General features: G+C 73.2%; 57 protein-coding genes and 1 pseudogene (1 of these 58 only partly in view). 36 read left to right on the plus strand and 22 right to left on the minus strand.

Annotation, left to right across the window (positions count from 1 at the left end):
- From ABEB12_RS10920 to ABEB12_RS10940, 5 genes are all read left to right on the plus strand, one after another.
- The coding region (locus tag ABEB12_RS10920; protein ID WP_459115361.1) for a hotdog family protein at window positions 1-812 on the plus strand (812 nt) is incomplete at its 5' end.
- Complete coding sequence (locus ABEB12_RS10925) at window positions 813-2,027, plus strand: acyl-CoA dehydrogenase family protein (RefSeq protein ID WP_185062026.1); 1,215 nt, start codon at window positions 813-815, stop codon at window positions 2,025-2,027.
- Window positions 2,028-2,037: 10 nt separating this feature from the next.
- Window positions 2,038-3,153 (plus strand): acyl-CoA dehydrogenase family protein, encoded by a 1,116-nt coding sequence (locus ABEB12_RS10930; RefSeq protein ID WP_185062025.1) that lies wholly within the window; start codon window positions 2,038-2,040, stop codon window positions 3,151-3,153.
- 118 nt (window positions 3,154-3,271) lie between these two features.
- The gene (locus ABEB12_RS10935) at window positions 3,272-4,195 is read left to right on the plus strand and encodes an ATP-binding cassette domain-containing protein (protein ID WP_185062024.1); all 924 of its coding nucleotides are present in this window, start codon (window positions 3,272-3,274) and stop codon (window positions 4,193-4,195) included.
- A 43-nt stretch (window positions 4,196-4,238) separates the two neighbouring features.
- Window positions 4,239-4,541 (plus strand): hypothetical protein, encoded by a 303-nt coding sequence (locus tag ABEB12_RS10940; RefSeq protein ID WP_185062023.1) that lies wholly within the window; start codon window positions 4,239-4,241, stop codon window positions 4,539-4,541.
- Between the two features lie 99 nt (window positions 4,542-4,640).
- Here the strand turns inward: ABEB12_RS10940 and ABEB12_RS10945 are convergent, their stop codons facing one another.
- Together ABEB12_RS10945 and ABEB12_RS10950 are read right to left on the minus strand one after the other, a co-directional pair.
- On the minus strand, window positions 4,641-6,242 hold the full coding sequence (locus ABEB12_RS10945) for an alkaline phosphatase family protein (RefSeq protein ID WP_345702738.1): 1,602 nt from the start codon (window positions 6,240-6,242) through the stop codon (window positions 4,641-4,643).
- Window positions 6,239-6,967, minus strand: coding sequence for a CDP-alcohol phosphatidyltransferase family protein (locus ABEB12_RS10950; RefSeq protein ID WP_345702779.1), 729 nt, complete (start codon window positions 6,965-6,967; stop codon window positions 6,239-6,241). The genes ABEB12_RS10945 and ABEB12_RS10950 overlap by 4 nt, the downstream gene beginning before the upstream one ends.
- A 79-nt stretch (window positions 6,968-7,046) precedes the next feature.
- Here ABEB12_RS10950 and ABEB12_RS10955 point away from each other — a divergent pair, with 79 nt between their 5' ends.
- The 6 genes from ABEB12_RS10955 to ABEB12_RS10980 are packed head-to-tail and all read left to right on the plus strand — an operon-like array spanning window position 7,047 to window position 11,885.
- On the plus strand, window positions 7,047-8,027 hold the full coding sequence (locus ABEB12_RS10955; RefSeq protein ID WP_185062022.1) for an MDR/zinc-dependent alcohol dehydrogenase-like family protein: 981 nt from the start codon (window positions 7,047-7,049) through the stop codon (window positions 8,025-8,027).
- 3 nt (window positions 8,028-8,030) lie between these two features.
- Window positions 8,031-8,429 carry a 6-carboxytetrahydropterin synthase gene (locus ABEB12_RS10960; RefSeq protein ID WP_185062021.1) on the plus strand — a complete coding sequence of 133 codons (399 nt, stop codon included), beginning with the start codon at window positions 8,031-8,033 and terminating at the stop codon, window positions 8,427-8,429.
- Window positions 8,426-9,505, plus strand: coding sequence for a glycosyltransferase family 4 protein (locus tag ABEB12_RS10965; RefSeq protein WP_345702739.1), 1,080 nt, complete (start codon window positions 8,426-8,428; stop codon window positions 9,503-9,505). Before ABEB12_RS10960 ends, ABEB12_RS10965 begins: the two co-directional genes overlap by 4 nt.
- A gap of 2 nt (window positions 9,506-9,507) precedes the next feature.
- Window positions 9,508-10,323 carry a class I SAM-dependent methyltransferase gene (locus ABEB12_RS10970; protein ID WP_345702740.1) on the plus strand — a complete coding sequence of 272 codons (816 nt, stop codon included), beginning with the start codon at window positions 9,508-9,510 and terminating at the stop codon, window positions 10,321-10,323.
- Window positions 10,320-11,249, plus strand: a complete 930-nt coding sequence (locus tag ABEB12_RS10975; protein WP_185062019.1) for a lysylphosphatidylglycerol synthase domain-containing protein — start codon at window positions 10,320-10,322, stop codon at window positions 11,247-11,249. The genes ABEB12_RS10970 and ABEB12_RS10975 overlap by 4 nt, the downstream gene beginning before the upstream one ends.
- Before the next feature lie 9 nt (window positions 11,250-11,258).
- Window positions 11,259-11,885 carry a histidine phosphatase family protein gene (locus tag ABEB12_RS10980; RefSeq protein WP_185062018.1) on the plus strand — a complete coding sequence of 209 codons (627 nt, stop codon included), beginning with the start codon at window positions 11,259-11,261 and terminating at the stop codon, window positions 11,883-11,885.
- On the opposite strand, the gene ABEB12_RS10985 is transcribed toward ABEB12_RS10980, so the two are convergent.
- Window positions 11,861-12,604, minus strand: a complete 744-nt coding sequence (locus tag ABEB12_RS10985) for an FkbM family methyltransferase (protein WP_185062017.1) — start codon at window positions 12,602-12,604, stop codon at window positions 11,861-11,863. The genes ABEB12_RS10980 and ABEB12_RS10985 overlap by 25 nt on opposite strands.
- Before the next feature lie 216 nt (window positions 12,605-12,820).
- Between ABEB12_RS10985 and ABEB12_RS10990 the strand changes: the two genes are divergently transcribed.
- Together ABEB12_RS10990 and ABEB12_RS10995 are read left to right on the plus strand one after the other, a co-directional pair.
- On the plus strand, window positions 12,821-13,642 hold the full coding sequence (locus tag ABEB12_RS10990; protein WP_185062016.1) for a Scr1 family TA system antitoxin-like transcriptional regulator: 822 nt from the start codon (window positions 12,821-12,823) through the stop codon (window positions 13,640-13,642).
- Between the two features lie 51 nt (window positions 13,643-13,693).
- Entirely contained in the window at window positions 13,694-14,167 is a 474-nt protein-coding gene (locus ABEB12_RS10995) for a DUF6328 family protein (RefSeq protein ID WP_185062015.1), read from the plus strand.
- A gap of 5 nt (window positions 14,168-14,172) precedes the next feature.
- Here the strand turns inward: ABEB12_RS10995 and ABEB12_RS11000 are convergent, their stop codons facing one another.
- Together ABEB12_RS11000 and ABEB12_RS11005 are read right to left on the minus strand one after the other, a co-directional pair.
- Window positions 14,173-14,610, minus strand: coding sequence for a TIGR03618 family F420-dependent PPOX class oxidoreductase (locus ABEB12_RS11000; protein ID WP_185062014.1), 438 nt, complete (start codon window positions 14,608-14,610; stop codon window positions 14,173-14,175).
- Between the two features lie 111 nt (window positions 14,611-14,721).
- Window positions 14,722-14,997, minus strand: a complete 276-nt coding sequence (locus tag ABEB12_RS11005; RefSeq protein ID WP_185062013.1) for a hypothetical protein — start codon at window positions 14,995-14,997, stop codon at window positions 14,722-14,724.
- 206 nt (window positions 14,998-15,203) lie between these two features.
- Between ABEB12_RS11005 and ABEB12_RS11010 the strand changes: the two genes are divergently transcribed.
- On the plus strand, window positions 15,204-15,905 hold the full coding sequence (locus ABEB12_RS11010) for an ANTAR domain-containing protein (RefSeq protein WP_185062012.1): 702 nt from the start codon (window positions 15,204-15,206) through the stop codon (window positions 15,903-15,905).
- A gap of 9 nt (window positions 15,906-15,914) precedes the next feature.
- Here ABEB12_RS11010 and ABEB12_RS11015 read toward each other — a convergent pair whose 3' ends face one another.
- The 5 genes from ABEB12_RS11015 to ABEB12_RS11035 all read right to left on the minus strand — a co-directional run bounded on the left by ABEB12_RS11015 (window position 15,915) and on the right by ABEB12_RS11035 (window position 20,102).
- Window positions 15,915-16,733, minus strand: coding sequence for a SigB/SigF/SigG family RNA polymerase sigma factor (locus tag ABEB12_RS11015; protein ID WP_185062011.1), 819 nt, complete (start codon window positions 16,731-16,733; stop codon window positions 15,915-15,917).
- Window positions 16,734-16,855: 122 nt separating this feature from the next.
- A complete protein-coding gene (locus ABEB12_RS11020) occupies window positions 16,856-17,875 on the minus strand; it encodes an SDR family oxidoreductase (RefSeq protein WP_221498172.1) in 1,020 nt (339 codons plus the stop codon).
- Window positions 17,872-18,435 (minus strand): LmrA/YxaF family transcription factor, encoded by a 564-nt coding sequence (locus ABEB12_RS11025; RefSeq protein WP_185062010.1) that lies wholly within the window; start codon window positions 18,433-18,435, stop codon window positions 17,872-17,874. The genes ABEB12_RS11020 and ABEB12_RS11025 overlap by 4 nt, the downstream gene beginning before the upstream one ends.
- A 342-nt stretch (window positions 18,436-18,777) precedes the next feature.
- Window positions 18,778-19,140 carry a hypothetical protein gene (locus tag ABEB12_RS11030; RefSeq protein WP_185062009.1) on the minus strand — a complete coding sequence of 121 codons (363 nt, stop codon included), beginning with the start codon at window positions 19,138-19,140 and terminating at the stop codon, window positions 18,778-18,780.
- Window positions 19,137-20,102, minus strand: coding sequence for a ferritin-like domain-containing protein (locus ABEB12_RS11035; protein WP_185062008.1), 966 nt, complete (start codon window positions 20,100-20,102; stop codon window positions 19,137-19,139). Before ABEB12_RS11035 ends, ABEB12_RS11030 begins: the two co-directional genes overlap by 4 nt.
- Window positions 20,103-20,283: 181 nt before the next feature.
- Between ABEB12_RS11035 and ABEB12_RS11040 the strand changes: the two genes are divergently transcribed.
- Window positions 20,284-21,138: an alpha/beta fold hydrolase gene (locus tag ABEB12_RS11040; protein WP_345702741.1), complete on the plus strand. Its 855-nt coding sequence runs from the start codon at window positions 20,284-20,286 to the stop codon at window positions 21,136-21,138.
- Window positions 21,135-22,295, plus strand: a complete 1,161-nt coding sequence (locus ABEB12_RS11045) for a zinc-binding dehydrogenase (RefSeq protein WP_185062006.1) — start codon at window positions 21,135-21,137, stop codon at window positions 22,293-22,295. Before ABEB12_RS11040 ends, ABEB12_RS11045 begins: the two co-directional genes overlap by 4 nt.
- A 6-nt stretch (window positions 22,296-22,301) precedes the next feature.
- Here the strand turns inward: ABEB12_RS11045 and ABEB12_RS11050 are convergent, their stop codons facing one another.
- A complete protein-coding gene (locus ABEB12_RS11050) occupies window positions 22,302-23,201 on the minus strand; it encodes a LysR substrate-binding domain-containing protein (RefSeq protein WP_185062005.1) in 900 nt (299 codons plus the stop codon).
- 146 nt (window positions 23,202-23,347) lie between these two features.
- Between ABEB12_RS11050 and ABEB12_RS11055 the strand changes: the two genes are divergently transcribed.
- The gene (locus ABEB12_RS11055; protein WP_185062004.1) at window positions 23,348-24,253 is read left to right on the plus strand and encodes an NAD(P)H-binding protein; all 906 of its coding nucleotides are present in this window, start codon (window positions 23,348-23,350) and stop codon (window positions 24,251-24,253) included.
- Between the two features lie 12 nt (window positions 24,254-24,265).
- Here ABEB12_RS11055 and ABEB12_RS11060 read toward each other — a convergent pair whose 3' ends face one another.
- Complete coding sequence (locus ABEB12_RS11060) at window positions 24,266-24,859, minus strand: TetR family transcriptional regulator C-terminal domain-containing protein (protein ID WP_185062003.1); 594 nt, start codon at window positions 24,857-24,859, stop codon at window positions 24,266-24,268.
- 101 nt (window positions 24,860-24,960) lie between these two features.
- On the opposite strand from ABEB12_RS11060, the gene ABEB12_RS11065 reads away from it, so the two are divergent.
- Together ABEB12_RS11065 and ABEB12_RS11070 are read left to right on the plus strand one after the other, a co-directional pair.
- On the plus strand, window positions 24,961-25,791 hold the full coding sequence (locus tag ABEB12_RS11065; RefSeq protein WP_185062002.1) for a phytanoyl-CoA dioxygenase family protein: 831 nt from the start codon (window positions 24,961-24,963) through the stop codon (window positions 25,789-25,791).
- A gap of 14 nt (window positions 25,792-25,805) precedes the next feature.
- On the plus strand, window positions 25,806-26,192 hold the full coding sequence (locus ABEB12_RS11070; protein WP_185062001.1) for a Rid family hydrolase: 387 nt from the start codon (window positions 25,806-25,808) through the stop codon (window positions 26,190-26,192).
- 6 nt (window positions 26,193-26,198) lie between these two features.
- Here the strand turns inward: ABEB12_RS11070 and ABEB12_RS11075 are convergent, their stop codons facing one another.
- Entirely contained in the window at window positions 26,199-27,104 is a 906-nt protein-coding gene (locus ABEB12_RS11075; RefSeq protein ID WP_185062000.1) for a MerR family transcriptional regulator, read from the minus strand.
- A 45-nt stretch (window positions 27,105-27,149) separates the two neighbouring features.
- Here ABEB12_RS11075 and ABEB12_RS11080 point away from each other — a divergent pair, with 45 nt between their 5' ends.
- The gene (locus ABEB12_RS11080) at window positions 27,150-27,887 is read left to right on the plus strand and encodes a maleylpyruvate isomerase family mycothiol-dependent enzyme (RefSeq protein WP_185061999.1); all 738 of its coding nucleotides are present in this window, start codon (window positions 27,150-27,152) and stop codon (window positions 27,885-27,887) included.
- 31 nt (window positions 27,888-27,918) lie between these two features.
- Here ABEB12_RS11080 and ABEB12_RS11085 read toward each other — a convergent pair whose 3' ends face one another.
- Window positions 27,919-28,599: a response regulator gene (locus ABEB12_RS11085; RefSeq protein WP_345702742.1), complete on the minus strand. Its 681-nt coding sequence runs from the start codon at window positions 28,597-28,599 to the stop codon at window positions 27,919-27,921.
- Entirely contained in the window at window positions 28,596-30,206 is a 1,611-nt protein-coding gene (locus ABEB12_RS11090) for an ATP-binding protein (protein WP_185061998.1), read from the minus strand. The genes ABEB12_RS11085 and ABEB12_RS11090 overlap by 4 nt, the downstream gene beginning before the upstream one ends.
- Before the next feature lie 142 nt (window positions 30,207-30,348).
- Between ABEB12_RS11090 and ABEB12_RS11095 the strand changes: the two genes are divergently transcribed.
- From ABEB12_RS11095 to ABEB12_RS11105, 3 genes are read left to right on the plus strand one after another with little or no spacing between them, the layout of a single operon-like run.
- On the plus strand, window positions 30,349-31,338 hold the full coding sequence (locus ABEB12_RS11095) for a tripartite tricarboxylate transporter substrate-binding protein (protein ID WP_185061997.1): 990 nt from the start codon (window positions 30,349-30,351) through the stop codon (window positions 31,336-31,338).
- Window positions 31,335-31,868, plus strand: coding sequence for a tripartite tricarboxylate transporter TctB family protein (locus tag ABEB12_RS11100; protein WP_185061996.1), 534 nt, complete (start codon window positions 31,335-31,337; stop codon window positions 31,866-31,868). The genes ABEB12_RS11095 and ABEB12_RS11100 overlap by 4 nt, the downstream gene beginning before the upstream one ends.
- On the plus strand, window positions 31,865-33,379 hold the full coding sequence (locus ABEB12_RS11105; RefSeq protein ID WP_185061995.1) for a tripartite tricarboxylate transporter permease: 1,515 nt from the start codon (window positions 31,865-31,867) through the stop codon (window positions 33,377-33,379). Before ABEB12_RS11100 ends, ABEB12_RS11105 begins: the two co-directional genes overlap by 4 nt.
- Here ABEB12_RS11105 and ABEB12_RS11110 read toward each other — a convergent pair.
- Window positions 33,374-34,159, minus strand: a complete 786-nt coding sequence (locus ABEB12_RS11110; RefSeq protein ID WP_185061994.1) for an IclR family transcriptional regulator domain-containing protein — start codon at window positions 34,157-34,159, stop codon at window positions 33,374-33,376. The two genes, ABEB12_RS11105 and ABEB12_RS11110, sit on opposite strands and share 6 nt — an antisense overlap.
- 118 nt (window positions 34,160-34,277) lie before the next feature.
- On the opposite strand from ABEB12_RS11110, the gene ABEB12_RS11115 reads away from it, so the two are divergent.
- The 3 genes and pseudogenes from ABEB12_RS11115 to arr all read left to right on the plus strand — a co-directional run bounded on the left by ABEB12_RS11115 (window position 34,278) and on the right by arr (window position 37,528).
- On the plus strand, window positions 34,278-35,492 hold the full coding sequence (locus ABEB12_RS11115) for an MFS transporter (protein ID WP_185061993.1): 1,215 nt from the start codon (window positions 34,278-34,280) through the stop codon (window positions 35,490-35,492).
- Window positions 35,489-37,093: pseudogene (locus tag ABEB12_RS11120) on the plus strand (FAD-dependent monooxygenase); the annotation flags it as partial. The gene ABEB12_RS11115 and the pseudogene ABEB12_RS11120, both read left to right, overlap by 4 nt.
- 6 nt (window positions 37,094-37,099) lie before the next feature.
- Window positions 37,100-37,528: an NAD(+)--rifampin ADP-ribosyltransferase gene (gene arr, locus ABEB12_RS11125; RefSeq protein ID WP_221498302.1), complete on the plus strand. Its 429-nt coding sequence runs from the start codon at window positions 37,100-37,102 to the stop codon at window positions 37,526-37,528.
- Between the two features lie 14 nt (window positions 37,529-37,542).
- Here the strand turns inward: arr and ABEB12_RS11130 are convergent, their stop codons facing one another.
- Entirely contained in the window at window positions 37,543-37,821 is a 279-nt protein-coding gene (locus ABEB12_RS11130) for a DUF2277 family protein (protein ID WP_185061991.1), read from the minus strand.
- 55 nt (window positions 37,822-37,876) lie between these two features.
- On the opposite strand from ABEB12_RS11130, the gene ABEB12_RS11135 reads away from it, so the two are divergent.
- Together ABEB12_RS11135 and ABEB12_RS11140 are read left to right on the plus strand one after the other, a co-directional pair.
- Window positions 37,877-39,109, plus strand: coding sequence for a nucleotide disphospho-sugar-binding domain-containing protein (locus ABEB12_RS11135; RefSeq protein ID WP_185061990.1), 1,233 nt, complete (start codon window positions 37,877-37,879; stop codon window positions 39,107-39,109).
- Window positions 39,099-39,779: a VTT domain-containing protein gene (locus ABEB12_RS11140; protein WP_185061989.1), complete on the plus strand. Its 681-nt coding sequence runs from the start codon at window positions 39,099-39,101 to the stop codon at window positions 39,777-39,779. Before ABEB12_RS11135 ends, ABEB12_RS11140 begins: the two co-directional genes overlap by 11 nt.
- Here ABEB12_RS11140 and ABEB12_RS11145 read toward each other — a convergent pair.
- Genes ABEB12_RS11145 through ABEB12_RS11160 form a run of 4 tightly spaced genes read right to left on the minus strand, consistent with a single transcriptional unit; the run spans window position 39,699 to window position 45,788 of the window.
- Window positions 39,699-40,514, minus strand: coding sequence for an ABC transporter permease subunit (locus ABEB12_RS11145; RefSeq protein ID WP_185061988.1), 816 nt, complete (start codon window positions 40,512-40,514; stop codon window positions 39,699-39,701). The genes ABEB12_RS11140 and ABEB12_RS11145 overlap by 81 nt on opposite strands.
- On the minus strand, window positions 40,511-41,428 hold the full coding sequence (locus ABEB12_RS11150) for a carbohydrate ABC transporter permease (RefSeq protein ID WP_345702743.1): 918 nt from the start codon (window positions 41,426-41,428) through the stop codon (window positions 40,511-40,513). The genes ABEB12_RS11145 and ABEB12_RS11150 overlap by 4 nt, the downstream gene beginning before the upstream one ends.
- The gene (locus tag ABEB12_RS11155) at window positions 41,425-42,780 is read right to left on the minus strand and encodes an extracellular solute-binding protein (RefSeq protein WP_185061987.1); all 1,356 of its coding nucleotides are present in this window, start codon (window positions 42,778-42,780) and stop codon (window positions 41,425-41,427) included. The genes ABEB12_RS11150 and ABEB12_RS11155 overlap by 4 nt, the downstream gene beginning before the upstream one ends.
- Window positions 42,777-45,788: a glycoside hydrolase family 38 N-terminal domain-containing protein gene (locus tag ABEB12_RS11160; RefSeq protein WP_185061986.1), complete on the minus strand. Its 3,012-nt coding sequence runs from the start codon at window positions 45,786-45,788 to the stop codon at window positions 42,777-42,779. Before ABEB12_RS11160 ends, ABEB12_RS11155 begins: the two co-directional genes overlap by 4 nt.
- A gap of 96 nt (window positions 45,789-45,884) precedes the next feature.
- Between ABEB12_RS11160 and ABEB12_RS11165 the strand changes: the two genes are divergently transcribed.
- The gene (locus ABEB12_RS11165; protein WP_185061985.1) at window positions 45,885-47,009 is read left to right on the plus strand and encodes a GntR family transcriptional regulator; all 1,125 of its coding nucleotides are present in this window, start codon (window positions 45,885-45,887) and stop codon (window positions 47,007-47,009) included.
- Between the two features lie 26 nt (window positions 47,010-47,035).
- Here ABEB12_RS11165 and ABEB12_RS11170 read toward each other — a convergent pair whose 3' ends face one another.
- Entirely contained in the window at window positions 47,036-47,662 is a 627-nt protein-coding gene (locus tag ABEB12_RS11170; RefSeq protein ID WP_185061984.1) for a TetR family transcriptional regulator C-terminal domain-containing protein, read from the minus strand.
- An 88-nt stretch (window positions 47,663-47,750) separates the two neighbouring features.
- Between ABEB12_RS11170 and ABEB12_RS11175 the strand changes: the two genes are divergently transcribed.
- The 7 genes from ABEB12_RS11175 to ABEB12_RS11205 all read left to right on the plus strand — a co-directional run.
- On the plus strand, window positions 47,751-48,785 hold the full coding sequence (locus tag ABEB12_RS11175; protein ID WP_185061983.1) for a tyrosine protein kinase: 1,035 nt from the start codon (window positions 47,751-47,753) through the stop codon (window positions 48,783-48,785).
- Entirely contained in the window at window positions 48,775-50,382 is a 1,608-nt protein-coding gene (locus ABEB12_RS11180) for a PEP-utilizing enzyme (protein ID WP_185061982.1), read from the plus strand. Before ABEB12_RS11175 ends, ABEB12_RS11180 begins: the two co-directional genes overlap by 11 nt.
- Window positions 50,379-51,599 (plus strand): cytochrome P450, encoded by a 1,221-nt coding sequence (locus tag ABEB12_RS11185; protein ID WP_185061981.1) that lies wholly within the window; start codon window positions 50,379-50,381, stop codon window positions 51,597-51,599. Before ABEB12_RS11180 ends, ABEB12_RS11185 begins: the two co-directional genes overlap by 4 nt.
- Before the next feature lie 172 nt (window positions 51,600-51,771).
- Window positions 51,772-52,449: an ETEC_3214 domain-containing protein gene (locus tag ABEB12_RS11190; RefSeq protein WP_345702780.1), complete on the plus strand. Its 678-nt coding sequence runs from the start codon at window positions 51,772-51,774 to the stop codon at window positions 52,447-52,449.
- On the plus strand, window positions 52,446-53,786 hold the full coding sequence (locus ABEB12_RS11195; RefSeq protein ID WP_185061979.1) for a hypothetical protein: 1,341 nt from the start codon (window positions 52,446-52,448) through the stop codon (window positions 53,784-53,786). Before ABEB12_RS11190 ends, ABEB12_RS11195 begins: the two co-directional genes overlap by 4 nt.
- 33 nt (window positions 53,787-53,819) lie before the next feature.
- The gene (locus tag ABEB12_RS11200) at window positions 53,820-54,530 is read left to right on the plus strand and encodes an SDR family NAD(P)-dependent oxidoreductase (protein ID WP_185061977.1); all 711 of its coding nucleotides are present in this window, start codon (window positions 53,820-53,822) and stop codon (window positions 54,528-54,530) included.
- Between the two features lie 114 nt (window positions 54,531-54,644).
- Window positions 54,645-54,768, plus strand: partial view of a hypothetical protein gene (locus ABEB12_RS11205; protein WP_185061975.1) — the 5' portion only. 86 nt of this gene lie beyond the right edge of the window; only the first 124 of its 210 coding nucleotides appear in the window; it begins with the start codon at window positions 54,645-54,647; its stop codon lies beyond the right edge, outside the window.

A 54,768-nucleotide genomic window follows, 5' to 3' on the forward strand; every position in this document is an offset into this window, starting at 1 on the left:
CGCCGAGCAAGTTCGCCGGTCGTTCGGTCACCGACAGGTTCCTCAACAGCTACCACAACCAGCGCGGTGAGCGGATCGCCACCATCCGGTGGAACGTGATCAACTACGAGCGCGGCCGGCGGCTGGCCCGGCGCGGCGCCGACAACGGGGCGCAGCCGGGCCCGGAGCTGCCGCACCGCTGGGATCCCGCCGAGGTGGCCGAGATCGAGGCCCGGATCCTGGCCGAGCGCCCCCGGGGCGCGGAACCCCGGTACTGGGAGGACGTGCGGGAGGGCGAGGAGCTGGACGTGGTCACCAAGGGCCCGATCGGGCTGACCGACGAGATCGCCTTCGTCGCCGGCGGCGGCACGCCGATTCCCCGGCTGAAGGCGCACGCGGCCTCGCTGCACGACTACCGGGCCCACCCGGCGTGGGCGTTCCGGGACCCGATCACCGGTGCCCAGGAGCCGATCTACTCGGTGCACTACAACTACCAGGCCGCCCAGGCGATGGGCGTGGCGTTCCAGTACGACGTCGGTTTCCAGCGGCAGTGCTGGCAGATCCACCAGCTCACCCACTGGGCCGGTGACCACGCCTGGATCAAGGAGTGCCGGGCGGAGTACCGCAAGTTCGTCTACCTGTCCGACGTGGTCGAACTGCGCGGCGAGGTCATCGGCAAGCGCGTCGACGAGGACGGCGACCACGTCGTGGACGTGGAGACCAGGGCGGTGAACCAGCGGGGCGAGACGACTATGCCGGGCAGCGCGGTGATCGCCCTGCCCACCAGGGGCGAGGCCGGGTCGCCGGCCGGGCGGCGAGCGAGGGAGCGGTAGATGACGGTCGAGGAGCTCGCCGCCGAGGCGGAGCGGTACCTGGCCGCGCACTATCCGAAGGCGGCCGGGGACGAGCGGAGCAAGCGGTTCGTCTGGGGCGAGGGCGACGACGAGGTCCGGGTGTTCCAGGAGCCGGACCCGGAGACCGAGGCCGACGCGATGCCGGCCATCCGGGCCTGGCGGCGGGGCCTCTGGGAGGCCGGCCTCGGCTGGATCACCGGGCCGCCCGAGTACGGCGGGCGCGGCCTCTCCGGCGCCCACCAGTGGGCCTTCGAGCGGGTGGTGCGCCGCTACCAGGTGCCCGGCGACTCCTCCCTCACGATCAGCCTCGGCATGATCGCGCCGACCATCCTGCGGCACGGCTCCGAGGAGCAGAAGCGGCACTACCTGCCCAAGCTGTACTCCGGCGAGCTGATCTCCTGCCAGCTGTTCTCGGAGCCGGGAGCCGGCTCCGACCTGGCCTCGCTGAGCACCAGGGCGGTGCGCGGGGAGGACGGGGACTGGCGGGTCTCCGGGCAGAAGGTGTGGACCTCCGGCGCTCACCTCTCGGACATCGGCGAGATCATCTGCAGGACGGCCGACGGGCCACGCCACCGCAACCTCACCGCGTTCCTGGTCGACATGCGCGCGCCGGGTGTCACCGTGCGGCCGCTGCGCCAGATGACCGGCGGAGCCGCGTTCAACGAGGTGTTCCTGGACGACGTGGTGGTGCCGGACTCGGCCCGGCTGGGCGCCGAGGGGGAGGGCTGGCCGGTTGCCCTGACCACCCTGTCCAACGAGCGCAACGCGATGGGGCACAGCTCGTTCGGCGGCGCCGGGATCCTGTCCACCGAACGGCTGGCCGAGCTGGTCCGGCACACGCCGGGCGCGGCGGAGGACCCGGTGGTGCGGCGGGCGTTCGGCGAGTTGCAGGTGCAGCTGCGGGTGGCCCGCTATGCGCAGCAGGTGGCCGGGGCGCGGGCCCGGGCCGGTGACAGCCCCGGCCCGGAGGCCGCGCTGCACAAGATCGCGCTGTCCGACAACATCGCCCGGCTGGGCCGGTTCGTGGCCGAGGTGCTCGGCCCGAAGGCGGCCGCCGACACCGGGGAGTGGGGTACCTACGCCTGGACCTCGGTGATCCTCGGCGCCCCCGGCTACCGGCTGGGTGGCGGCACCGACGAGGTGCTCAAGAACGTGATCGCGCAGCGGGTGCTCGGCCTGCCCCGCCCAAACTGAGGAAATCGTCATGGTGAGCCAAACCGCACTGGTCGACACGACCGAGCAGCGTCAGCTGCGGGACACCGTGCGCCGCCTGCTGGCCGACAAGGCCCCCCTGGACGCCCTGCGCACCGAGGGCCAGGGCTTCGACCGGGCACTCTGGCGCCAGCTGGCCGCCGAGATGGGCTTGGCCGCGCTGGCCGTGCCCGAGAAGTACGACGGCCTCGGGCAGACCGTGCTGGAGACGCACATCGTCTTCGAGGAGATGGGTCGCGCGCTGTATCGGGGGCCTTACCTGGCCACCGTCGGCGCCGCCGTCCCGGTGCTGCTGGCCAGCGGCGACGAGTCCGCGCGGGCCGAGCTGCTGCCGCCGATCGCGGCCGGCGAGTGCATCGCCACGCTGGCCGCGGCCGAGGCGGACGGCGGCTGGCTGGCGCCGCGCACCACCGCGACCCGGCGGGACGGCGAGTGGCGGCTGACCGGGGCGAAGAGCTTCGTGCTGGACGGTGCCGACGCCGACCTGCTGCTGGTCACCGCCGGCGACGAGGACGGGAACGCCACCCTGTTCGCCGTGCACGCCGGCGCGCCCGGGCTCACCCGCACCCCGATGACCTCGCTCGACCTCGCCCGCTCGATCGCCGGCGTGGAGCTGGCGGACACCCCGGCGCGGCCGGTCGGCATCCCGGGCCAGGCCCCGGAGCTGGTCGCCGGTGCCCTGGACCAGCTGCTGGTGGCGGTGGCCGCCGAGCAGGCCGGCGGAATGGCCGCGTGCCTGGACATGGCGGTGGAGTACGCCAAGACCCGCCGGCAGTTCGGCCAGGTGATCGGGTCGTTCCAGGCGGTCGCGCACCGGTGTGTGGACATGCTGCGGCAGGTGGAGTTCGGCCGGTCCACCGCGCGCTACGCCGCCGCCGCGCTCGCCGAAGGGGACGCCGAGGCTCCGGTCGCCGCCCGGGTGGCCGCCGCCTACTGCGGCGAGGCGTTCCGCGACGTCACCGTGGAGACCGTCCAGGTCCACGGCGGCATCGGGTTCACCTGGGAGCACGACACACACCTCTACTACCGGCGCGCCTGGTCCAGCCAGCAGCTGTTCGGCGGGCTCGACCACCACTACCTCGAGGTCACCGACCGCATCGGCCTCTAACCCTCCCCGCGAGTCGTCGCTCTCAGTACACCGGTGTGGCGCGGTGCGACGTTTCCGATGCATAGTTGCGGAACTGGGTAGTTGCGGGACACAGCGGGGCCGAGTGTGAGGGGATGCGATGCGCGCTCGCGGGCCGGGCGGTCAGGGCCGCGCGCTGCCCGGCGGCTCCCCGGCGCCGGTCGAGTTCGACGCGGTGAGCACCGAGGCCGGCGGTCGCCGGGTCCTGGACCGGGTCAACCTGCTGGTGCCGGCTGGCCGCACGACTGCGGTCATGGGACAGAGCGGCTCCGGCAAGACGGTGCTGGCCCGCCACCTGGCGGGGGACCTGAAACCGACGACGGGGGAGATCCGGGTCGGCGGGCGACCGCTGTGGGAGGGCGACCGGCTGGCCGCCGCCGCGCGCGGGTTCGGGCTGCTGTTCGGCGCCAACCGCAGCTACGACCACTTCATCGACCGATCGAGCACCGTGCTGGAGAACCTCGCCGGAGTGCTCCGGCCCGATCGCGCGGACGCCGCCGAACGGGCCGCCGCCCATGCCCGTGACTGGCACCTGAGCGAGGTGGCGGACCGGCCGGCCGCCGAGGTGGACAGCGTCACGCGGCACCGGTTGTGCCTGGCCCAGGCGTTCGTCGGGGACCCGGCGCTGGTCATTGTCGACGACCCGAGCTGGGCGGTGGACATCAACCACGTGGATGCCGAGGTCACCGCCATCCGGGCGTGGCAGCGGCGGACCGGCGGCACGATCCTGCTCACCACGCACAGCATCATGTTCGCCCGCGCCCTGGCCGACCAGGTCGTGGTGCTGGAGGCCGGGGCGGTCCGGGCGGCCGGTTCGACCGCCGACGTGCTGCGCGGCGTGGTGGACGACGTGAGCTTCGAGCGCCGGTTCGGCGCCCGGCTGAGCGTGCGCGAGTCCGACGTGGAGCGATTGCGCGCGCTGGGCACGGACCGGACACGTTGGGGCGGGGGCTACTACCTGGACATGCTGCGGCCGACCGGCCGGAACGACACCCCGTACCGCCGGCGTACCGCGGTCCGCTGAGCGTCTGACGCAACCGTGCGCCCCCGGCCGGGGTTCCGCCGGTATGAGTACCTCCGCACGCCTGGATGTCGATGCCACCCACCGCACGCTGCGCGCGGCCCGTTACGCCCGCCGGGCCTACCCGGGGCCGATCGGGGAACTGGTGGAGCGCGAGCTGCGCGCCTACGTGGAAACCGGTTACCTCGCCCCGGCCGACGCGCTCCCGGCCCGGCTGGTCACGCTGCTGACCGAGGCGCAGGTCGCCGAGGCGGCGTCGGCCGAGCCCGAGGCGCTCCCCGCGCGGTACCGCCCGGGGTCGCCCCTGCACTGGGACTACCCGGAGAAAGTGACTGAACCACCGTGCTGAAGTGACCGAACCACCGTGCTGAACTGACTGAATCACCCTGCTGAAGTGACTGAATCACCGTGCTGAAGTGACTGAATCGGGTGGGGGGAACGGGTGGGGTCAGGGTGGGCCGAAGGCGGTGAGGAAGTGGTCGCGGAAGGCGTCCATCCGCCAGACCGGGGCGTCCGGGTGGGGGCGGAGGCCCGCCTGCCAGTGCCAGCCGGAGATCCGGTCCAGCAGGGCGCGGTCGCGGGTGACGATGGTGATCGGCACGTCCCGGCCGGCGCCCTCACCGGTGACGATCGGGGACGGCTGGTGGTCGCCGAGGAACACCAGCACCAGCCGGTCGTCGCCGTAGGTCTCCACGTAGGAGATCAGGCTGTTGAGCGAGTACTCGATCGAGGCGCGGTAGTCGGCGCGCACGCGGGCCGGGTCCCTGGTCAGGATCGCGTTGGGTTCGGCGCCCGGAGCGTTCATCGAGTTGAACACCTGGCCGTCGCCCACGTCGTGCCAGGCCACCAGCCGGGGCAGCGGCGACCACGGCGCGTGGCTGGACACCAGCGGGATCTCCGCCATGACCGGCGGGCGTCCCGGCGCCGAGCGCTCCAGTTGCTGGAAGGTGTTCAGCGTGTACTGGTCGGGCATGGTGGCCCAGCTGAACTTGGGGCCCCGGTAACCCAGCTGCCCGGCGTCGTAGATCCGGTTGTACTGGTAGAAGCCCGCCTCCGGCCACGGCGAGGTGACCCCCGGCATGACCCCGACAGTGCGCCACCCGGCCCGGCGGAACGCACTGCTGAGGGTCCCCCGGTCGCTCGCCTCCAGGTCCCGGTAGCGCTGCTGGTTGTCGATCCACAGGCCGGACAGCAGCGTCGCGTGCGCCAACCAGCTGCCGCCGCCGGACGTGGAGGAGGTGAGGAACGCGCTGCGGGAGGCGAACCCGGCCGCGTCCAGCCGGCGGGTGCCCTCGTCCAGCAGGGGAGCGACCGCCGGGGCGAACTCCGGCCCCTCCACGGCCGAACGCCCGTAGCTCTCCAGCACGGCCAGCACCACGTCCTTGCCCCGCAGCGCGGTGAGCAGGCGGTCGGCCGGGATGTCCCGGTACGGGTCGGCGACCAGCTGCCGGGCGAACTCGTCGCGGTCGTGCAGCGAGGTCCGCACCCCGACGGCGTGGGTGTAGGCGGCGCCGGCGGTGTTCGCGGCGGCCACCGGCAGGCCGGGGACCAGCTGCGCGCCGAGCACCGCGCAGGTCAGCCAGACCACGCCGAGCGCCGCCGCCGTTCGGGCCGCCGCGGCCCGGTGCCGGACCACGACCCGGGAAAGACGCAGCACGGCCAGCGTCAGGAGCAGGAGCACGGCGCCGGCCAGCAACCCCGCGCCGACGACGGCGGCGATCGCGCCGGTCCGGCCCATCGATGCGCTGAGGAACTCCACGCCGGAGCCGATGAGGCTCCAGTCCACCACCGGGTCGAACGGCCGTGAGAGGACCGTGGCGAATCCCAGGTCCACGATCTTCAGGATGGTCAGCAGCCCGAGGAGCAGGCCGCCGAGCGCGGCGACCACCCGGCCCGCCCGCACCGGTAGCACCAGCACGAGCGCGACCCCGAGCAGCGCCTCGACCGGGATGCGCAGGAACGCGGCGGGATCCAGGCCGTTGGTCTCGCTCGGCAGGAGCAGGGCGAACAGCACGAGCAGCCCGGCCAGGACGGTGGTCGCCCTCCTCACGTCGCCCCCCGTGGGCGGGCGGCCGGGGCGTTGCGCCACAGCCACGCGACGTCCCGCCCGAACGACCAGGTCAGCAACGCCAATGCCGAGGAGACCACGGCAACCGAGGCCGGAACGGGGAGCACCTGGCCGGCGGCCACGGTGAGCACCACCCCCTGCAGGGCGGCCACCACCTTGGCGGAGTACCGGGGCGGCAGCTCGGCCCGCATCCACGGGGTGAACCAGCCGGCCACCACGAACGCGTAGCGCATGGCGCCGATGGCCAGCACCCACGGCCCGAGCAGCTGGGCAACCCACACGCTCAGCACCAGCAGGAGGAACGCGTCCACCTCCATGTCGAACCGGGCGCCGAGCGCGGACGCCGTGCCGCTGCGCCGGGCCACCCGGCCGTCCACCGCGTCCAACACCAGTGCAACGGTAGTGATCACCACCAGCGGCGCGAGGGCCGCGTCGCCGCTGTGCAGCCCGCCCGCCACCAGCGCGGTGACCCCGCCGACCAGCACGGCCCTGGTCAGCGTGACCAGGTTGGCCGGTCCGAGCGCGGTGACCGAGGCACGCCGGGCGGCGGCGGTGAGCAGGGTGAGCAGGGCGGCGGCGTACCCGGCCCCGGCCACCCAGCCGACCGGCCCCAGGCCGGCGCCGGCGGAGAGCGCGCCGAGCAGCACCAACTGCCCGGCCGCCGCCGCGGCCAGCTGCCCGGCCCGGGGCGGGACTTGCGGGACTATGGTCGCCACCGGACCACTATGCACGGTCCCCGCACGGAGTAGGACGAGCCGGCCGTTCGGCCCGGGTTGGAGGGACCAGGTGGAGCACAGCGCGAGCGCCTTCTGGCTCCGCGCTCCGGGCCAAGGGGAGATCCGCCGGGTGGCGGTACCCGCGTCCGGCCGCGACGAGGTGCGGGTCCGCACGCTCTACTCGGGGGTCAGCCGGGGCACCGAGACGCTGGTCTTCCGGGGTGGCGTGCCGGAGAGCCAGTTCACCCGGATGCGGGCGCCCTTCCAGGACGGCGAGTTCCCGGCGCCGGTCAAGTACGGGTACCTGAACGTCGGCGTCGTCGAGCACGGTCCGCCCGAGCTGCTCGGCCGCGCGGTGTTCTGCCTCTACCCGCACCAGACCCGGTACGTGGTTCCGGCCGCCTCGGTCACCCCGGTTCCGGAGGACGTGCCGGCGGCGCGCGCGGTGCTGGCCGGCACCGTGGAGACCGCGGTGAACGCGCTGTGGGACGCGGCCCCGCTGGTCGGCGACCGGATTGCGGTGGTCGGCGGCGGGATGGTCGGCTGCTGCGTCGCGGCCGTGCTCGGCCGGTTCCCCGGGGTCCGGGTCGAGCTGGTCGACGTGGACCCGGGGCGGGCGGCGGTGGCCGAGGCGCTCGGAGTGGGTTTCGCCCCGCCCGAGGGCGCGGCGGGGGAGTGTGACCTGGTGGTGCACGCCAGCGCCACCGAGGCCGGGCTGGCCCGGTCCCTGGAGCTGCTCGCCGACGAGGGCGAGGTGATCGAGCTGAGCTGGTACGGGGACCGGCCGGTGCGCATTCCGCTCGGCGAGGCGTTCCACTCGCGCCGGCTGTCGGTGCGGGCCAGCCAGGTCGGGATGGTGGCGCCGGCCCGCCGCTCCCGGCGGACCTATGGCGACCGGCTGGCCCTGGCCCTGCGGCTGCTCGCCGACCCGGTGTTCGACGCGCTGATCACCGACGAGTGCCCGTTCGACGACCTGCCCCGGCTGCTGCCCCGGCTCGCTTCGGGTGAACAGCCGGCCCTGTGTGTGCGTGTGGTCTATCCCGAGGAGTAGATCTTGTTCAGCATCACCGTTCGTGATCACGTCATGATTGCTCACAGTTTCCGCGGCGAGGTGTTCGGCCCGGCGCAGCGGCTGCACGGCGCCACCTACGTCGTGGATGCGACGTTCCGGCGGGCCGAGCTGGACGCCGACGGCATCGTGGTGGACATCGGGCTGGCCACCGAGGAGCTGGGCGCGGTCCTGGCCGGCCTCAACTACCGGAACCTGGACGACGAGCCGGCCTTCGCCGGGGTGAACACGTCCACCGAGTTCCTGGCCAAGTTCATCGCCGACCGGCTCGCGGAGAAGGTGGCCGCCGGGGCGCTGGGCGAGGGCGCGCACGGCCTGGCCGGGATCGCGGTCGCGCTGCACGAGTCGCACGTAGCGTGGGCGAGCTACGAACGCACCCTGTGACCGCTGCCCCTTCGGTGCACGTGATCGTGCCCGGGGACATCGACGACCCGGCGCTGCCCAGCGGGGGCAACGCCTACGACCGCCGGATCTGCCGGGACCTGCACGCATCCGGGTGGAGGGTGCACGAGTCGGCGGTGCCCGGGTCGTGGCCGCGACCGTCTCCCGCCGACCGGGACTTGCTGGCCCGGACACTGGCGGCCGTGCCGGACGGGGCGGCCGTGCTCATCGACGGGCTGGTGGCCTGCGGGGTCCCGGACGTCCTGGCCGCGCCGGCGAGCCGGTTGGCGCTGGTCGTCTTGGTGCACCTGCCGCTCGGCGACGAGCTGGGGGCGCCGCCCGGGCTGGCCGCGCGCGAGCGGGAGGCCCTGCGCCTGGCCGGTGCGGTGGTGGCCACCAGCAACTGGTCGGCGGACCGGTTGCTCGCGGGTCACGGGCTCGCCCCGGAGCGGGTGCACGTCGTTCCGCCCGGCGTGGACCCCGCGCCGCTGGCCGCCGGCGCGGACGGGGCGAGCCGCCTGCTGTGCGTGGGTTCGGTGACCCCGACCAAGGGGCAGGACCTGCTGGTGTCGGCCCTCGCCGAGATGCCCGGCGAGCCCTGGCACTGTGACCTGGTCGGGCCGCTGGGTCGCCGGCCCGAGTTCGTGGCCTCGGTGCGGGCGGCGATCGGGCGCAACGGGCTGGCCGACCGGCTGCGCCTCACCGGGCCCCGGATCGGCGCGCAAATGGCCGAGGCGTTCGACGCGGCCGACCTGTTGGTGCTGCCGTCGCGCGTGGAGTCCTACGGCATGGTCGCGACGGAAGCGCTGGCCCGGGGCATTCCGGTGCTCGCGGCGGACGTCGGCGGTGTGCGGGAGGCCCTCGGCGACGACCCGGAAGGCGGGGTGCCGGGCATCCTGGTGCCGCCGAACGACGCATCGGCGCTGGCCGCCGCACTGCGCAGCTGGTTCGCCCGCCCGGCGCAGCGTGCGGGGGTCCGTGCATCGGCCCGGAGGCGGCGCGGCAGGCTGGACGGGTGGGAAGTGACCTTGCGGCGCCTGATCGGGGTGCTGGAACGGCTGCCTGGGACGCGCGGCTGAGCGTGCCCGGGTCCCCGGTGTGCACGCCGGAGTGGCTGACCCTGCGGGAGGGCGCCGACGCGTCGGCCCGGGCCCCGGAGCTGGTCGAGCCCCTGCGCGCCCGGCTGAGCGGGCCCCTGGTGATCAGGGACCTCGGGTGCGGCTCCGGTTCGATGGGCCGCTGGCTGGCCGGCCGGCTGCCCGGACCGCAGCACTGGGTGCTCTGCGACCGCGACCCCGGATTGCTGGCCCGCGCGAGCGCCGGCCTGCCGTCGGCGGCCGCCCACGGCGAACCGGTGACCACCGAAACCGTGTTGGGGGACGCCACCGGTCTGGACGCCGGTGACCTGGCCGGCACATCGCTGGTGACCGCGTCCGCCCTGCTCGATCTGCTCACCCGGGAAGAGGTGGACCGGCTGGCCGGCGCCTGCGTCGGCGCGGGCTGTGCGGCACTGTTCACCCTGACCGTGAGCGGCGGCGCACGGCTCGAACCGGCCGAGCCGCTGGACGCCGAGTTCGCGGCCGCATTCGACGCCCACCAGCGGCGGCGGACCGGCGGCCGCCGGCTGCTCGGGCCGGACGCCGGCCGGGCCGCCGTCGACGCATTCGCGCGACTGGGCGCCAAGGTGCGAACCGCGCCCAGCCCGTGGCGCCTCGACGCCGACCGGGCGGAGCTGCTGGAGGAGTGGCTGCGGGGCTGGCTCGCTGCCGCCTGCGAACAACGACCGGACCTGCGGCGGCACGCCGACGGGTACCTGCGCCGCCGGCTGGGCGCCGCTGACCTGGAGGCCGTGGTCGGCCACCTGGACGTGCTCGCGCTGCCGGGCGGTGCCGGGTGAGGCGGCGGGTGCTGGCGCCCTGGCTGCGGGCGCTGGTCGGGATCGGCATCCTGGTTGCGCTGGTGGCCCGGTTGGGCACCGGTGCGGTGCTCGACGGTGTGCGGGCCATCGACGCCGGCTCGGTGTTCGCCGCGCTCGCCATCGGCCTGCTGACCACCGTGCTCAGCGCGTGGCGGTGGTGTCTGGTGGCGCGGGGACTGGGGCTGCGGCTGCCGCTCGCGGCGGCGGTGGCGGCCTGCTACCGGTCGGTGTTCCTCAACTCGGTGCTGCCCTCGGGAGTGCTCGGTGACCTGCACCGGGGGGTCAGCCACGGCCGCAGCTCCGGCGACCTGGGCCGAGGTGTCCGCGCGGTGGTCTACGAGCGGTCGGCCGGCCTGCTGGTGCTGATGGTGGTCGGGGTCGGCGTGCTGCTAGCCCGGCCGCCCCTGCCGGTGGCCTTCGACCTCTCCCCGGCGTGGTTTGCGCTCCTTGCCGCCCTGGCGGTGGTGCTTGCGGTCGTGCTGCCGCGGTCCGGGCGGCTGCGCCGCGCGCTGCGGACGGCGCTCGAGGACGCCCGCACCGGGCTGTGCTCCCTGGGCACCTGGCCGTGGGTGGTGCTGCTCTCGGCGGCCACCCTGGCCGGGTACCTCGCGCTGTTCGTGATCGCCGCCCGGGAGGCGGGCTCGACGGCCGCGCTCGGCGAGCTGCTCCCGTTGCTGCTCCTGGCGCTGTTCGCAATGGGCCTGCCGCTGAGCGTGGGCGGCTGGGGCCCGCGCGAGGCGGTCGCCACAGCGGCCTTCGGGGCGGTGGGCCTGGGGGCGCAACAGGGGCTGACAGTAGCCGTGGTCTACGGCACGCTCAGCCTGATCGCCTGCCTGCCCGGGCTGGGGATGCTGCTGCTACCGGCGCCCGTTCAGCCGGTGCCTCCCGCTGGCGACACCCACTAGAGTGAAAGAATGCTGATCCTCGTGCGGCATGGCCAGACCGATGCCAACGCCCGGGGGCTGCTGCTGGGACGGGCCGACCCGCCGCTGAACCAGACCGGGTACCACCAGGCGTGTGCCCTAGCCGCCTCGTTGCCGAAACCCGACCGGATCGTCTCCAGCCCCCTGACCCGCGCCCGGCACACCGCCGCGGTGCTGGCCGGCGCCCGGCCCGGCGTCGTCGACGTCGACCAGGTGGAGCTGGACGAGCGCTGGATCGAGATGGACTACGGTGCACTGGACGGCCGGCCGGCATCGGCGCTGGACGACGGGGAGTGGCTGACCTGGCGGGAGGATCCGGACTTCGTGCCGGCCGGCGGCGAGTCGCTCACCGAGGTGTGCGCCCGGGTGCACGAGGCCTGCGAGGAGCTGGCCGAGGATGCCGCGCGCCGGGACGTGGTGGTGGTCAGCCACGTGTCGCCGATCAAGGCGGCGGTCACCTGGGCGTTGGGCGTGGACCACGAGGTGGGCTGGCGGATGTTCCTGATCGACGCGGCCGTGTGCCGCATCGACACCAGCGGCCGGGTCCCGCTGCTGCTCGCGTTCAACGGCGCCTGCTCGGCGGGGGAGGCGAATCAGCTGGTGGGCCGGCGGGCGTAGACGTCCCCGGAGCGGCCCAGCGGGCGGAACCGGTCCAGCAACCGGGCCAGCTCCGCCGCGTCCAGCCAGCGGTCGCCGGCCAGCCGCATGGTCTCGATCGGCGAGTAGTTGAACTCGTACGGCCCGAGCTTCTCGACCAGGCCAAGTGCGGCGAGCGCCGCGTCGTGCGCCGGCGGCAGGTACTCGAAGGACAGCCCGCGCAGGGGCCGGCTGAGCCCGGCGAGCACGTCGGTCTCGAACCCTTCGACGTCGATCTTGCAGAAGGCCGGCTCGCCGTGCGCCCGGATGAGGTCGTCCAGGGTCACCACCCGGACCTCGACCGAGCGGTCCCATCGCACGCGGGAGAAGCCGCTGTCCCCGGACACCGAGTCGATCCACCCCGGTGACATCGAGGAGACCGTCGGGGTGGTGGTGGATACGCCGAGCCGGGCCTGGCCGGCCACCGCGCCGACCGCCACCGGCTCGATGGTGACCTCCGGGTCGCGGCCGAAGAACAGGCGCAGCACGCGCAGGCAGTCGGGCTGCGGTTCCACCGCGACCACCCGCGCGCCCAGCCGCCGCCAGGCGCGCACCCGGCTGCCCACGTGGGCGCCGATGTCGAAGGCCAGGTCCCCGGGCCCGAGGAACTGGCGGTAGAAGCGGGCCATCCGCCGGTACCGGCCCGGAATGCCGTGGTACATGGCCAGGGACCGCCCGATCCCCCAGGCACGACCGAACATCCGCCGACCGTACCGCGCGGCCGGGCGACCGGCGCACTACCTCCGACGGCGGCTAGGGGCCAGCGGGTCGTTGTCGCTACGATATTGATCCGCGCTGGTCGGTCTCGGCTTTGTCCGAGAAACGGGGGAGCTGTGACCACTGGTACTAGGGAGCCGCCCTGGGGCCCTTCACTCGGTGACGGCACCCAGCCCGGTGGCCCGACCGTACTGCGGTTGATGTTGGGCGCGCAGCTGCGCCGCCTGCGCGAGCTGAAGGGCATGTCCCGCCAGCACGCGGGTGAAATGATCCATGCCTCGGAGGCGAAGATCAGCCGCCTCGAGCTGGGGCGGATCGGTCAGCAGACGCGCGAGGTCGCGGACCTGCTGACCCTCTACGGCGTCCAGAACGGCCGCCAGCGCGACGCGCTGCTGAGCCTGGCCCGCCAGGCCACGACACCGGACTGGTGGAACCGGTACAGCGACGTGCTGCCGGCGTGGTTCGAGACCTACATCGGGCTGGAGCAGGCGGCCTCCACGATCCGCAGCTACCAGGTGCACTGCGTGCCCGGGCTGTTCCAGACCGCCGACTACGCCCGCGCGGTGATCAGGCTCGGCTACCCGAACGCCTCCATGGACGAGATCGACCAGCGGGTGGACCTGCGGCTGGCCCGGCAGGACATCCTCACCTCGGCGCAGGGACCGATGGTGTGGATGGTGGTGGACGAGGTCGCGCTCCGCCGGCCGTTCGGCGACCCGAGCGTGATGCAGGCACAGCTCGGGCACCTGCTGGACCTGAGCGAGCTGCCGAACGTGACGCTGCAGACCGTGCCGTTCCACGCGGGCGGGTACGCCGCCGCCGGAGGCCCGTTCATCGTGCTCCGGTTCGCCGACCCCGACGTGGCCGACATCGTTTACCTGGAGCAGCTGACCAGCGCGCTCTACCTGGACAAACCCGTGGACGTGGACATCTACGCCATGGTGATCGACCGAATCAGCGCGGCCGCGATCTCGGCCGCCGAGACCCGCAGCCTCCTGGTGAAGCTCATCGAGGAGCAGTAGCTCCGGGAAGTCCGGGAGTTTCTTGTTCACCCTTTGGGGTAACCCGGAAGAGTGACCAGGAACGAGAGCACGCTGCAGCGCGCGGACCGGAACTTCGGCGAGCTGTTGCAGGAGCTGCGCGTGGCGCAGACCGGTGTGCAGATCCTGTTCGCATTCCTGCTGAGCCTGTCCTTCATGGAGCGGTTCGAGCACGTCACCCCCTTCCAGCGCGACGTGTACGTGATCACCCTGGTCTCCTGCGCGGTCACCACGGCCCTGCTCATCGCACCCGTGGCGGCGCACCGGTTGCAGTTTCAGGTCGGCCTGAAGGTGCAGCTGGTGCGCATGGTGCACTGGTGCGTGCTCGCGGGACTGGGCGCCTTGCTGTTCACCGTGGCCGGCGCCCTGTTGCTGGTGCTCGACGTCGTGATCGGCGCACCCATCGCCGAGACGATCGCGGCCTTCGTGGCCTGCTTCTTCCTGTTCATGTGGTTCGCGCTGCCGGCCATGCTGCGCTTCGCGGGCCGGCGGAACAGTGATCGGTAGCCCGCTCAGTCGGCGACCCCGTGACGCTGGTCGACCACGGTCTGCCGGTCCGGGGTGATCTTCAGCAGCACCCGCTCCGAGCGGATGTTCCCGGGCGGGTAGGGGCCGCCGGTGTACTTCCGGGCCAACTCGTCGATGTGCGCCCGGGCCGCGTCGCCCCGCACCGTCTCCACGACGTGCCCGCGCACCTCGGCGTAGTGGTACGGGTCCTGCTCGTCCCGGATCAGCACGGTGACCTTCGGGTCCCGGCGCAGGTTGTGGAACTTGGCGCGGTGCGCCTCGGTGTTGAGCACCAGCGCTCCGTCCTCGGTGTGCACCCAGATCATCTGGGTCTGCACGCGACCGTCGGGCAGCACGGTGGATACGGCGGCGAAGTTCTTCCCGTTGGCCAGCCGGGCCGTGTCCGGCAGCAGGATCGGGCCGTCGGCGGTCTTGACCGTCATCCTCATCCTCCTCGTCGTCGGTGTACCTGCCGGTAGGGAAGGACTACCCGCTGAGCGACCGCCAAACCGGGCGGTGTCCAGCGGGGAGTGATGTTTCCGATCCGCCGACGCTCAGAGATCCTCGGCGTAGGGCACCCGCTCGCCGAGCCCGTGCGACCGGAAGTGCTCGTTCAGCACGACCGCCAGCCGGTCGTGCTCGAGCCGAGAGATCGGCGCCCCGGTCCGCAGCGTTTCCTCGAGCTGGTTGCGGGCGAGCTCGCCGCCGACCGCGATGTAGTCGATCCACAGCTGCTCGTAGGTCAGGTCACTCAGCGCGAACCCCTCACCAAGGGTGCCCGGAGCCGAGTCCGGGCACTGATCGCGGCGGTCGTCCCGGTCGGAGCCCATAGGTCGGGGCTACCCGGACGCGCGCGGTTTTAGTCGTTCCCTCATGCCCCGTCCTGCCGAACCGCCCGGTCCAGCACGCCAAGTCTCATCCCTCTCGGCTACCCGCTGGCCGGGCGGCAAACCGCGCTCGAGCCGTGGCGGTGGCCGTCCGTCCGTGCCACGATCGTTTGTATCCACGTCGGGCGGGCCAAGTCGAGGAGTGAGCGGTGGCTGAGGTGCGCTGGGCCGCGCTGGCGACCGACCTGGCCGAGCTGGCGCGCGACCTGCTCGCGCAGGAGTCGGTGCAGGCCACCCTCGACACCATCGTGAACTCGGTGGTGCGGATGGTGGACGGGTGCGACGCCGCCGGAATCCTCGAGGTGCGCGACGGCCGGGTGCACACCCTGGCCACGACCGACAACGTCGTGGTGGCTTCGGACCGGCTGCAGGACCGGTTCCGCGAGGGGCCGTGCTTCGACGCGGAGCGCAACAAGGAGGAGGTCTACCGGATCGAGGACCTCTCCGACAGCGCCGAACGCTGGCCCCGGTATGCGCCGGAGGCCCGCGAGCTCGGTATCGGGTCGATCATGGGGTTCCTGCTCTACACCCGGGAGCACGAGCTGGGTGCGCTGGACATGTACTCCTCCCGGCCGGGGGCGTTCACCGCCGAGTTCGAGCACGTGGGGTGGGTGCTCGCGGCGCACAGCGCGGTGGCGCTGTCCGCCGCCCGCTACGAGCGGCACCTGCAGGTGGCGCTGGAGTCGCGGCGAACGATCGGGGAGGCGACCGGCATCGTCATGGCCCACAGCGGGCTGTCCGAGGAGGCGGCCTTCGCCAAGATCGTGAAGCTGTCCCAGGACCACAACGTCAAGGTCCGCGACCTGGCCGAGCGGATCACCGACCTGGGCGGCCTGCCCGAGCTCGGCTGAGTCGGGCGCTCAGGCCGGGCGCAGCCGCTGGCGGAGCTGACCGAGGGTCTGGCCGAGCAGCCGGGAGACGTGCATCTGGGACAGCCCGATGCGCTCGGCGATCTGCGTCTGGGTCAGGTTGGCGTAGAACCGCATCAGGAGGATCCGGCGTTCCCTCGCGGGCAGCTCGGCCAGCATCGGGCGCAGGGCCTGGACGTCCTCCACCAGTTCCAGGTCGGGGTCCTCGGCGCCGAGCATGTCGCCGAGTCTCTGGTTGTCACCGTCGGTCTCGCCCAGCGTCTTGTCCAGCGAGTCGCAACGGTAGGCCTGGGCCGCGTCCAGGCACTCGATCACCTCGTCGACCGGCACGTCCAGTCGCTCGGCGATCTCGCTGGGCCGAGGGGCCCGGCCCAGGTCCTGGGACAGCTCGCCGAGGACCGAGTGCACCGACACGTGCAGGTCCTTGATCCGGCGGGGCACGCGCATCGCCCACCCCCGGTCCCGGAAGTGCCGCCGAAGCTCGCCCCGGATGGTCGGCACGGCATAGGCCAGGAAGCCGGTGCCGCGCTCCGGCTCGAAGTGGTCGATCGCCTGCACCAGGCCCAGCAGCGCCACCTGCCGCAGGTCCTCCAGGGACTCGCCGCGGTTGGCGTAGCGGCGGGCCAGGTTGCCGGCCAGCGGCCAGTACCCGGTCACCAGGTGGTGACGCAGGTCGTCCCGGCGCGAGTCGCCGTCGGGGATGGTGGCCAGCTCGGCCAGCAGTGGCACCAGGTGTTGGTACGCGCCGTCGTCGCGGCGGTGGTTCGCGGTGGTCCGGGCGGGGTTCTGGTCGAGCGTGGACGCAGTCATCCAGCGGGTTTCCTCACGGAGCGGATCGAGTGATCGGTCTCTGGTGGCCGCTGGTTTCAGCCTGCGAGTGCGCGGGCATCGTTGACCCGCGCAAGCACTTGGGTACCCGTGGCCCGCCGCTCCTACACCCCGCTCAGCGGCCGGCGGCCGAAGTCGGTCGCGACCAGGTGGTCCACCCAGGCGTCCAGTGCGGCCGGCAGGGGCGGTTGCCGCAGGCCGGCCCGGTCGGCCATGGCCCGCGCCGAGGCGGTGGGGTAGGTGTCGCTGGACAGGAAGCTCAGTGTCTCCGGGTCGGCGCCGGTCAACCGCGGCGGAAGCACCCGCAGCAGCCCGGTGGGCACCCGGAACCGGGGTGCCCGGACCCCGAGGCGGTGGGCGAACCGCCTGATCAGTTCGGGCAGGTACGGGGTGCTCTCGTCCAGCGGCCACAGTTCGGCGCGGTCCGGTGCGTGCTCGGGGACGGCGGCGAGGAAGCGCGCCAGGTAGTCCGAGGTGACCACCGGCACCCAGGTTTCCCGCCCACCGGGCAGCGCCGGGAGCCTGCCCCGGTGGAGGTCGCGCACCATCGAGGCGAGCCCGACGTACTGGGTGGTCTCGCCGGTCGCCGAGTCGCCGATCACCGTCGGCGGGTTCACCACGGTGACCGGCACGCCCAGTTCGGCGGTGAGCGCGAGGACCGCACGGTGCGCCTCCACCTTGCTCGCCTCGTAGGCGCCCCGCCGGTAGTCGGGCGCGGCGAGGTGGTTCGAGCCGACGCGGTAGCCGCTGATGTGCACGAACCGGCGCGGCGCGGGCAGCCCGGCGGTCCAGCGCACCGCCTCCAGCACGCCCTGCACGTTGGTGCGCCGGGCCTCGTCGGGGTCCAGGCCGAACGCGTAGCGGGCGCCGAGGCTGTATACGTCCCGGACCCCGGTCAGCTCGGCGGCCAGCCCGAGCCCGGGCCGGGTCAGGTCCCCGTCGACCACGACCAGTAGCGCGGGGTCGCCGCCGTGTCCGACCACCCATCCGCGCAGCTCGTCGGCCCGGTCCTCCGCGTTGCGCAGCAGCGCGGCGACCGTGCGGCCCCGCCGGGTCAGCTCCGGCAGCAGCCACCGCCCGATCAGCCCGCTCCCGCCGATGACCAGCGTGTCGGGGGTGCTCACGCGCGCTCCAGCAGCGTGCGCACCGCACCGGCGGCGGCATCCATCGGCGCCCGGGAGCGGCGGACCCGGCCCAGCAGCAACCCGCCCTCGACCACCGCGAGGACCTGGGTGGCCAGTGCGCCCGGGTCCCGGTGCCCGCCGGCCCGCAGCAGCTCGGCCAGGGCCGCCTCCCAGGAGGCGTAGAGCTCGGCGCAGACCTGGCCGATCGGCGATTCGGCCGCGCTGTCCAGGGCGACCGAGGCCACCGGGCAGCCCCGCAGGAAGTCGGCGTCGGCCTGCCGCCGGGCCAGCGCGTCGATCAGCCGGCCCAGCACGGCCGCGGCTCCGCCGCCTTCGGCGACGGCGGCGGCGATGGACTGCTCCACCTGGCCGGCGGCGTGCCGCAGCGCGGCCTCGACCAGCTCGTCCTTGCCCCCGGGGAAGTGGAAGTAGAGCGAGCCCCTGGGCGTCTCGCTGGCCCGCAACACCTCGGTGATGCCGAACCCCGAAGGGCCGTGTTCCTCCATGATCCCGGCGGTGTAGTCGATCATCTTCCGCCGGGTTCGCTCGCCTTTGCTCACCCGTCCCATAATAGACCGGTCTGCATATTTAGCAAGACGCTACGGGCGCCCACGCGTCCAGCCTGGACACGGCCCGGGTTCAAAGACATCGCCTGGGCGGCGCGGCGTGGGAGATCTGCCGCGGCCGCGGTCGCCTGGTGCGTGCGATTCGGAGCGCCGTTCTCGGCCGCTAGAACCGCCCTGATTGCCTGATGATCATCGAATACATCGCAGCATGACATCAGGGCCGTTCCGGAGGGGCCGACCCGACCACCAGGTCATGCTGACCATGAGCCCAGGCCGCGCCGTCCCCGACAAGCGCCGTCACCACAGAGACGGACTTCGAAACGGGTACTAGTGGGCTCAGGGCCGCAGGGCGTTGACGATGCGGTCGGTGGTGGGAGCGTCGGCGCCCTGCTGGGCCAGCACCTGGCGCAGCTTGCCCAGCCCCGGGTCCTCGGCGGGGTAGGGGCGGTTCCGCAGCACAACCTGCGCCCAGTACTCCGGCTCCGCGACCCCGTTGGCCCTTAGGCCAGCCGCCACGTCCTGCTGCGACGCGGTGCCGATCGAGGTGCGCTGGTCCGCGCCCTGAGGCCCCGGTGCCGCGCTCGGCGGCAGATGGACCCCGACGGCGTTGGAGCCGCCGCGCCCGCCGCCCTCGACGGAGCAGGCGGACACGGCGGCCGCGACCACCAGTGCGGCGGCCACTACGCGTGCGCGTCTCATTGCTCGACCAGTTCCTTGGCCAGGGCGTTGATGCGGCCCTGGGCCGCCGTGGTAACCCCGGCGCGGTCCTTGTGCGCCTGCTCGTAGCGGAGCACCACGCGCACCTCCTCGGCCTCGCCCAGGTCCTTGATCCGCCGGATCGCGTCCTGCTGGTTCAGCCCGTCGAAGTCGCGGATCGGCAGCTCGGACGGCTCGAGTGAACCGAGGCCGCGCCGGGTGTCGTGCACCGCCCGCGCGGTGCCCGCGGCGCCTTCCCGCTGGGCGACCCGCTCGGCGCTGCGCAGCGACGCGTCCCGGCCGCTGCCCGCCACCTCGCGCGCGGCGCCACCCAGGCGCAGCACCTGGTTGGTGGCCGAGGTGGCCGCGTCGAACGCCATGGTCGTGAGACCCTGCGCGCCGTTGACCGCCCGGTTCACCCCTTCCCACGTGAACCGGACCGGCAGCGCGAACGCGCGGGTCACCGTGCCGGCGGTGCGCTGCAACGCGGTCGCGCGCAGGGTCGCCGGGCCGCCCAAGGCTTCCTCGGCCAACGTGGTGTGGATGCGCTCGGCGGCCTCCGTGTGCGCCTCCTCGAGCCGCTCGGCCAGCTCGCGGACCGAACGCTCGTCGGCCGCCTCGGCCAGTACCCGCAGGTAGCGGGCGCGGGCCACCAGCTGCTGCTGGAGCACCAGGTCGTGCAGCAGCGCCTCGTCGAAGGGCTCGGTCTGCTCGACGGCACCCTTCACCACGGCGGTGAGCCGGCCGATGACCGGGGTCACGGCATCGGGGACGCCGCCCAGGGCGCGCAGCCGGGCCGAGACCGTGCGGGCGCGCTGCTCGGCCTGGCCGGCCCGCCGCTCGAGCTCGCGGCGGACTTCGTCGCTGCGCGCCTGCGCGGTGCGCATCCGGGTGGTCTGTACCTCGGCCTCGGTGAGCTGCAGGATCGCCCGCAGCTGGCGGGTGAGGGTGGTGCTGGCGGTCATGGCTGGGAAACTCCGTCCTGGTCGCTTTCTCTGCCTACCCCGGCCGCCTACCCGGCTGGCGGCGCTCCAAAGATGCCGGTGGCGGATCGGGGCGGTGAGGGCCACCACAACGGTCGAGTGGCCCGGCCGATCGTTTGACGAGAAGGTAGGTCGGCACGCGCAACCGCACCCGGGAGGAACCGTGAACTCGTCCGCGCCGATCGTGTTGCTGCACGGCTTCTGGCACGGCAGCTGGTGCTGGTCGCCGCTGGTGGAGGAACTGGCGGTACGCGGCATCGGCTCGGTCGCCGTCGACATGGAGGGCCATGGCCTGAACGGCGGCTGGCCGGGCGAGCGGTGGGCCCGCCCGTTCGACGCCGGCGCCTACTCCTCGGCGCCCTCACCCTCCGCCTCCGTCACCGCCTCCTCGGCGGCGGCCCGGCTCGGGGCACAGCTGCGCCGGATCGGCGGCGGGCGGCCGTGCCTGGTGGTCGCCCACAGCATGGGCGGCACCGTGGCCACCCTGCTGGCCGAGCGAGAGCCGGAGCTGGTGGCCGGGGTGGTCTACCTGGCCGCGTTCGCCCCGACCGGGGGCCGGGCGGCGGTGGACTACATCGGCGTCGAGGAGAACCAGGGGGAGATGGTCGGCGCGCTCCTGGTCGCGGATCCCGCCGCGGTCGGCGCGCTGCGCATGGACCCGGCGGACGCGGCCAGGCATGCCGCGATCCGGGAGGCGTTCTACGGCGATGTCGAGCCCGGCCTGGCGAATGCGGCCATATCGCTGCTCACCCCGGACGCCCCGGCCGGGATTCCCGGTGAGCCGATCACACCGACGCCGGAGCGGTTCGGCCGGGTGCCGCACACGTACGTCGTGTGCAGCCAGGACAACGCCCTCCGCCCGGCGCTGCAGCGCCGGTTCATCCGGGAGATCGACGCCCTCTCCGCCGCCCCGACCGAGGTCGTCGAACTGGACGCGTCGCACTCCCCGTTCTTCTCCCAACCGGACAAGCTGGCGGAGGCGGTCGCGGCCGCGCACCGGGCGGCGGTGACCCGATGAGGGCGGTGAGCTGCAGCCAGGGCCGGCTGGAGGTCGTCGAGCTGCCCACCCCGCTGCCCGGGCGCGGACAGCTGCTCATCGACGTGCGGCGTTGCGGCATCTGCGGCTCCGACCTGCACGCCCGCCAACACGGCGACCAGATGGCCGACCTGGCGCGGGAGATCGGCTACGACGGGCTGATGCGCGCGGACCAGCGGGTCGTGCTGGGCCACGAGTTCTGCGGGGAGATCGTCGAGCACGGCCCCGGCTGCCGGAAGAAGCTCAAACCGGGCACCCCGGTGGTGGCCCTGCCGCTGTTGCGCGGGGGCGCCGAGGTGCACCCGATCGGCCTGTCCGCCGCCGCCCCCGGCGGCTACGCCGAGCGGATGCTGGTGCAGGAGTCGCTGACGTTCCCGATCCCCAACGGGCTGCCCCCGGACACGGCCGCGCTGACCGAGCCGCTGGCCGTCGCCTGGCACGCGGTCCGCCGGGGCGACGTCAACAAGCGGACCGTGGCGGTCGTCATCGGCTGCGGGCCGATCGGGCTCGCGGTGATCTGCCTGCTCAAGGCCTCGGGTGTGCGCACCGTGGTGGCCAGTGACCTGTCCGCCGGCCGGCGCGCGCTGGCCACCGCCTGCGGCGCCGACGTGGTGGTCGACCCGGCGGTGGAGTCCCCGTACGCCTCGGCCGAGGACCACGGCCACCTGGTGTCCGCCGCCGCCGCGTTCGAGCTCGCGGTCGGTGCGATGGACAAGCTGCGCCGGCTGCCTTTGCCCTGGGAGCACGTGTGGCGCGTCGCCGAGAAGGCCGGAGCGGCCACCCCGAAACACCCGGTGATCTTCGAGTGCGTCGGGGTGCCCGGCATCCTGGACCAGGTGATCGCCGGCGCTCCGCTGTTCTCCCGGGTCGTCGTGGTCGGCGTGTGCATGGAGCCCGACCGGATCCGGCCGGCCATGGCGATCAACAAGGAGATCGACCTGCGGTTCGTGCTCGGCTACACCCCGCTGGAGTTCCGGGACACGCTGCACATGCTGGCCGAAGGCAAGGTCGATCCGACTCCGCTGGTCACCGGACAGGTCGGGCTGGACGGCGTGGACGGCGCATTCACCGCCCTCGGCAACCCGGAGAAGCACGCGAAGATCCTGATCGACCCCCGGGCCGCCGCCACCACGCCGTAGCCGGGTTCACCAGGAGGCGTCGGGCGTGGTGTGCTCCGGGACGAGGTCCAGGAAGGCGTGCGCGGCGCGGGAGAGGCGCCGGCCGTGCGCGCTGATCACCGACAGGGTCCAGTTCAGCTCGACGCCGGCGAGGGGGAGCGCGCGGACCGGCAGGTCGGTGTCGGCGGCGAACCCGTCCGGCAGCAACGCCACCCCCATGCCGTGCGCGACGTAGAGGGGAATGGCCGCCAGGTCCATCACCTCGACGGCGATCTCCCGGCGCAGCCCGTGGCCGGCGAAGGCGCGGTCGACCACCTCCCGCTGGGCGAACCCGATCGGCAGGTCCACGAACGGTTCGCCGGCCAGTGTGGCCAGGTCCACGTTCCGCCGCCGGGCCAGCGGGTGGGAGCCGGCGACGAACACGGCCAGCCGGAACGAGCGGATCGGGCGGACGTCCAGCTCGGGGTCGCCCTCCGCGTCGCCGACGATGGCGAGATCGAGGAACCCGGACTTGATCCGCTCGACGTGGCCGGCCGCCCCGCGCGGGGAGATCTCGATGCGGCACTTCACCGACGGATAGCGGCGGTGGAAGTCCCCGGCCAGCTCGGGCACGTTCACGGTGGTCAGGCTGCTCAGCGTGCCGACGGCGAGGCTGCCCCGCAGCCCGGCGCTCATCGGCTCCACGCTGGCCCTCGCCCGGTCGATCGCCTCGATCGCGGCCCGCGCCTCCGGCAGGAAGGTCGCCCCCGCCTCGGTGAGCGAGACCGAGCGGGTGGTGCGGGCCAGCAGGGAGGCGCCCAGCTCCTGTTCCAGGGCGCGGATGGTGGCCGACACCGTCGACTGCGTGGCGTACAGCCGCTGGGAGGCCCGGGTGAAGTTGAGCTCCTCGGCAACGGCGACGAAGTAGCGGAGCTTGCGGTCGTCCACCCGCGCAGTCTATTGAGCGGGTTCAGCGATGACGCATGCGGCTTTCATCGTTGGACTTGGATGACCCGGTACGGAATGTTGGTAGTTGCAGACGTCGATTGTTTCCAGCGGTACCCGCGCTTCGCTCCCCGAGGAGACGGCCCTTAATGCGCATCTTCCTGACCGGCGCCACCGGTTTCATCGGCTCGGCCGTGCTGCGCCGCCTGGTCGCGGGCGGGCACACGGTCACCGCACTGGTGCGTTCCGCGCAGCAGGCGGCGGACATCTGGGACACGGCGGTGACCCCGGTGATCGGCGACCTGGAGCAGCCGCAGCGGTTCGCCGCGCACATCGCCGACGCCGACGGGTTGATCCACGCCGGCTCGCCGGGGCACTACAGCCTCTCGCTGGTGGACGACGTGTTCGTCTCGACCGTGCTCATGGTGCTGGCCGGCAGCGGCAAGCCGTTCGTGACCACCAGCGGGGTGTGGCTGTACGGGGACGGCCGCGACCTGCGCGAGGACCAGCGGTACGCCCCGCCGACGCTGGTGTGCTGGCGCCCGGCGCTGGCCGAACGGGTGCGGCGCGCCGTCGGGGTGCGCGGCATCGTGATCGCCCCCGGGATCGTGCACGACCGGGGCCGGGGCATGCACACCCTGATCGCCGCCCAGCGGGTGGACCGGCGCGGCTCGGCCCTGCGGACCATCGGCAGCGGGGACCAGCACTGGACCTGCGTGGACCGCCGCGACCTCGCCGACCTCTACGTGCGGGCCTTCGAGAGCGCCCCGGCCGGGTCCACATTCATCGGGGCGGCCGGGGACAACCCGACGGTGCGGGAGATCACCGTCGCGCTCAGCCACAAGCTCGGCTTCGGCGGCCGGACCGTGACGGAGACCGACCAGGCGGCGATCACCCGGCTCGGCCACCTGGGCGAGGCGATGCTCCTCGACCAGCGGGCGTCGGGCGGGCACGCCCGCGCGGCCCTCGACTGGACGCCCGTGGGGCCGACGCTGCTCGAGGACATCGCCTCGGCCGGCGTGATGCTGGAGCGCCCGGCCACCGTCACCGCATAGATCGCGCCCGGACTACGCCCGCAGCTTCTCCAGTTCCTGGGTCACCAGTGCCACGACGCGGTCCGGCGGAAGTCGGGAGGGCTCGCTGACGGCGTGCAGCGCCAGGCCGTCGACCAGCGCGCACAGCAGGTCGCACTGGGCGGCGGGCTCGAAGTCGGCCCGGAACGCACCGCTGCGCTGGCCGGCGGCCAGCAGCGACTGCACGCCGTCCCGGAAGGCGCCGTAGCGCTGGCGGAACGCCTCCGCGAAGGCCGGCTCGGTCTCGGCGCTGGCCAGCACCTGCGCGTAGATGCGCGGAATGACCTGCTTGGCCCGGGTGGTGGGCAACGGGAGCACGCACATGCGGCGGAGCCCCTCGAACGCGTCATCCATGCGGGAGGCCTCCGCGAGCAGTTCCTCGAACGGGCCGAAGACCGCTTCGGCCGCCGCCACCAGCAGTTGTTCCTTGTCGCGGAAGTAGTGCATCACCACGCCCGTGGTGTAGCCGATCTCCCGCGCGATCGTGCGCAGCGAAGCGCCGGAGAGCCCGTCCCGGGCGATCACCCGCACCGTGGCATCGACGATCTCGCCCTGCCGGGCGGCCGGATCGGTCTTTCTCGCGGACATCCGACCACCCCGGGGTTGACGAGCGGGTTCCATGGGCCGTAGAACATAACATCTGTTAGGACATAACAGTCGTTATGCGGCTCACCCGGGAGGACCGTGCCATGCGTGTGACCGAGGAGATGAAGCGGAGCCTGGCCAGTGACGGCGCCATCGCCGTCCGGGGCCTGTTCACGGCCGAGCAGCTCGACCGGGTGCGCGAGTGTTTCGACTACGGGATCGAGCACCCCAGCCCGATGGCCAAGCGGGTCTATGCGGGCACCAGCGACGAGCACTTCAACGAGTACGGCAACCCGGAGAACGTCGACCGGTACCTCCCGATGATCAGGGAGCTCGGCCTGGACGATTTCGTGGCGTCGCTGTGGGACTCGGAGAACGTCTGGTTTCTCGGCGAGGAGCTGTTCATCAAGTCCGGCGGGAGGACGGGCCGGTCGCCCTGGCACCAGGACACCTCGTACCTGCCGGCGAACGGGCCGCACCTGCTCAACATCTGGATCAGCTTCGAGCGGCTGCCCCGGAAGAACGCGCTGGAGATCGTCCGGGGCTCGCACCTCGGCACCCAGTACGACGGCACCTCCTACACCGACCCGAAGGACGTCACGAAGCCGCTCTGGGGCGAGCCCAACTTTCCCCGGCTGCCGGACATCGAGGCGGAGCGCGCGGCGGACCCGGGCTCGTGGGACGTCGTCTCGTGGGACCTCGAGCCGGGTGACGCCCTGGTGTTCCACTCCGGAACCCTGCACGGCGGCGCCCCGGTGACGCCGGACTGCCCGGTGCGCCATACGCTGGTTCTGCGGTTCTTCGGTGACCGCCTGTTCTACCGGCCCTTCCCGACCTCGGCGCCGGACTTCCCGCACGACATCCGTGAGTTCGACGACCGGTCGCTGACCCCGGGCGCGCCGTACCGGTCCCCGTACTTCGCCCAGCTGCGCTGACCGGAGGAGTAGCCATGAAGGAAGTCATTCCGTCCTGGATGCAACCGATCTACGACGGCTTCCACTTCGCGCCGGCGGTGATCGACGGCGATTACCTGCGGTGCTCGGGGATGATCGGGCTGCGCCCCGACCTGAGCGTTCCGGAGGACCCGAAGGAGCAGTTCACCCTGGCGTTCGAGAACCTGCGCGGGCTGCTGACGGAGGCGGGTCTCACCTTCGCCGACGTGGTCGAGATGAGCAGCTACCACGTGGGCCTGCGGGCGCACATGCAGGCGTTCGGCGAGGTCAAGGACGGGTTCATGTCCGCGCCGCACGCGGCGTGGACCGCCGTCGGGGTCTCCGAGCTGGCCGTTCCGGGCGCCTTGGTCGAGATCCAGGTGACGGCCCGGGTCCCCCGGTAGCGCGGGTCAGGCGACCGAACGGTCCAGGGCGTCCAGCAACCAGGTGTGCGTGACGCCCATCGGTGCGGGTTCGCCGGTGATCTCCCCGGCCAGCGACCAGTACCGGCGCATCCGGGGATGCCGGTCGGCGGCGGTCCGCCGGTTCAACGCGCGGCGGAACCGCGGGGAGTCGGCGGTGCCGAGCGCCGTGGCGTGCGCCCCGACGAACCCGTCCAGCGCCGGTCCCGGTGCGGGGGGCGCTCCGGCCGCGACCTGGGGGAATGCCAGCTCGCAGGCCGCGCCGACGGCGGCGTGCAGGCCGCCCAGGTCGGAGATCCGCTCGTGGTTCACCAGCGTGCTGGCCCGCAGCTGGGCGGACAGTGCGCGATCGGCGGCGAGCAGCACCAGCTCGGCGTACGCGACGACCTGGGCCGGGGTCGGCCGCTCCGGCGGCCGTGGTGCGCTGATGTCGAGAAACATCCGCACGGTGTCCGGCGGGATCGGTGCGGCGGTCATCGGCCGCCAGAGGCGGACCAGGGTGGCCTGGGCCGCGAACCCGTCCTGCACCCAGGAGAGCAGCTCCAGCCGGGCGGCCCGCTCGGCCGGCGGCGCCTCCTCGACCGCGCGCAGGGCCGAGTGCCGCCAGGCCAGCGTGGCCATCTCCCGGTCCAGCGCGGCCCGCTCCGCGCTCACCGCCTCGGCCAGTGAACACCGGCCGGCGAGCACATCGGTGATCGAGCGGAGGCCCAGCCCGAGCCCGCGCAGCCGCCGCACCAGGTTCAGCCGGTCCACCGTGGCCGCGTCGAACCGGCGGTGCCCGCCGGCGCTGCGCACCGGTTCCAACAGGCCCTCGTCGCAGTAGAAGCGGATCGTCCGGACGGGCACGCCGGTCCGCCGCGCCAGGTCGCCGATCGCGAGTGTGTCTCCGGTCACCGTCGGTTGAACCTCCAGCCGGGTGGAGCTCCTACGGTACGGCCCATGGATGTCGCACGACTTGTGGACGGGCTGCACCAGAGCACCGCCGGGTTCGCCGAGGCGGTGGCCGGTGCCGACCCGGACGCCCGGGTGCCCACGTGCCCGGAATGGCCGCTGCGCGTGCTGGCCGGGCACATCGGCCAGGCGCACCGATGGGCGGCGGGCATCGTCCGGTCCGGGCCGTCCCCGGTGCCGGACCCGTTCGACGCCGACCCCGGCCGGCCGGGGGAGTGGCCCGACTGGCTGCACCGGGGCGCCGAGGAACTAGCCGAGGCGGTGCTGGCCGCCGGCGAGCGGCCGGTGTGGACGTTCTTCGGCGACCGGCCGGCGTCGTTCTGGCTGCGCCGGATGCTGCACGACACCACCGTGCACCGGGCGGACGCGGCGATCGCCACCGGCGCCGCGTTCCGGGTGGCGCCGGACCTCGCGGCCGACGCGATCAGCGAGTGGCTGGAGATCCTCGCCGACCCGGCCACCCCGACGCTCAAACCGGCCCTCGCCGAGCTGCGCGGTACCGGCCAGACCCTCCAGCTCCGCCCCGAGGCCGGCCCGGGCTGGCTGATCACCCGCACGCCCGGCGGGGTGCGGTGGGCACGCGCCGCGGACACCGCCGACGTGACGTTGGCGGGCCCCGTCGAGGACCTGCTGCTGGTGTTCACCCGGCGGCTGCCGCTCGGGCGGGTGACCGTCACCGGCGACCGGGCACTGGCCGAGCACTGGCTCGCCCACACCGCGGCTTGAGAGATACGCGTCCCCGGGCCGGACGGACCGGTCACGTTCCGGCCCACCGGTAACGGCGCTCCGGGCGGCCGGTGCCGCCGTAGCGCAGGCGGACCGTCACCGTGCCGCCGGCCACGAAGTGCTCCAGGTAGCGCCGGGCGCTGACCCGGGACAGCCGCGCGAGCTCCGCGCACTCGGCGGCGGAGAGGTCGCCGTCGTGCTCGCGCAGCACCTGTGCGACCAGCTCGGCGGTGGGCCGGGTCAGGCCCTTGGGCATCGGTCCGTCCCGGCCGCCGAAGATCCGGTCGATCGCGTTCTGGGTGAGCTCGCCGCCGCCGGCCCGGTCCAGGCCGGCGAGCTGCCCGCGCAGCTGCCGCACCCGGTCCACCTGGGCCCGCAGCGCCCGTGACTCGAAGGGCTTGACCAGGTAGTGCGTCGCCCCGCCGTGCAGGGCGGCGGCCACGGTGGCCGCGTCGTCGGCGGCGGTGATCAGCAGGACGAACGGGTCGGCCGGCTCGCCGGTGCGCAGCCGGCGCAGCACGTCCAGCCCGGACATGTCCGGCAGGTACACGTCCAGCAGGACCAGGTCGGGCCGCAGTTCGGCGGCGAGCGTGATCGCGTCCGCCCCGGTGTGCGCCACCCCGACCACCTCGCAGTCCGGGATCCCCCGGACGTAGCCGCTGTGCACCTTGGCCACCATGAAGTCGTCGTCGACCACCAGTACCCGCATCACTCGGCCACCACCCCGGCCACCGGCAGCTCGGCGGCGAACACGGCGCCGCCCCCGTCGCGCGCCGTGAGCAGCAGCGATCCACCCCGGCGCAGGCACACCTGCCGGGACAGGGCCAGCCCGAGCCCTCGCCCGTGCGCCCCGTTGGAGCCGGCCTTGGTGCTGAACCCGCGCTCGAACACCGCGTCCGCCAGCTCCACCGGCACACCCGGCCCGGAGTCCGCGACCGTCACCGCGACCACCTCCCGTCCGCCCTCGCCCCGCACACCCAGGGCCACCTCCACCCAGTGCGGCCCGGGCGGGCCGACCACGGCGTCCAGGGCGTTGTCCACCAGGTTGCCCAGCACGGTCACCAGGTCGGTGGACAGCGCCGGGTCGGCGGCCCGGGCCGGCAGTTCAGAACCGGCGGCCAGGCGCAGCTCCACGCCGCGCTCCGCCGCCAGCGAGGCCTTGGCCACCAGCAGCGCGGCGCAGGCCGCGTCCCGCACCTTGGACGTGACCTCCACCCGCCATTCGTCCGATGCGCTCACCAGGCCGGCGACGAACCGCCGCACCTCGTCGTACTCGCCCAGCTCGGTCAGCCCGGCAATGGTGTGCAGCCGGTTGGTGAACTCGTGGGCCTGCGCGCGCAAGGTGTCGGTCAGGTGCCGCGACGCGTCCAGCCGGTGTTCCAGGTTGGCCAGTTCGGTGCGGTCGCGCAGGGTCACCACCACGCCCACCGGCTCGCCGTCGGTGCCGACCGGCATCCGGTTGAGCACCAGCAGCCGGGAGCCGCGGGCGACCACCTGGTCCTCGCCCTCGACCTGCCCGGTCAGCACGTCGCGCAGTGGTCCGTCCAGCCCGAGCGCGTCGACCGGCATCCCGGGCCGAGCGTCCGGCACGTCCAGCAGCTCGCGGGCCACCTGGTTGAGCAGGGTGATCCGGTGTTCGGCGTCCATGCCGACCACCCCCTCCTTCACCCCGAGCAGCATCGCCTCCCGCCGGTGCACCAGCTCCACGATCTCCGCCGGCTCCAGCCCGAGCGTCTGCCGGCGCACCCTCCGGGCCAGCAGCAGCGAGCCGACCACCCCGATCACCAGCGCCGCGGCCAGCAGCGCGGCGGTCTGGCCCGGCGCGTTGGCGATCCCGGTGAGCAGCGACGGCGCCCGCACCCGGGCGGCGACCACCCCTGTCACCACGCCCCGGTCGCCCATCACCGGGACCTCGGCAACCACGGTCCGCCAGTCCGGGTGGTAGACCGCCGAGTGGCCGTCCAGCGCGGTCCCGAGGAGCAACCCGTCCGGCCCGAGCGGCGCGGCCACCTGGTCCGGGTCGGGGGAGGCGCGCACGGTTCGCCCGGCGTCCACGATGACAATCTCGTCGGCGCCGGACAGGTTTCGCGCGGTGGTGGCGAACACCGGGAGCGGGCCGAAGCGGCGGTCGGCCAACGCCTGGCGCACCCCCTGGGACGCGGCGACGTCCTCGGCGACGGTGAGCATCCGCCGCCCCTGGGTGTCGCGGAACGCCGCGTTCGACTGGACCACGGCCAGCCCGGCGACGGCGACCAGCAGCACGGCCACGATGCCCAGTTGCCAGGTGAGGAACTGGCGGGCCAGTGTGCGTCGCGTCACGACCGGGAGCGTAACCGCGCATCACCACCGGGAGCCCGTGACCGAAAAGACCACAACGACCATTGCGGCGAAAAGCAGACGGCGCGGTCGCCGCTGGGCACACTCCTTCGCAACCAGCACGCTCATCGGGGAGTGGATGCCCATGCGGAACCGGACCTTACTCGTCGTCGCGGCCGCGATAGCCGCGCTGCTCCTGGTCCCGCCGCTGGTCGGCGGCCTGACCGGGGGACAGGAAGGCGGCCAGCTGCGCGGGCTGCGCCTGCTGGTGCCCAACGCCCCCGGCGGTGGCTACGACATCACCGCCCGGACAGCGGCCAAGGCCATGGAGCGCAGCGGCGTGGCCGGTGTAGTCGAGGTGTTCAACCTGCCCGGAGCGGGCGGCACGGTCGGGCTGGGCCGCACGGTCAACGAGAGCGGCAACGACCGCCTGGTCATGTCCATGGGGCTCGGCGTGGTCGGCGCGGTGTACACCAACTCGGCGCCCGCCACGCTGGCCGACACCACGCCGATCGCCCGGCTCACCCAGGAGACCGAGATCATCGTGGTGGACAAGGACTCCCCGTACCGGTCCATCGGCGAACTGATGGCGGCCTGGAAGGCCAACCCCGGCGGCCTGCCGGTGGGCGGCGGCTCCGCGCCGGGCGGCCCGGACCACCTGGCGCCGATGCTCACCGCGAAGGCGATCGGCCTGGCCCCGCGCCAGGTCAACTACATCCCCTACGACGGCGGCGGCGAGCTGCTCGCGGCGGTGCTCGGCAACAAGATCGCGTTCGGGGTCTCCGGCCTCTCCGAGTTCGCCGACCAGGCCGAGGCCGGCGAGCTGCGGGTGCTCGCGGTGACCGCGCCGGAACGGATTCCCGGGTTCGACGCGCCCACGCTGCGCGAGTCCGGGGTGGACGTGTCGTTCACCAACTGGCGGGGCATGGTCGCGCCGCCCGGGCTGTCCGGTGAGGGCGCCGGCGAGCTGCAGGCCGCATTCCGCCGCCTGCACGACAGCCCGGAGTGGAAGGACGCGCTGGCCCGCAACAGCTGGCAGGACGCCTACCTCCCGGCGGAGGAGTTCCGCGCCTTCCTGGCGGCGGAGAACGAACGGGTGGCCGGCGTGCTGCGCGAGTTGGGACTGGCGTCATGAGCGCACCGGAGACGACCAGGGCGCCGGAGCGGCGGTCCTGGCTGCGCGAGCACTCCGAGCTGGGGATCTCGCTGTTGCTGCTGGTCACGGGTGTCCTGGTGTTGACCGACACCGCGTTGGAGACCCGAGGGGGCGGAGGAGGCGCGGACCCGCTGGGTCCGCACGCCGTCCCGCTGGTCGTCGGCATCGGGCTGCTGGTGCTGGCCGCGGTTCTCACCGTGGACGTGCTGCGCGGCGGGCACGGCGAGGCGGAGCTGGGTGAGGACATCGACCTGTCCACCCCGCCGGACGTGCGCACCCTGGGCATGCTGGCCGGGGTCCTGGTGGCCACCGCCGCGCTGATCCCGATCGTGGGCTGGCCCCTCGCCGGCTTCGTGCTGTTCTGGGGCACCAGCTACGCGCTGGGCTCGCGCCACCCCCGCCGCGACCCGCTGATCGCGGCCGGAGTGTCGCTGACCACCTGGATCGTGTTCGACGCGCTGCTCGGGGTGGAGCTGCCGGGCGGGCCGCTGATGGGGGTTTTCGGATGAACTCGATCAACCTGTTGATGGAGGGTTTCGGGCACGCACTAAGCCCGCAGAACCTGCTGTTCGCGGCGATCGGCGTGCTGCTGGGCACCGCGATCGGCGTGCTGCCCGGGATCGGCCCGGCGATGGCGGTGGCCCTGCTGCTGCCGGTGACCTACGCGTTCGACCCGACCGGGGCGTTCATCCTGTTCGCCGGCATCTACTTCGGCGCGATGTTCGGCGGCTCGACGACCTCGATCCTGCTCAACACGCCGGGGGAGAGCGCGGCGGTGGTCACGGCGATCGAGGGCAACCCGATGGCCCGGTCGGGGCGGGGCGCGCAGGCCCTGGGCGCCGCCGCGATCGGGCACTTCGTGGGCGGCATGGTCGGCACCACACTGCTGGTGCTGCTGGCCCCGCTGGTGGCCTCGGTCGCCGTGGATCTCGGGGCACCCGACTACTTCGCGGTGATGGTGCTGGCCTTCGCGGCGGTGACCACGGTGCTGGGCAGCTCCCGGGTGCGCGGGTTCGCCGCGCTGGGCATCGGGCTGGCCATCGGCCTGGTCGGGCTGGACCCGTTGACCGGCGCGCAACGGCTCACCTTCGGGGTGCCGCAGCTGGCCGACGGCATCGACGTGGTGATCGTCGCGGTCGGCCTGTTCGCGGTCGGCGAGGCGCTCTGGGTGGCGGCGCACCTGCGCCGGCGCCCGGCCGAGATCATCCCGGTGGGCAACGCCTGGCTGGGCGGTGACGACGTGCGCCGCACCTGGCGGCCCTGGCTGCGCGGCTCGGTGATCGGCTTCCCGTTCGGCGCCATTCCGGCCGGCGGGGCGGAGATCCCCACGTTTCTTTCCTACGTCACCGAGCGGCGGTTGTCCGGGCGGCGCTCGGCCGGCCGGTCCGAGTTCGGCTCCGGCGCCATCGAGGGCGTGGCCGGGCCGGAGGCGGCGGCCAGTGCGTCGTCGGCCGGCACGCTCACCACGATGCTCACCCTGGGACTGCCCACCACGGCGATCGCGGCGGTGATGCTGGCCGCGTTCCAGCAGTTCGGCATCCAGCCCGGTCCGCTGCTGTTCCAGCGGGAGTCCACCCTGGTGTGGACGCTGATCGCCAGCCTGTTCATCGGCCTGGTGCTGCTGCTGGTGCTGAACCTGCCGCTGGCCCCGGTGTGGGCGAAGCTGCTGCGCATTCCCCGCCCGTACCTGTACGCCGGCATCCTGTTCTTCGCCTGCGTCGGGGCGTACGCGGTCAGCGGACAGCCGGTGGACCTGCTGGTGCTACTGGCCATCGGGGCCGTCGGGTTCCTGATGCGGCGCTACGGGCTGCCCGTGCTGCCGACCATCCTCGGGGTGATCCTGGGACCGGATGCGGAGCTGCAACTGCGCCGGGCACTGCAGATCGCCGACGGCGACCCGACCACGCTGGTCTCCACCCCGCTGTCCGTGGTGGTGTACGTGGTGATCGTGCTGATCCTCGCGGTGCCACTGCTGCGGCGGGTGTTCAACCGGGAGAAGGTGCCGGCCGGCGGTTCATGACCGGGCCCGTATCGCCCGGGAGACGGCCCGGCTGACCGCGACCACGGCCGGCCGGGCCGTCGCCGGGTCGAAGGTGCCGGTCGGCGCGAGCACCGACAGCGCCGCAACCACCGAACCGTCCGGCCCGGTCACCGGCGCGGCGACCGAGGACATCGGTTCGGGCAGTTCCCGGGTGTTCGTGGCGGTGCCCTCGCGGCGGATGGCCGCGATGCGCCGGCGCAGCTCGTCCGGCCCGACCCGTGGTGCCCCGGGCTCGATGGTGAGCGGGCCTTCCAGCACCCGCTCGCGCACGTCCAGCGGCGCGAAGGCCAGCAGGATGAGGCCGACGCCCGTCGAGTGCAGCGGCAGCCGGCCGCCGACGTGATAGGCGGCCCGCCCCGCGCGGTGCGCGGACAGCCGCTCCACCAGCACCGCCTCCGCGCCGTCCCGCACGGCCAGGAGCACGTGTTGGCCGGTGGCGTGGTGCAGGTCCTCCAGGAACGGCATCGCGGCCGCCCGCAGCCCGTGACCCCTCGGCGCCAACGAGGCCACCTCCAGCAGCCGCAGGCCGATTACGAACTGGCCGCCGTCGGTCCGTTCCAGCGCGCCCCAGTCGAGCAGGTGACGGGCCAGCCGCAGCGCGGTGCTCTTGGACAACCGCGCCCGCGCGGCCAGCGAGGTCAGGGACAGCGCCTCCTGAGGCTCCTGGAATGCGTCCAGAAGCCGCAGCGCCCGGGCGATCACCGGCTCGCCCTGCGCGGGTCGGCGCCCGCGCGGCGGCCCGGACCGATGAGCCGCCATCGTTCTCCCTGACCTGTGCCGACCAATGAAACCGCCGTGTACGGGCCCGGCCATCCTCGCGCACTCTGCGGCGACGTGGGGTCCCACTCACTCCCCACCCCGAGCCAAGGAGATCGACATGGTCGTCGAAACCCGGAGGCGGGGCGGCCCGGTGCTGCTCCTCGGCGTGCTGCTGTTGATGGTCGACGGGTACGACCTGTTCGTGCTCGGCACCGTCGGCCCGGCGTTGCTGCGGTACGCCCCGTGGGGCGTGACGCCGGCCGTGTTGGGCCTGCTCGGCGGGGTGACCGCGTTCGGTGCGGCGGTGGGCGCGGTGGTCGCCGGCTGGGCCGGGGACGTGCTGGGCCGCCGGCTCCCGCTGGCGGTGAGCCTGGTCTGGGTGGCCGGCTGGATGGCCCTGTCCGCCGTCGTCCCCACGGTGGAGCTGTTCGCCGTCACCCGCTTCTTCACCGGTACCGGGCTGGGCGCGCTCATCCCGCTGGTCGTCGCGGTGGTCACCGAGGCCGCGCCGGTGGCCCGGCGCAGCCTGTTCGTCGGCGCCGCGATGGCCGGCGTGGCGGTCGGCGGCCTGGCGTCGGCGTTCGCCGGGCGGATCCTGCTCGGGCAGGTGTCGTTCCGGATGCTGTTCCTCATCGGTGCGTTGGCGCTGGTCCTGCTCCCGGCCGTGTGGTGGCTGGTGCCGGCGGGCATCCCCGCCGCGCAACCGCCGGACGCGCCGGGCCGTGCGGGCGTCCTGCTGAACGCCGGCCACCGGCGGGCCACCCTGCTCTTCTGGGCCAGCACCTTCCTCGGCCTGGTCGTGGTCTACGGCGCCAGCACCTGGCTGCCGGCCCTCATGGTCTCGGCGGGGTACGACCAGGGCTCGGCCCTGGAGTTCCTGATCGCGTTCAACCTGGGGGCGATCGTCGGCACCCTGGCCGTGACGGCGCTGGCCGACCGGGTTCGCATCAAGGCCGTGACCATTGCCTGCGCGCTGGTCGCCTCGGGGGCCATGCTGGTGCTGTCCACCCCACAGGCCCGCTGGTTGCTCCTGGTCATGGCGGCCGCGGCCGGCCTCGGTGCGCTGGGCACGCAGAACCTGGTCAACGCCTACGTGTCCCGCTACCACGAGCCCCGCGTGCGTGGCACCGCGCTCGGCCTGTGCCTCGGCGTCGGGCGGCTCGGCGCCATCGCCGGCCCGGTCTATCTCTCGCTGGTGACCGTGCTGTCCGCGTCACCGAAGGCGGGCTTCTACGCCTTCGTCGTGCCGGCGGTCCTGGAGGCCGCGCTGATCGCGGCGATCCCGCGCCGCCGGCCCTCGGTGGCGCCGGCCGCCACGAGGGTGGCGGCGTGACTGACCCCGAGGTCACCGAGACCGATGTGATCGTGGTGGGTGGCGGGCCGGCCGGCCTCACCCTGGCCCACGAGCTCGGCGCCCGGGGGATAGGCGTCGTGCTCGTCGAACCCCTCCGCGAACCGGACACCTCGTCGCCGAGGTGCAAGCAGGTGAACCCCCGCTCGATGGAGCACTTCCGGCGGCTCGGCCTGGCCGGCGCGGTCCGGGCCCACGCGCCGCTGCCCGGCGGCTGGTCGGACCGCACCGTGTTCTGCACCAGCCTCGCCGGCCCCCGGGTGGCCCGGTTCGACGGGGTGTTCGCGCTGGCCGACCTGCCCCGGGCCGAGCTGCCCGAGCCCGGGCAGTGGACCGCCCAGTACCGGCTCGAGGACGCGCTGCGGGCCGAGCTTCCCCGGCGGGCGTCGGTCACCGCGCTCTGGGGTAGCCGGGTCGTCGACGTGCACCAGACCGGGACCGGTGTGACGGCCACGGTCGACGACGGAGAGAGCGCGCCGATACCGGTGCGGGGGCGCTACCTCGCCGCAGCCGACGGCGGCCGGGGGATCGTGCGCAAGCGGCTGGGCATCCCGATGCGTGGGGACAGCCACGGGATCCGCAACCTGCAGGTCACCTTCTCCGCCCCGGGCCTGGCCGAGCGGCACTGCCACGGCCCGGCCGTCCAGTACTGGGTGCTGGGCTCCGGGGTCGGCGGGCTGCTCGGCCGGCTGGACCCGGCCGACCGGTGGTGGGCGATCATCATCAACGCCCCGGCGGACGCCCCGACCGCCTGGGTGGAGTCGGCCCTGCAGACCATGATCGGCGCCGACCTGCCAATCCGGGTGACGTCCCGGGACCCGTGGACCGCCCGCATGCTGGTCGCCGAGCGCTACCGGGAGGGCCGCTGCTTCCTGCTCGGCGACGCGGCCCACCTCAATCCGCCCTGGGGCGGGTTCGGGGCGAACACCGGCATCGGTGACGCGGTCGACCTCGGCTGGAAGCTCGCCGCCGTCCTGAACGGGTGGGCCGGCGCGGCAATGCTGGACTCGTACCAGGCCGAACGGCGCCCGATCGCCGAAAGGGCCATCGCCGAGGCCCGGGCCAACATGGCCGTGCTGACCCCCGAGCTCAGCCGTCCCGGCCTCGCCGATGCCGACGCGGCCGGAGAGCTCGCCCGCGCCGAGGCCGCCGAGGCGGTCCGCCGGGCCAAGACGGCCGAGTTCTACACCCTCGGCTTCGTGCTGGGCACCGGCTGCCCCGGGTCACCGGTGGTCGTCGCCGACGGCCGCCCGGCGCCGGCATCCAGCACGTCGGTCTACCGGCCTTCGGCTGCGCCGGGGATGCGCCTGCCCCACCTGTGGCTGGACGGCCGCACGTCGCTCTACGACGAGCTCGGCCCCGGCCTGACCCTGCTCGAGGTGGGCGCCGCCCCCGTGCCGAGCGGCTGGACCGAGGCCGCCCAGGCGCGCGGAGTCCCGTGGCGGACCGTCACCCTGCACCGCCCCGACGCGCGGGAGTTGTTCGGCGCCCGCTACGTCCTGGTCCGCCCGGACCACCTCGTGGCCTGGCGCGGAGATAACCTTCCACCCGACCCCGGATCGCTGTTCGACCACGTCCTCGGAGTGTGCATGACCAACGAGCCAACGCCGTTCGAGGTCCACGAGTCGGGGGCCTTGTTCCACGGCACGAAGGCCGACCTGAAGGTGGGGGACCTGCTCGAGCCCGGCCGCCGCTCGAACTACGAGGACGGGAGGACCGCCAACCACGTCTACGTGTCCGCCACCCTCGACGCGGCGACCTGGGGAGCGGAGCTCGCGCTGGGTGAGGGCCGGGGGCGGATCTACATCGTCGAGCCGACCGGCGCCCTGGAGGACGATCCCAACGTGACCGACCGGAAGTTCCCGGGCAACCCGACCAGGTCCTATCGGACCCGGGAGCCCGTGCGCATCGTCGGAGAGCTGGCCGACTGGGTCGGACACTCGCCCGAGAAGCTCAAGGCCATGCGTGACCACCTCGACGAGCTGAAGCGCACGGGCACCGCCGACATCGACGACTGACGATGCCCGCGCCCCTAGCCGGCGGCTTTCTTCGCGGCGATGCGGGCGCGGACCTCGGGGCGGCGCAGGGGCGGCAGGGTGGTCGGCGGCTGGCGGCGTTCGGGCAGCTCGGAGAGCACCCGGGCGGTCACCGCCGCGATCTCGGCGACGGCCGCCTCGAACGGGGCCCGGGTCGCGTCGGTGAGCGTCTGCACACCGCTGACCTTGCGCACGTACTGGCGCGCGGCCGCCTCGATCTCCTCGGTGGTCGCCGACGGCTCCAGGCCGCGCAGCGTAGTGATGTTCCGGCACATGCCCTCAGGCTAATTCGACTGCGGCCCGCCGGGCACGGCTGGCAGTGTGTGCGCCGTGAAAATCCTGTTCGCGGTGGCCCCCGGCCACGGGTTGATGCTGCCGGTGGTCCCGTTGGTCTGGGCGGCGCGGGCGGCCGGGCACGAGGTGCTGGTCGCCACCTCCTCGGAGATGGTGGAGGTCGGCGCACACAGCGGCCTGCCGATGTACGACGTGCAGCCCGACCGGGACGTGTGGGACGAGCTGATGCGGGCGATCACCGGCGATCTCCAGCTGAAGGACGCCGACGCGTCCGAGGAGATGCGGCTGGCCGTCAAGGACCGCAACCCGTTCGGCCTGTTCCTGCTGACCATGACCGAGGGCACCGTCGCCGCCGCCCGCGCCTTCGGCGCCGACCTGGTGGTCTACACCTCGGACCACGTGCTCGGCGCGCTGACGGCGATCGCGCTGGGCGTGCCGGGCCTGGAGGTGGGCAACCGGGTCACCTGGTCCATGCGGGACGTGGCGTTCCAGCACGACCACGACCCGTTGGGCGGGAACGAGCTGGTCGCCCGGATGCGGGCCAAGCTGGGCCTGCCCGAAGGACCGCCCGAGCTGATCGCCCGGATCGACCCGCGAGCGCCCAGCATGGGCGGCATCCACGGCGACGAGCCGGACCCGAGGGACGGCGTGCCGTGGTGGCCGATGCGCTTCGTGCCGTACAACGGCGGCGCCGCCGTGCCGGATTGGGCGCTGCGCCGGCCGGAGCGGCCGAGGGTGTGCGTGACTCTGGGCACCGTGGTCCCCACGATGATGGGCACCGGCTCGCTGGAGGTGATGCTGGCCGCGCTCGGCGAGCTGGACGTCGAGGTGGTGCTGGCCGCGCGGCCGGCCGACCTGGCCTCACTCGGCGCGCCCATTCCGGACAACGTGCGGTCGGTGGGCTTCCTGGCGCTGTCCGCGTTCCTGCCCAGCTGCTCGCTGATCGTGCACCACGGAGGCTCCGGAACCACCGCCGCGCCGCTGGGCTACGGCGTGCCCCAGCTGGTCCTGCCCGGCTTCGCCGACAACTCGATGGCGGCGGAGCGGGTGGCCGACCGGGGTGTGGGGCTGTCCGCCGATCCGGCGACCGCTACCGTGTCCTCCGTCCGCGAGCTGGTGGACCGGTTGCTCACCGAGCCGGCGTTCGCGGCGGCGGCGCGGGAGGTCAGCGCCGAGATGGCGGCACAGCCGAGCCCGGCGTCCGTCGTGGAACGGGTGGCGGCGGCCATGGCCACCGGGACGCTGGGAGGACGCACGCGTGGTGGTTGAGCAGTGGTTACACGCCATCCCGCCGCTGGCGATCGTCGCGGTGGTCGGCGTCGTGATCGGGCTGGAGAGCCTGGGCATCCCGTTGCCGGGGGAGATCGTGCTGGTCAGCGCCGCACTCCTGGCGGCGCAGCACGTGGTGCCGCCGCTCTGGGTTGCGGTCGCGGCGAGCACCGGTGCCATCGTCGGGGACACCATCGGCTACACCATCGGGCGCCGGGGCGGCCGGCCGCTGCTGGAACGCCTGGGCCGACGGTTCCCCAAGCACCTCGGGCCGGCGCACCTGGCGGCCGCCGAGCGGTCGTTCCAGCGGTGGGGCGTGTGGGCGGTGTTCTTCGGCCGGTTCATCGCGCTGCTGCGCATCCTGGCCGGGCCGCTGGCCGGGGCGCTGCGCATGCGCTACGGCCGGTTCCTGGTGGCCAACGCCACCGGCGGCATCGTGTGGGCCGGCGGCACCACGGCGGTGATCTACTACCTGGGGATCGTGGCCGAGCAGTGGCTGAAGCGGTTCTCCTGGGTGGGCCTGGTCGCGGCGGTGGTGTGCGGGCTGGTCTCGGTCAGCTACGTGAAGCGCCGGGCCAGCCGGCGGGCGTCAGCCCTTGACCGCCCCGCCGAGGGTGAAGGCCCCGCTCAGCCGGCGGGAGAGCACGAGGTAGAGCAGCACCGCGGGTAGCGCGTACAGCAGCGAGAACGCCGCCAGCTGCCCGTAGGCCACCTGCGCGTACTGGGTGAAGAACGTGTAGATGGTGACCGAGGCCGGGAAGTGGTCGTTCGAGAGCAGCAGCACGAACGGCACGAAGAAGTTCCCCCACAGCCCGATGAACGTGTACAGCGCGACCACGGCCAAGCCGGGCCACATCAGCGGCAGTACCACCCGGTACAACGCCTGCATGCGGGACGAGCCGTCCGTCCACGCCGCTTCCTCCAGCTCGAGGGGCACCGCGTCCATGAAGTTCTTGGCCAGCCAGATGGCGATGGGCAGCGCCGTGGTGGCCATGAACAGGATCGTGCCGAGCAGCGTGTCGATCAGGTTGACCTGCACGAACAGGCCGTACACCGGCACCATGATGGCGGTGATCGGCAGCCCGGTCATGAACAGCACGGTGAGCAGGAAGGGTCGCTTGAGCCGCGAGCGGTAGCGGGACAGCGGATAGGCGGCCAGGACCGAGCAGACCAGGGTGATCACCGTGGCGGCGCCGCACAGCAGCAGCCCGTTCAGCATCGGGCGGTAGGTGATTTCCGGGGTCAGGATGGCCCGGAAATTGTCCAGCGACCACGGCTCGGGCCAGGCGATGGCCGTCCCGGCGGTCCGGTTGAACGCCGACACCAGCAACCAGGCCAGCGGCAGCAGGTAGCCGGCCGCGATCAGCACCAGCGAGGCGTTCACCGCGCCCCGGGGCCGCCTCATGCCGGACCGTCCTCGACCCGCAGGGTGCGCAGGTAGATCACCGAGAACACCCCGCCGACCAGCAACAACAACAGTGCCAGCGCGGTGCCGTAGCCGAGCTGGGAGAACTGGAACGCCTGCTGATAGGCGAACACCGGCATGGTGGCGCTGCGGTTGCTCGGCCCGCCCTTGGTCATCGTCCAGATCAGGCCGAACACGGACAGCGTCTGCAGCGTGATCAACATCAGGTTGGTGGCGATGGACCGGCGCACCATGGGCAGCGTGACGAAGACCAGCTTCCGCCAGCGGCCCGCCCCGTCCATCACGGCGGCTTCCTCGATCTCCCGGGGAACCTCGGACAGCGCGGCCGAGTAGACCAGCATGGAGAACGCGGTGCCACGCCAGATGTTGGCGATCGAGACGGCCAGGATGGGCGTGGTGAACAGCAGGCTCTGCTCGGGCAGGCCCAGCGCGCCGAGCAGCTGGTTGAGCGTGCCGTCGGCGCCGAAGAAGGCCAGCCAGACGTACCCGGCGACCACCTCCGGCAGCACCCAGGCGCCGATCACCACCGCGCTCACCAGCGCCCGCGCGACCCGGTTCCCGTCCCGCATGAGCAGCGCCAGCGCCATGCCGAGCACGTTCTGCCCGATGATCGCGGAGACCACGGTGAAGAACACCGTGTAGAGCACCGAGTTGCCGAAGTCCACGCTGGTGAAGGCCCGGGTGAAGTTGTCCAGCCCGACGAACCCGACGCCGGAGGCGCCGGTCAGCGCCATGTCGGTGAACGCCGAGTAGACGCAGTACAGGATCGGGCCGACCAGGAACGCGGCGATCAGCAGCAGCGCCGGCAGCAGGGGCAGCCCGCGCAGCAGGCTTGCCGCGGGCGAGCGGGGCCGCGCCGTCCCGGCACCCGCTCGGACCGCGAGAGTGGTCACGACCCGGATGCGGTCCGCACCGCGTCGCCGGCGATCACCTTCACCTGGTTGTCGTAGTTGCGCGCGGCGGTGGCCACGTCGGCGGTCCCGGTGACGATCGCCTCGGTAGCCACCTGGATCTCGTTGGAGATGCGGGGATACAGCGGGTAGGCCGGTCGGTAGTGGGTGATCGGCACCAGCGAGGCGAAGAACCCGTTGGTCGGGTTGGCGCTCGTGTAGGCCGGATCCGCCGCCACGTCGGTGCGCACCGGAATCTGCACATTGATGATGCACCAGTCCAGATGATGCCGCTGCTCGCTGAGCAGTTTCACGAGCTCCCACGCCTTGTCCGGGTTGCCGGCGTTGCGCGGGATCGCCCAGGTCCACCCGCCGGACATGCTGACCCGCCCGGGCGCCTGCCCATGCTGCGTGGGCATCGCGGCGGTGCCCAGGACCCTCGACCAATCGGGCCAGGGCGCCGCGCCACTGGGCAGCCAGTTGAGGGACACCCAGGATCCGTCCAGGCTGATCGCCACCTCGCCCTTGGGCATCAGCCGTTGGGCGACCTGGTAGCGCCAGTTGGGCTCCAACACCTGCTGTGGGGTGGGGCCGAGGCCCTCCCCGTAAACCGTCTTGAGGAACTGGAGCGACTCCGTGAAGCCCCGGCTACCCACCAGCCACTTCTTGCTGGCCTGGTCGTAGAGGGTGTCGCCGGTGCCGGCGAGCAGCATCTGGAAGCCCTCGATGGAGGAGGACTCGCCGACCTTGCCGGCGTAGACGTTCAGTGGGATCACCCCGGGCACCTTGGCCTTGATCGTCCGGGCGGCGGCCAACACGTCGTCCCAGCTCTTGGGCTGCCAGTCGGTGGGCAGCCCGGCGCGCGCGAAGATCTCCTTGTTGAACCACAGCCCCCGGGTGTCCGTGCCGTCCGGCACGCCGTAGGTCCTGCCGTCCGACGCCTTGCCGGCCCCCTTCGCGGTCTCCGCGAACCTGGCCCAGTCCGGCCAGGCCGCCAGCCGGTCGTCCAGCGGCGACAGGTAGCCGGCCTCGATGTCCGAGTTGATCTGGAAGGTGTCCTCGTAGACCAGGTCGGGGGAGGTGCGCGGGGAGCGCATCTGCAGCTGCAGCCGGGTCAGGTAGTCGGCATCCGAGGCGGTGATCGGCTGCAGATCCACGGTGACCCCGGGGTTGGCCCGCTCGAACTCGGTCTTCCGGGCGAGGAGGAACTGCCGGTACACCGGGTTGCCGCCGAACTCCTTGTACACCACGACGACCTTGTTCGGGTCGCGCTCCGGTGAACCGCCACAGGCGGCCAGCACGGCGGCCAACAGGCCGGCGAGCAGGACCGCGAGGGCGCGCCGAGAGGTGCTCATCTCGCCTCCGTCCGGGAGAACCGCAGGGTGAGGATCTGGAACGGCCGCAGCGACAGCGCCACGCCGTCCTCGGCCAGCGACAGCGCCGGGGCGTCCGGCAGCGGGCGTTCCAGCAGGTCGGTGACCACCACGCCGTCGGTGGCGAAGCCGGGCCGGAGCCGGGCCTCGGCGCGGTTGCCCAGCGCTTCGTACAGGCGCACCACCACGTCGCCGGAGCCGTCATCGGCCAGCTTCACCGCCGACACCGGTACGCCGTCGTGGTCCACCCGGACCAGGGGCCGGACGGCCGCGTCGCCGGGCAGCCGCCGCTCCAGCAGGTTGAGCCGGTAGCCCTCGCGGGTCGCCTCGTCCAGCGTTGCCCCGGGTACCAGGGAGAACGACATCTCGTGGCGGCCCTGGTCGGTCTCCGGATCGGGAAACCGGGGCGCGCGCAGCAGCGACAGCCGAACGGTCGTGGTGGTGCCGCCGTCCGGGTGCACCGAGCGGGTGACGTCGTGTCCGTAGGTGGCGTCGTTGACCACCGCGATGCCGTAGTTCGGCTCGGAGACGTGTAGGAACCGGTGCGCACAGATCTCGAACTTGGCCGCTTCCCAGCTGGTGTTGGTGTCGGTGGCCCGGTACACGTACCCGAACTGGGTCTCCGCCGCCGACCGTTCGGCCCGCAGGTCCAGCGGGAACGCCACCTTGAGGAAGGTCTCCGACTCGTGCCAGTCCACCTCGGTGCGGATGTCCACCCGGGCCACGCCGGGGGGCAACGAGATGACCTGGGTGACGCTGGAGGCACCGAACCGGCGGACCACCCGGACCGCGGCTTCTTCCTCGGACAGCTTCTCCAGGCCGGTGAGGTCGGTGACCGTGCGCCGGTAGGTGTGGTCCACGTCCCAGGCGTCCCAGTCGGCCGGCAGGTCCGGGTGCAGCTGGAGCAGGTTGCCGGCCGAGCCGGGGGCCAGTGCCTCGCGGTTGGCCCGCAGGTCGCGGACGGAGGTGAGCAGGCCGCGCGAGTCCACCACGGCCCGCACCAGGCCGTTGTCCAGCACGTACCCGCCGTCGCCCGGGTTGCACGCGGCCGGTGCCGGCGCGGGGCCCGCCGGCCGGGCACCGTGGGCGGGGATGCCGTCGCGGTGGTGCGGCGCGGCGTTGAACACCACCTCACCGCCGGTCGGATCGCCGGCCAGCGCCCGCTGCGCGGCGGTCACGATGGCGTCGAGCTCGTCGAACAGCCGCAGGTAGGTGGCCCGGCTCTCCCGGTGCACCCAGGCGATGGAGGACCCGGGCAGGATGTCGTGGAACTGGTGCAGGAGCACCGTCTTCCAGATCCGGTCCAGCTCGCGGTAGGGGTAGGGGTGGCCGGTGCGCACCGCCGCCGTGGCCGCCCAGAGCTCGGCCTCGTAGAGCAGGTGCTCGCACCGCCGGTTGCCGTGCTTGTTCTTGGCCTGGCTGGTGTAGGTGCCCCGGTGCAGCTCCAGGTACAGCTCACCCACCCAGACCGGCGCCTCCGGGTAGTCCTGGTGCGCCTTCTCGAAGAACTCGGCCGGTGACTCGATCTCCACCCGGGGCGAGCTCTCGAGGTCGCCCAGCCGGGCGGCACGGGCCAGCATCTCGCGGGTCGGCCCGCCGCCGCCGTCGCCGAAGCCGAACGGCACCAGCGATCGGTTGGCCAGCCCCTTGTCGGCGAAGTTGCGCACCGCGTGCGCCAGCTCGGCGCCGGACAGCTCGGAGTTGTAGGTGTCCACCGGCGGGAAGTGGGTGAACACCCGCGTGCCGTCCAGGCCCTCCCACCAGAAGGTGTGGTGCGGGAACTTGTTGAACTGGCTCCAGGAGATCTTCTGGGTGAGGAACCAGCGGGTGCCGGACAGCCGGACCAGCTGCGGCAGCGCGGCGGTGTAGCCGAACGAGTCGGGCAGCCACACCTCGTCGGTCTCCACACCCAGCTGGTCGATGAAGTACCGCTTGCCGTGCACCAGCTGACGGGCCAGCGCCTCGCCGCCCGGCATGTTGGTGTCCGACTCGACCCACATGCCGCCGACCGGCAGGAACTGCCCGGCCTCGACCTTCTCCCGCATGCGCGCCCACACATCGGGGCGGTGCTTCTCCATCCACGCCCACTGCTGCGCCGAGGACATGGCGAACTTGAACCCGGGATGGGTGTCCATCAGCGCGGTCACGTTGGCGGCGGTGCGGGCCACCTTGCGGACCGTTTCACGCAGCGGCCACAGCCAGGCCGAGTCGATGTGCGCGTGCCCGATGGCGGTGACCCGGTGGGCGCTGGCGTTCGCCGGCGCGGCCAGCTGGGGCGCGAGGACCGCACGGGCGGCCTCGGCGGTGCCGGAGATGTCCTGGCGGTCCAGGGTGTCGTCCAGCGCGCGCTGCAGGGCGCGCAGCAGGTTCCACCGGCGCGGGTTGCCCAGGTCCAGCTCGTGCATGAGCTGCCACAGCACCTCGACGTCCTGCACCAGCTCCCACACCGGGCGGTCGAACACGGCTAGCGCGATGGTGCGCACCCGGTACAGCGGGGTGTCGTCGGCGGTGCGCACGTCGCCCAGCCGGGTTCCCACGCCCTCGATCACCGGGTTGGCCGCCGCCTCGACGTACAGGTCGACCGGCTCGCCGCCACCGGCCGGGTCCGCGACGGGCACCCAGATGTTGCGCGGGTTCAGGCCCTTGACCGCGGTGCCGTCCGACCGGTGCACCAGACCCTCGGCGGAGAAGCCGGCGCGGTCCGGGGCGAACCCGAGGTCGACGATCGCCTCCACCACCTGCCCCGCCCACCCCTCGGGGACGGTGCCGGTGATGTGGAACCAACTCGTGCCCCACGCCGGGCCCCACCGTTCGTCCCCCGACGACGGGCGGTAGTTGGCGTGCAGCGCGTCGGCGACCCCGGGCGGCTCCCCGGCGGGGTGCCAGACCTCCACCTCCAGCGGAGCGGTCTCCCGATATACCGCAGGGTGGAGCCGCTCGCGCAGGATCCGCGCGATCCGCCGCTCGACCAGCACACGATCGTCGTGCAATGCGGTCTCCTCGTTGAGGCCTGGTGCGGCCGACCGTATATTCAACGTTTTAATGCGTCAATACTTCGAGCTGAGGGGCGGAAGGGAGCGCGCGAGGTGGACCGGCCGATCTCGCCACCGGCGGGCGTGAGCTTGTTCGAATGGGTCAAGCGGGAGCTTCGTGGCGCCATCACCAGGGGTGACTTCTCCCCGGACCAGCCGTTCGTCACCCAGCGGGAGATCGTCGAACGGTACGGGGTCTCCACTACCACGGCGGTGCGTGCACTGAACGAGCTGGTGGCCGACGGGCTGGTGGTGCGGAGGCGGGGCAAGGGCACCTTCGTTGCGGAGCGCTCCGCGCCGGCCGCCACCGACGCCCGGCTGCTCACCTTCATCAACCCGGGTCCCTGCGGCTGGCACGAGACCGAGATGCTGGGCGGCCTGGTGACGGCCAGCGGCGCGCTGGGCTACCGGCTGGCCATCGAGCGGAGCGAGACCGTGGCCCACGAGGAGGAGCTGCTGCGCCGGGCGGCGGACGGCGGCTCGGCGGGCGTGGTGCTCTACCCCAGGGACGGGTCGGTGGCCGCCGACGGGGTGGAGCGGCTGCGCCGGGCCGGGGTGGCCGTGGTGCTGGTGGACCGGTACCTGCCCGGCCTGCCGACCGACGCGGTGATCTTCGACGACTTCCTGGTCGGCTACGACGTGACCTCGGCGATGCTGGACCGCGGCCACCGGGCGCCCGGCGTGCTGTGGAGCGAGACGGAGGTGACCAGTGTCCGGGACCGGCAGGCCGGCCACTACCGGGCGCTGCGCGAGCGCGGCCTGCCCGAGCTGCCGGAGCGCACCGCGCTGCGGGTGTACGACCAGCTGGAGCCGGCGGCCCGCCGCGCGCGGTTGCGCGCTATGCTCGACTCCGCCGAACCCCTGACCGCGCTGATCTGCGGCAACGCCCCAACCCTCGAGCTGGTGGTGTCGGACCTGCTGGAGATGGAAGCGGGCTTTCCCGGGACGTTGGAGCTGGCCGCGATGGACCAGTCGACACCGCACGGGGTCTCCCCGTTGGCGGTGGCCTCGGCGCGGTTGCCGACGCGCGAGCTGGGCGAGCGGGCGGCGCGGCTGATCCACCGGCGGATCAGCGGTGACACCGGCCCGATCCGGCACGAGGTCCTGCGGGCGACGGTGCAGGTGGCGGAGCGGGGGCCGAACACCCTCGGCGTGATCGGCGCCGCGGTCCGGGCCTGATACGCCGGCCGGCGGACTGTTCGGGTTCAGCGGCCGTAGAGGGTGTGCCAGACCATGGTGGCCAGGCTGTCCGCGAGGCGGTCGCGCTCGGCCGCGTCGCCGTTCGCTACCAGCTGGGACATGCCGCGTTCGGCCATCCAGGTGATCCAGGCGGCCGTCTGGGCCGGGTGCACCTCGGCCCGCACGAACCCGGCGCGTTGCCCCTCCGCGATGTGCCGGCCGATGGTCTGGTGCACCTCGGCGAACCCCTGGTGGAAGCGGGCGCGAATGGCCGGGTCCGAGTAGGAGATCTCCACCAGCGCGTTGAGCAGCGGAATGTGCGGCCGGTAGATGTCGAAGTTGCGCCGCAGGTCGGCGCTCAGCTCGGCCAGCGTGGGCGCCGACCCCCGGTCGAACGGGTGGGTGGCGGCCACCCGGACGTCCTCGAGCACCGGGTCGATCAGCGCCAGCAGCAGCTCGTTCTTGTCCTTGAAGTAGCGGTAGAAGGTGGACTTGGCCAGCGAGGCGCCGTGCAGGATCCGGTCCAACTTCAGGTTCAGGTAGCTGCCGTCCTCGCCGAGGCCCTGCTCCACCACCGGCAGCACCCGCTCCACGATCTCCCGTTTGCGCGCGGCGAACCGCCGGGCCTCGATGTCCTCCGGGCTCAGTGGCACTTGACCCTCCTTGGTACTCACAATACCGTTGGTCGCACTTTGAGTCTCGCTTGTGGGACTTCAGGTCCCAGAGAGGTCGGGTCCCCGAATGGCGTTGGCCGTCCACGAGCCGGAGACGGACCTGATCGGCGTCACGCCGGGCGGCGGCCCGTGGGAGCCGGCCACCGTGCACACCCACTACTTCGGCTTCCAGGTGCCCGAGGCGGGCATCGGCGCGTTCACCTACCTTCGCTACCAGCCGTTCTTCCCGCTGACCCAGGGCAGCGTGATCATCTTCCAGGGCCTGGACAACTCGGCCCACCTGGACGTGGAGTTCCTGGACTGGCAGATGGCCATGCCGTACCCGGAGGTCAGCGGGCAGACGATCACCGCCGCCAACGGGTTCCGCATCGAGTTCCTCGAGCTGGGGCACAAGGCGCGCACCACCTACCGGTCCGACGACGGCGACACCTCGTTCGACCTGCTGCACACGGCGGTGACCCCGCTGGTCGCCCGGGGCGCGGTCATCCCCGGGGAGAACCTGCACGCCGGTGACCAGCCCGGGGGCAGCGAGCAGTTCATGCACTGCGTCGGCGAGCTGACGCTGCGCGGGCGGCGCTACGACGTGGACTGCCACATGCCGCGCGACCGCTCCTGGCGGCAGAGCCGCACCGAGCAACGCGGCGGCCGGCACAGCCCGCCGATCGCCTGGACACCGGTGTACTTCCCGGGCCGGCGGTTGGCGTTCAACCAGGTCGGCTTCGAGGCTCCGGACAGCTCGCCGGTGTGGCAGCCCGAGCTGTCCCCGCCGGCCGGCGCGCCCGGCCACCACTTCGCCTGGGTCTGCGTGGACGGCGAGCTGCGCGAGCTGACCCGGGTGTGGCGGCGGGTGGACGAGCTGCACCCGGTGGTGCCCGCGCCCGTGCGGCAGACCATCGAGGCCACCGACGAGACCGGCGTGGCCTACCGGTTCACCGGCGAGGCGCTGGGCCTGGCCGCCATCCCGTCCTGGCCGAACGCCGGCACCTGGGACAGCGTGGTCCGGTGGACCGACGCCGACGGCGCCGTCGGTTATGGCCCCTGCCAGGGCATCTGGTACGACGAGTTCGCCCGGCTGATGAAGCAGCGGCGCAATGGCCGGTGAGTCGTGGGACATCCTGCACCGGCCGGGGGCACCCGACCAGCACTGGTCCACGGACAACGTGGGGGAGGCCGCGCCGGGCGTGCTGAGCCCGCTGAGCTGGAGCATGTGGGGCGCCACCGGGGACCGGATGCCCCGCGAGGTGGCCTTCCTGATGGGCATGTTCTCCGCCCGTGACCGGCGGGACTTCCCGCTGATCGTGCGCCCGTTCCACGGCCGGATCGCCATCCGCATGGAGTACCTGGCGTCCATCGGCGACCGGATGCCCGGCACCAGCGGGCCGGACGTGGTGGCGAACATGTTCGGCCGGGTGCCGGAGACCATGGCATTCGCGCCGACCAGGCGCCGCTATCCGGTGATCGCCTACAAGCTGCCCCGGTCCGTACTGATCGCGCCCGGCCGGGTGCGCCGGCGCGCGCCGGAGATCGACGCCTGGTGGCGGGCCAGCATCGCGCGGCTGCCCTCGCTGGACGCGGGCGCCTGCGTCGAGTTGCTCCGCGACGCGGTCCGCCGGTTCGACGACTCGCTGACCTGGCACTCGCTCGCGCTGCTCGCGGCCGTCCAGCCCACGCTGGTCGCGCTGACCAAGCTGGTCGAGCGGGCCGGGGTTGGCGACGTCGGCGCGCTCAGCGGCACCGGCGGGGCCGAGATGGCCATCGTGACCGACCTCTGGCAGGCGTCGCGGGGAGCCGGGACGGTGGACCAGGTGGTGGCCAACCACGGCTTCCACGGCCCGCTGGAGGGCGAGGCGTCCAGCCACGTCTGGCGGGAGGACCCGGCCCCGGTGACCCGGATGATCGCCGAGTACGCCGAGCGCCCCGACTCGGACAGCCCGGTGCTGCGCGAGCAGCGCGCCCGCGAGCGGCTGCCCGACCTGCGGCGCCAGGTGCTGGCCGCGCTCCCGCCGGCCCAGCGGCCGGCCGCCCGACTGTTGCTGCGGTACGCGGAACGCACCATCCCGCTGCGCGGCGTCGGCAAGCGGTCGTTCCTGCAGTCGCTGGACGTGGCCAGGGGAGCCGTGCGGCGGTTGGGCGAGCACCTCGCCGCCGACGGCCGGTTGGACGCCCCGGACGACGCCTTCCAGCTCACCGTCGCCGAGCTGGCCGACGGGCCGCCCGGCGACGCGCGCGAGCTGGTGACCAGGCGGCGGGACCGGGGCCGGGAGTACGCGGCGCTGCGGCTGCCGGGCAACTGGCAGGGCGTCCCGGCCACCACCCCGGCCGGCGGCGCGGGCGGGTCGGACGATGCGGACGAGGAGACGGTGCACGGCATCGGGGTGAGCGCCGGAGTGGCCGAAGGCCTGGTCCGGGTGGTGCACGACCCGTCGTTCACCGACGTCGAGCCGGGCGAGGTGCTTGTCACGCCGACCACCGACCCGAGCTGGGCGGCGATCATGTTCCTGTCCGGCGCGCTGGTGGTGGACATCGGCGGCCAGCTCAGCCACGCCGCCGTGGTTGCCCGCGAGCTGGGCATTCCCTGCGTGGTGAACACCCGCACCGGCAGTCACCGGCTGCGCACCGGCGACCGGGTCCGGGTGGACGGCACCGCCGGCACGGTCGAGCTGCTGAAACGTGCGCCGAGCGAAGGGACCGCGCCATGACCGCACTCGACCCGGCGGTGCTGGAGGAGCCGTGGGAGTTCTTCCGAGGGCTGCGCGACCACGCCCCGGCGTTCGAGGTCCCGGGCATGAACGCGTACCTGGTGACCCGGTACGAGGACGTGAGCCGGATCGTGCTCGACCCCCAGACCTTCTCCAGCGAGCTGGAGTTCGGCACCGGGCTGTCCTTCCTGCCCGCCACGCCGGAGAAGGAGGCCGCGCTGGCCGAGGGCGGTTACCGCTGGGTGCCGACGCTCGGGTTCACCGACCCGCCGGTGCACCGGCGGGTACGAACGGCGGTGCAGAAGGGCTTCTCCGTGCGCCGGGTGCGCCAGCTGGAGGGCGTGGTGCAGCGGCTGTGCGACGAGATCATGGACGGGCTGGACCCCACCGGCGTGATCGACTACGCCCAACAGGTGGCGTTGCAGCTGCCGGTCATGGTGATCGGCGAGTCGCTCGGCGTGGCCCGGGAGGACCGGGCGCGGTTCAACGGGTGGTCCGACGCGGTGCTCGCGCGGCTGGGCGAGCAGGTCACCGAGGAACAGGACCTGGAGCTGATCGGCCAGTACGTGGACGCCGAGCGGTACTTCGAGGCGCAGATCGCCCAGCGGCGGGAACGGCGCACCGACGACCTGCTCTCCGACCTGGTACAGGCGCAGCGGGACGCCGAGGACCCCATCGCCGACGAGGAGCTGATGTCCATCGTGAGCTTCCTGCCGGTGGCCGGTTCCCGCACCAGCGCCGGGCTGATCGGCACGACCATGCACCACCTGCTGGCCCACCCGGAGGACCTGGCCGGGGCGCGCGCCGACGATGCCTTCCTGGATGCGGTGATCGAGGAGACGCTGCGCATGCAGAGCCCGATCCAGGCCTGGTTCCGGCGTACCACCCGGGAGGTGGAGCTGGGCGGCGTGACCATCCCGGCGAACACCCGGCTGCTGGTGGCGTTCGCCTCCGCGAACCGGGACGAGCGCCGGTTCGGCTGCCCCGGCGATTTCCGGGCCGGGCGGGAGAACATCAAGGAGCATCTGGCGTTCGGCCGGGGACCGCACCTCTGCCCCGGCGCCACCCTGGCCAGGGCGGAGACGCGCATCGCCACGCGGACCTTCCTGCGCCGCTTCCCCGAGGTCCGACCGGCGCCGGGGGAGCGCCCCCGGTTCCACCCGAACCTGGTGCACCGCATGCTGGACACCCTGCCGGTGGTGGTCACGCCTCGTTGAGGAACCCCTCCCGTGCGTCCGGCACCCAGGCTGAGTTACCGGTGCGCCACAACCGGAACGGCCCAAGCCGGGTCGTCCACCGCGAAACGGTTCGCCAAGGGTTCGCCAAGTGGAGGCCGGGATGGACGGGCGCGGCGTCGTGCGATGGGTGTTGTGCGGGTGCGTTGTGGCGATGTTCCAGGCCGGCTGCACGCCGGCCGAGGACTCGGTCCAGGTGGTGCGGGGCCTGGAAGCGGGGGTGCAGGTCAGCACCTACGTCGACCGGCTCGGCGGGCCGCTGGCCAAGCGTCCCGTGCCGGGCGGCGAGTTCGTCGAATGGGTCTGGCGACGCCCGGAGTTCGTGGTGCAGGCCGTGGTTGACCACGCCGGCCAGGTGGACATTTACACCGTGACCAGCACGGACCCCACGTTCGACGCGCCGATCCCGTACACCGACGGTCTCCGGCTGGGCCGGTCCAACTTCGCCGACCTGCGGTTCGACCTGGTCTCCGGGGTGTACACGGGCTATCCGGCCAGCGCCAAGTACGAGTACTCGGAGGAGGTCGGACCGGCGGGCGCCACCCACGGGCGGACCCTCATCCTGACCAAGAGCTGGGACGGCACCGGCACGCCCCGCCCCGCCGACGACGCGATCGATCTGCTCGCCCGCAACGACCTGAGCTGCGGGCGCCCGGACGACACGGCCGGCCGGCCCTGTGAAGCCGTCCCGGAGCGGGACAGGCTGCGCGCCGGCCTGCGGATCAGCGGCTTCACCCTGACCGCCCGTGACTTCGACCCAAGCCCGGTCCCGGTGAACCGGTCGCCGTGGTTGCAGGACTCCGCCTGCGACATCCCCGGCGAATGCCGATGACCCGCGCGCGGTGGTTTCTGATCACCGTGGGCCTGCTGGTGGCCGCCGGATGCAACTCGCCCGCCGGCGGCCCGATCCCCGAGCAACCGGCGGACTGGGCGCTCGCCGAGTTCGACCCGTGCGCCCCGCTCCATGGCGAGCCGGGTTCGGTCCGGCTGAGCCGCCCACATACCTGCGAGCTGGAGCGCCCCGCCGGCCGGCTCACCGTGCGGGTGGCCGCGCCGTTCGGCACCGCCACCCGGCTGGCCTCGGCTCCGGTCGCGGTCGCGGGGCTGGTCGGCTACCAGCGCCGCTTCGGTGGCCGGCCGAGCTGCCGGGTCGACCTGCCGATCTCCGCCACCAGGGCGATCGAGATGGCCGCGCCGGATCCGACCGGAGGATGCGCCGAGGCTCGCGCGCTGGCCGAGCGTGCGGCCCGCATGATGCGGCGGCCGGCCACCGCGAGCCGACGCGGCCCGGCGGACGGGCTGGCCCGGCGCACCGCGTGCGACCTGTTGCGAACGGTGCCGGGTGTCGAGGTCTGGGAGCCCACCGGCGGGCGGGAGGACGAGCCGGCGGGCGCCGACTCGTGCGCCGGGAAGCTCGCCGACCAGCTCGGCTACCTCAGCCTGGAGACCAGCTACGCCCCGGCGCCGGACACCGCGGAACGGCTGGGCGAGGGCGACCCGTCCTGCACGGTGGCGGACGGCGGGGTCGTGCTCACCATCGGCAACGGCGGCTGCGAGGAGGCCCGCCGGGCCATGGACCACGTCCGCCGGGCGCTGTTCCAACCGGCCCCGCCGGCGCCCCCCGCGCCGCCCCGGCTCGGCATCACACTCGGCGATCCGGACGACGTGCGCCCGCTCGCCTGCGGCGTCCAACCCACCGACCTCGCTCGCTGCCGCGCGCCCCGGCCGGTGGCCGCTCCGGTTGGCCGGGAGGCTCTGCTCGCCACGGCGGCCCATCCGTCGCCCGAGGCGGCCGACCAGGTCTGCGCGATGTTGCGCGACGCCCCCTCGGACCTGTTCGGCTCGCCCCCGACCTTTGCCGCCGCGCCGTCCGGGGCGTGCCTGGTGGCTACCGACGCGGGCCTGCGCTACTCGCTGCGGTTCGAGTCCGTGGGCGATGCGCGGTGCCAGCCCGGGTCGGAGGGCGTCCAGGTCGCCGGCCGCCCGGGGTGCCGGGCCGTCGGGGCGATCGAGACCCTCCGGCTAACCGCCCACGAGCCGGTGAGCCTGGTCGTCGAGGCGGGGATCCAGCTCCGGGGGGAGCCGGACGCGCCGCCGGACCGCGCCCGGCTGGCCGGCCTGGTCGACCGCATCACGGCCCACGTGGTCAGGGTTCACCTTCGCGCTTGACCTAGAGCGCACTCTAAATTCTAGCTTCGAGGTATGACAACGATTCTGATCACCGGGGCCAACAAGGGCCTCGGCTTCGAGGCCGCCCGCCAGCTCGTCGCCGTGGGCCACCAGGTCTACCTCGGCAGCCGGGACGCCGAGCGAGGGGAGCGGGCCGCCGCGCTGGTGGGCGCGCGGGCGGTTCAGCTGGACGTCACCGACGACGCATCGGTGGCCGCCGCGGCCAAGCTGGTGGAGGCCGGGGGAGGACTGGACGTCCTGGTCAACAACGCCGGCATCGCACCGGAGTGGACCGACGACAACACGGTCATCGGCGCGGCGGACCTGACCGCCGAGCTGATGCGCAGCACCCTCGACACCAATGTGATCGGCATGGTGCGGGTACTGCACGCGTTCCTGCCGTTGCTGCGGCGGTCCGCCGCGCCGGTCGTGGTGAACGTGAGCAGCGGATTGGCCTCGGTGAGCCGCGTGGCCACCCCGGGCGTCCGGGCCTACAACTACGAGGGTGTCGCGTATCCGGCGTCCAAGGCGGCGGTCAACATGCTCACCGTGCAGTACGCCAAGGCGTTCCCGGACATTCGGGTCAACGCGGTGGAGCCCGGGTTCACCGGCACCGACCTGAACCGGGGGTCAGGCGCACAAACCGTCCAACAGGGCGCCGAGATCATCGTCCGGATGGCGCAGATCGGCCCCGACGGCCCGACCGGCACCTGCTTCGACGCCCGGGGCACGCTCGCCTGGTAACCGGCTGATTTCGCCAAACCGCTCACGCGAACCGACCCGGCCGGCAACGATGGGGTTCCGCGGCGGGCCGGCCGGCCATCCGCGTGGCCGCGAGACCAGGGAGAGCAATCAGTCGTGAGCGACGACTACATGATCGGGCCGGGCCAGCACGAGGTGGTTGCGCACCAGAACCTGAACGCCAACCTTCCCGCCGCCGCGCAGGTGCGAGCGTTACTGGCCATCGCCTCGGCGATCAACC

This window comes from Actinospineispora eucalypti (genome assembly GCF_039543365.1).
Classification (GTDB): Bacteria; Actinomycetota; Actinomycetes; order Mycobacteriales; family Pseudonocardiaceae; genus Pseudonocardia; species Pseudonocardia eucalypti.

Coding starts and splice junctions, on each gene's coding strand:
- ABEB12_RS11175 (WP_185061983.1), top strand. CDS start 47,751: ATGGCGTTGGCCGTCCACGAGCCGGAGACGGACCTGATCGGCGTCACG.
- ABEB12_RS11190 (WP_345702780.1), top strand. CDS start 51,772: ATGTTCCAGGCCGGCTGCACGCCGGCCGAGGACTCGGTCCAGGTGGTG.
- ABEB12_RS11155 (WP_185061987.1), bottom strand. CDS start 42,780: ATGAGCACCTCTCGGCGCGCCCTCGCGGTCCTGCTCGCCGGCCTGTTG.
- ABEB12_RS11195 (WP_185061979.1), top strand. CDS start 52,446: ATGACCCGCGCGCGGTGGTTTCTGATCACCGTGGGCCTGCTGGTGGCC.
- ABEB12_RS11015 (WP_185062011.1), bottom strand. CDS start 16,733: ATGACTGCGTCCACGCTCGACCAGAACCCCGCCCGGACCACCGCGAAC.
- ABEB12_RS11100 (WP_185061996.1), top strand. CDS start 31,335: ATGAGCGCACCGGAGACGACCAGGGCGCCGGAGCGGCGGTCCTGGCTG.
- ABEB12_RS10940 (WP_185062023.1), top strand. CDS start 4,239: ATGAGTACCTCCGCACGCCTGGATGTCGATGCCACCCACCGCACGCTG.
- ABEB12_RS11055 (WP_185062004.1), top strand. CDS start 23,348: ATGCGCATCTTCCTGACCGGCGCCACCGGTTTCATCGGCTCGGCCGTG.
- ABEB12_RS11200 (WP_185061977.1), top strand. CDS start 53,820: ATGACAACGATTCTGATCACCGGGGCCAACAAGGGCCTCGGCTTCGAG.
- ABEB12_RS10990 (WP_185062016.1), top strand. CDS start 12,821: ATGTTGGGCGCGCAGCTGCGCCGCCTGCGCGAGCTGAAGGGCATGTCC.
- ABEB12_RS11130 (WP_185061991.1), bottom strand. CDS start 37,821: ATGTGCCGGAACATCACTACGCTGCGCGGCCTGGAGCCGTCGGCGACC.
- ABEB12_RS11005 (WP_185062013.1), bottom strand. CDS start 14,997: ATGGGCTCCGACCGGGACGACCGCCGCGATCAGTGCCCGGACTCGGCT.
- ABEB12_RS11180 (WP_185061982.1), top strand. CDS start 48,775: ATGGCCGGTGAGTCGTGGGACATCCTGCACCGGCCGGGGGCACCCGAC.
- ABEB12_RS11000 (WP_185062014.1), bottom strand. CDS start 14,610: ATGACGGTCAAGACCGCCGACGGCCCGATCCTGCTGCCGGACACGGCC.
- ABEB12_RS11095 (WP_185061997.1), top strand. CDS start 30,349: ATGCGGAACCGGACCTTACTCGTCGTCGCGGCCGCGATAGCCGCGCTG.
- ABEB12_RS11145 (WP_185061988.1), bottom strand. CDS start 40,514: ATGAGGCGGCCCCGGGGCGCGGTGAACGCCTCGCTGGTGCTGATCGCG.
- ABEB12_RS11035 (WP_185062008.1), bottom strand. CDS start 20,102: ATGACCGCCAGCACCACCCTCACCCGCCAGCTGCGGGCGATCCTGCAG.
- ABEB12_RS11070 (WP_185062001.1), top strand. CDS start 25,806: ATGAAGGAAGTCATTCCGTCCTGGATGCAACCGATCTACGACGGCTTC.
- ABEB12_RS11045 (WP_185062006.1), top strand. CDS start 21,135: ATGAGGGCGGTGAGCTGCAGCCAGGGCCGGCTGGAGGTCGTCGAGCTG.
- arr (WP_221498302.1), top strand. CDS start 37,100: ATGACCAACGAGCCAACGCCGTTCGAGGTCCACGAGTCGGGGGCCTTG.
- ABEB12_RS10980 (WP_185062018.1), top strand. CDS start 11,259: ATGCTGATCCTCGTGCGGCATGGCCAGACCGATGCCAACGCCCGGGGG.
- ABEB12_RS11060 (WP_185062003.1), bottom strand. CDS start 24,859: ATGTCCGCGAGAAAGACCGATCCGGCCGCCCGGCAGGGCGAGATCGTC.
- ABEB12_RS11105 (WP_185061995.1), top strand. CDS start 31,865: ATGAACTCGATCAACCTGTTGATGGAGGGTTTCGGGCACGCACTAAGC.
- ABEB12_RS11080 (WP_185061999.1), top strand. CDS start 27,150: ATGGATGTCGCACGACTTGTGGACGGGCTGCACCAGAGCACCGCCGGG.
- ABEB12_RS11030 (WP_185062009.1), bottom strand. CDS start 19,140: ATGAGACGCGCACGCGTAGTGGCCGCCGCACTGGTGGTCGCGGCCGCC.
- ABEB12_RS11115 (WP_185061993.1), top strand. CDS start 34,278: ATGGTCGTCGAAACCCGGAGGCGGGGCGGCCCGGTGCTGCTCCTCGGC.
- ABEB12_RS10925 (WP_185062026.1), top strand. CDS start 813: ATGACGGTCGAGGAGCTCGCCGCCGAGGCGGAGCGGTACCTGGCCGCG.
- ABEB12_RS11065 (WP_185062002.1), top strand. CDS start 24,961: ATGCGTGTGACCGAGGAGATGAAGCGGAGCCTGGCCAGTGACGGCGCC.
- ABEB12_RS10935 (WP_185062024.1), top strand. CDS start 3,272: ATGCGCGCTCGCGGGCCGGGCGGTCAGGGCCGCGCGCTGCCCGGCGGC.
- ABEB12_RS11185 (WP_185061981.1), top strand. CDS start 50,379: ATGACCGCACTCGACCCGGCGGTGCTGGAGGAGCCGTGGGAGTTCTTC.
- ABEB12_RS10985 (WP_185062017.1), bottom strand. CDS start 12,604: ATGTTCGGTCGTGCCTGGGGGATCGGGCGGTCCCTGGCCATGTACCAC.
- ABEB12_RS11110 (WP_185061994.1), bottom strand. CDS start 34,159: ATGGCGGCTCATCGGTCCGGGCCGCCGCGCGGGCGCCGACCCGCGCAG.
- ABEB12_RS10930 (WP_185062025.1), top strand. CDS start 2,038: ATGGTGAGCCAAACCGCACTGGTCGACACGACCGAGCAGCGTCAGCTG.